At 69.7% G+C, this 55303-nt stretch carries 53 protein-coding genes, 1 tRNA gene and 4 pseudogenes (1 of these 58 only partly in view); 25 read left to right on the top strand and 33 right to left on the bottom strand.

Going from position 1 to position 55303, the window contains the following annotated elements:
• Positions 1–98 precede the first annotated feature (98 nt).
• Positions 99–437, top strand: a complete 339-nt coding sequence (locus ACTWQI_RS07525; protein ID WP_443268616.1) for a hypothetical protein — start codon at positions 99–101, stop codon at positions 435–437.
• Positions 438–594: 157 nt separating this feature from the next.
• Positions 595–936, top strand: coding sequence for a hypothetical protein (locus tag ACTWQI_RS07520; protein WP_443268614.1), 342 nt, complete (start codon positions 595–597; stop codon positions 934–936).
• A gap of 143 nt (positions 937–1079) precedes the next feature.
• On the opposite strand, the pseudogene ACTWQI_RS07515 reads toward ACTWQI_RS07520, so the two are convergent.
• The 4 genes and pseudogenes from ACTWQI_RS07515 to ACTWQI_RS07500 all read right to left on the bottom strand — a co-directional run.
• Positions 1080–1226 (bottom strand): annotated as a pseudogene (locus ACTWQI_RS07515) (SAM-dependent methyltransferase); the annotation flags it as partial.
• A 71-nt stretch (positions 1227–1297) separates the two neighbouring features.
• Positions 1298–1621 (bottom strand): hypothetical protein, encoded by a 324-nt coding sequence (locus tag ACTWQI_RS07510; protein ID WP_443268612.1) that lies wholly within the window; start codon positions 1619–1621, stop codon positions 1298–1300.
• 897 nt (positions 1622–2518) lie between these two features.
• Positions 2519–2857, bottom strand: a complete 339-nt coding sequence (locus ACTWQI_RS07505) for a hypothetical protein (RefSeq protein WP_443268610.1) — start codon at positions 2855–2857, stop codon at positions 2519–2521.
• Positions 2858–3121: 264 nt separating this feature from the next.
• Positions 3122–3496, bottom strand: coding sequence for a hypothetical protein (locus ACTWQI_RS07500; RefSeq protein WP_443268608.1), 375 nt, complete (start codon positions 3494–3496; stop codon positions 3122–3124).
• A 598-nt stretch (positions 3497–4094) separates the two neighbouring features.
• Between ACTWQI_RS07500 and ACTWQI_RS07495 the strand changes: the two are divergent.
• Positions 4095–5334, top strand: a pseudogene (locus ACTWQI_RS07495) (IS110 family transposase).
• A gap of 234 nt (positions 5335–5568) precedes the next feature.
• On the opposite strand, the gene ACTWQI_RS07490 reads toward ACTWQI_RS07495, so the two are convergent.
• The 3 genes from ACTWQI_RS07490 to dcd form a co-directional block, all read right to left on the bottom strand.
• The gene (locus ACTWQI_RS07490; RefSeq protein ID WP_443268607.1) at positions 5569–5943 is read right to left on the bottom strand and encodes a hypothetical protein; all 375 of its coding nucleotides are present in this window, start codon (positions 5941–5943) and stop codon (positions 5569–5571) included.
• Positions 5944–6164: 221 nt separating this feature from the next.
• Complete coding sequence (locus tag ACTWQI_RS07485) at positions 6165–6674, bottom strand: phosphoribosyltransferase (RefSeq protein ID WP_443268605.1); 510 nt, start codon at positions 6672–6674, stop codon at positions 6165–6167.
• Positions 6675–6697: 23 nt separating this feature from the next.
• Positions 6698–7273 (bottom strand): dCTP deaminase, encoded by a 576-nt coding sequence (gene dcd, locus ACTWQI_RS07480; protein ID WP_443268603.1) that lies wholly within the window; start codon positions 7271–7273, stop codon positions 6698–6700.
• A 556-nt stretch (positions 7274–7829) separates the two neighbouring features.
• On the opposite strand from dcd, the gene ACTWQI_RS07475 reads away from it, so the two are divergent.
• Positions 7830–7903 (top strand) — tRNA-Gly (locus ACTWQI_RS07475).
• Positions 7904–8303: 400 nt separating this feature from the next.
• Positions 8304–9587, top strand: a complete 1284-nt coding sequence (nhaA, locus tag ACTWQI_RS07470; protein WP_443268601.1) for a Na+/H+ antiporter NhaA — start codon at positions 8304–8306, stop codon at positions 9585–9587.
• Positions 9588–9722: 135 nt separating this feature from the next.
• On the opposite strand, the gene ACTWQI_RS07465 is transcribed toward nhaA, so the two are convergent.
• Positions 9723–10556 (bottom strand): YhjD/YihY/BrkB family envelope integrity protein, encoded by an 834-nt coding sequence (locus ACTWQI_RS07465; RefSeq protein ID WP_443268600.1) that lies wholly within the window; start codon positions 10554–10556, stop codon positions 9723–9725.
• Positions 10557–10712: 156 nt separating this feature from the next.
• On the opposite strand from ACTWQI_RS07465, the gene ACTWQI_RS07460 reads away from it, so the two are divergent.
• Together ACTWQI_RS07460 and ACTWQI_RS07455 are read left to right on the top strand one after the other, a co-directional pair.
• Positions 10713–11069 (top strand): PRC-barrel domain-containing protein, encoded by a 357-nt coding sequence (locus tag ACTWQI_RS07460; protein ID WP_443268598.1) that lies wholly within the window; start codon positions 10713–10715, stop codon positions 11067–11069.
• Positions 11070–11105: 36 nt separating this feature from the next.
• Positions 11106–11276: a hypothetical protein gene (locus tag ACTWQI_RS07455; protein WP_443268596.1), complete on the top strand. Its 171-nt coding sequence runs from the start codon at positions 11106–11108 to the stop codon at positions 11274–11276.
• A gap of 127 nt (positions 11277–11403) precedes the next feature.
• Here the strand turns inward: ACTWQI_RS07455 and ACTWQI_RS07450 are convergent, their stop codons facing one another.
• Positions 11404–11901 (bottom strand): DUF5994 family protein, encoded by a 498-nt coding sequence (locus ACTWQI_RS07450; protein WP_443268594.1) that lies wholly within the window; start codon positions 11899–11901, stop codon positions 11404–11406.
• A gap of 325 nt (positions 11902–12226) precedes the next feature.
• On the opposite strand from ACTWQI_RS07450, the gene ACTWQI_RS07445 reads away from it, so the two are divergent.
• The 4 genes and pseudogenes from ACTWQI_RS07445 to ACTWQI_RS07430 all read left to right on the top strand — a co-directional run bounded on the left by ACTWQI_RS07445 (position 12227) and on the right by ACTWQI_RS07430 (position 14160).
• Positions 12227–12388 (top strand): hypothetical protein, encoded by a 162-nt coding sequence (locus tag ACTWQI_RS07445; RefSeq protein ID WP_443268592.1) that lies wholly within the window; start codon positions 12227–12229, stop codon positions 12386–12388.
• A gap of 386 nt (positions 12389–12774) precedes the next feature.
• Positions 12775–12957: pseudogene (locus tag ACTWQI_RS07440) on the top strand (hypothetical protein); the annotation flags it as partial.
• A gap of 7 nt (positions 12958–12964) precedes the next feature.
• Complete coding sequence (locus ACTWQI_RS07435) at positions 12965–13354, top strand: ANTAR domain-containing protein (protein ID WP_443268590.1); 390 nt, start codon at positions 12965–12967, stop codon at positions 13352–13354.
• A gap of 77 nt (positions 13355–13431) precedes the next feature.
• Positions 13432–14160, top strand: a complete 729-nt coding sequence (locus tag ACTWQI_RS07430) for a GAF and ANTAR domain-containing protein (RefSeq protein WP_443268588.1) — start codon at positions 13432–13434, stop codon at positions 14158–14160.
• Here ACTWQI_RS07430 and ACTWQI_RS07425 read toward each other — a convergent pair.
• Entirely contained in the window at positions 14108–14626 is a 519-nt protein-coding gene (locus ACTWQI_RS07425; protein ID WP_443268586.1) for a hypothetical protein, read from the bottom strand. The genes ACTWQI_RS07430 and ACTWQI_RS07425 overlap by 53 nt on opposite strands.
• Before the next feature lie 600 nt (positions 14627–15226).
• Between ACTWQI_RS07425 and ACTWQI_RS07420 the strand changes: the two genes are divergently transcribed.
• The 3 genes from ACTWQI_RS07420 to ACTWQI_RS07410 all read left to right on the top strand — a co-directional run bounded on the left by ACTWQI_RS07420 (position 15227) and on the right by ACTWQI_RS07410 (position 17236).
• The gene (locus ACTWQI_RS07420; protein ID WP_443268584.1) at positions 15227–15397 is read left to right on the top strand and encodes a helix-turn-helix domain-containing protein; all 171 of its coding nucleotides are present in this window, start codon (positions 15227–15229) and stop codon (positions 15395–15397) included.
• Positions 15376–15528 (top strand): hypothetical protein, encoded by a 153-nt coding sequence (locus ACTWQI_RS07415; protein ID WP_443268691.1) that lies wholly within the window; start codon positions 15376–15378, stop codon positions 15526–15528. Before ACTWQI_RS07420 ends, ACTWQI_RS07415 begins: the two co-directional genes overlap by 22 nt.
• 220 nt (positions 15529–15748) lie before the next feature.
• Positions 15749–17236, top strand: a complete 1488-nt coding sequence (locus tag ACTWQI_RS07410) for a UDP-N-acetylmuramoyl-L-alanyl-D-glutamate--2,6-diaminopimelate ligase (RefSeq protein ID WP_443268582.1) — start codon at positions 15749–15751, stop codon at positions 17234–17236.
• 33 nt (positions 17237–17269) lie between these two features.
• On the opposite strand, the gene ACTWQI_RS07405 is transcribed toward ACTWQI_RS07410, so the two are convergent.
• The gene (locus ACTWQI_RS07405; RefSeq protein WP_443268580.1) at positions 17270–17623 is read right to left on the bottom strand and encodes a DUF5994 family protein; all 354 of its coding nucleotides are present in this window, start codon (positions 17621–17623) and stop codon (positions 17270–17272) included.
• A 126-nt stretch (positions 17624–17749) separates the two neighbouring features.
• Positions 17750–18751 carry an acyl-CoA desaturase gene (locus tag ACTWQI_RS07400; protein ID WP_443268578.1) on the bottom strand — a complete coding sequence of 334 codons (1002 nt, stop codon included), beginning with the start codon at positions 18749–18751 and terminating at the stop codon, positions 17750–17752.
• A 417-nt stretch (positions 18752–19168) separates the two neighbouring features.
• Between ACTWQI_RS07400 and ACTWQI_RS07395 the strand changes: the two are divergent.
• Positions 19169–19333: pseudogene (locus ACTWQI_RS07395) on the top strand (P-type ATPase); the annotation flags it as partial.
• A 170-nt stretch (positions 19334–19503) separates the two neighbouring features.
• Here the strand turns inward: ACTWQI_RS07395 and ACTWQI_RS07390 are convergent.
• The 6 genes from ACTWQI_RS07390 to ACTWQI_RS07365 all read right to left on the bottom strand — a co-directional run bounded on the left by ACTWQI_RS07390 (position 19504) and on the right by ACTWQI_RS07365 (position 24884).
• Positions 19504–19764, bottom strand: coding sequence for a heavy-metal-associated domain-containing protein (locus tag ACTWQI_RS07390; RefSeq protein ID WP_443268576.1), 261 nt, complete (start codon positions 19762–19764; stop codon positions 19504–19506).
• Positions 19765–19772: 8 nt separating this feature from the next.
• Positions 19773–20927 (bottom strand): urease accessory protein UreH domain-containing protein, encoded by a 1155-nt coding sequence (locus ACTWQI_RS07385; protein WP_443268574.1) that lies wholly within the window; start codon positions 20925–20927, stop codon positions 19773–19775.
• A gap of 107 nt (positions 20928–21034) precedes the next feature.
• Positions 21035–21466 carry a hypothetical protein gene (locus ACTWQI_RS07380; RefSeq protein WP_443268572.1) on the bottom strand — a complete coding sequence of 144 codons (432 nt, stop codon included), beginning with the start codon at positions 21464–21466 and terminating at the stop codon, positions 21035–21037.
• A 185-nt stretch (positions 21467–21651) separates the two neighbouring features.
• Positions 21652–23526, bottom strand: a complete 1875-nt coding sequence (locus tag ACTWQI_RS07375; RefSeq protein WP_443268570.1) for a PA domain-containing protein — start codon at positions 23524–23526, stop codon at positions 21652–21654.
• Positions 23527–23864: 338 nt separating this feature from the next.
• A complete protein-coding gene (locus ACTWQI_RS07370; RefSeq protein WP_443268568.1) occupies positions 23865–24320 on the bottom strand; it encodes a YbhB/YbcL family Raf kinase inhibitor-like protein in 456 nt (151 codons plus the stop codon).
• Between the two features lie 120 nt (positions 24321–24440).
• A complete protein-coding gene (locus ACTWQI_RS07365; RefSeq protein WP_443268566.1) occupies positions 24441–24884 on the bottom strand; it encodes an ATP-binding protein in 444 nt (147 codons plus the stop codon).
• Positions 24885–25315: 431 nt separating this feature from the next.
• Here ACTWQI_RS07365 and ACTWQI_RS07360 point away from each other — a divergent pair, with 431 nt between their 5' ends.
• From ACTWQI_RS07360 to ACTWQI_RS07345, 4 genes are all read left to right on the top strand, one after another.
• The gene (locus tag ACTWQI_RS07360; protein ID WP_443268564.1) at positions 25316–25750 is read left to right on the top strand and encodes a hypothetical protein; all 435 of its coding nucleotides are present in this window, start codon (positions 25316–25318) and stop codon (positions 25748–25750) included.
• 104 nt (positions 25751–25854) lie between these two features.
• Positions 25855–26448 (top strand): carbonic anhydrase, encoded by a 594-nt coding sequence (locus ACTWQI_RS07355; protein ID WP_443268562.1) that lies wholly within the window; start codon positions 25855–25857, stop codon positions 26446–26448.
• On the top strand, positions 26445–27989 hold the full coding sequence (locus ACTWQI_RS07350) for a SulP family inorganic anion transporter (protein ID WP_443268560.1): 1545 nt from the start codon (positions 26445–26447) through the stop codon (positions 27987–27989). The genes ACTWQI_RS07355 and ACTWQI_RS07350 overlap by 4 nt, the downstream gene beginning before the upstream one ends.
• Positions 27990–28179: 190 nt before the next feature.
• Positions 28180–29211, top strand: coding sequence for an acyltransferase family protein (locus ACTWQI_RS07345; RefSeq protein ID WP_443268558.1), 1032 nt, complete (start codon positions 28180–28182; stop codon positions 29209–29211).
• 33 nt (positions 29212–29244) lie between these two features.
• Here the strand turns inward: ACTWQI_RS07345 and ACTWQI_RS07340 are convergent, their stop codons facing one another.
• From ACTWQI_RS07340 to ACTWQI_RS07305, 8 genes are all read right to left on the bottom strand, one after another.
• On the bottom strand, positions 29245–29589 hold the full coding sequence (locus ACTWQI_RS07340) for an STAS domain-containing protein (protein ID WP_443268556.1): 345 nt from the start codon (positions 29587–29589) through the stop codon (positions 29245–29247).
• A 45-nt stretch (positions 29590–29634) separates the two neighbouring features.
• Positions 29635–29874, bottom strand: a complete 240-nt coding sequence (locus tag ACTWQI_RS07335) for a DUF1059 domain-containing protein (RefSeq protein ID WP_443268554.1) — start codon at positions 29872–29874, stop codon at positions 29635–29637.
• A gap of 100 nt (positions 29875–29974) precedes the next feature.
• Entirely contained in the window at positions 29975–32110 is a 2136-nt protein-coding gene (locus ACTWQI_RS07330) for a SpoIIE family protein phosphatase (protein WP_443268552.1), read from the bottom strand.
• A 64-nt stretch (positions 32111–32174) separates the two neighbouring features.
• Positions 32175–33380, bottom strand: coding sequence for a glycosyltransferase 87 family protein (locus tag ACTWQI_RS07325; protein WP_443268550.1), 1206 nt, complete (start codon positions 33378–33380; stop codon positions 32175–32177).
• A complete protein-coding gene (mptB, locus tag ACTWQI_RS07320) occupies positions 33377–34804 on the bottom strand; it encodes a polyprenol phosphomannose-dependent alpha 1,6 mannosyltransferase MptB (protein ID WP_443268548.1) in 1428 nt (475 codons plus the stop codon). Before mptB ends, ACTWQI_RS07325 begins: the two co-directional genes overlap by 4 nt.
• A gap of 185 nt (positions 34805–34989) precedes the next feature.
• Entirely contained in the window at positions 34990–36651 is a 1662-nt protein-coding gene (locus ACTWQI_RS07315) for an MFS transporter (RefSeq protein ID WP_443268546.1), read from the bottom strand.
• Between the two features lie 192 nt (positions 36652–36843).
• Positions 36844–38346 (bottom strand): hypothetical protein, encoded by a 1503-nt coding sequence (locus ACTWQI_RS07310; protein ID WP_443268544.1) that lies wholly within the window; start codon positions 38344–38346, stop codon positions 36844–36846.
• A gap of 220 nt (positions 38347–38566) precedes the next feature.
• Positions 38567–40618 carry a PhoX family protein gene (locus ACTWQI_RS07305; protein ID WP_443268542.1) on the bottom strand — a complete coding sequence of 684 codons (2052 nt, stop codon included), beginning with the start codon at positions 40616–40618 and terminating at the stop codon, positions 38567–38569.
• Positions 40619–40880: 262 nt separating this feature from the next.
• On the opposite strand from ACTWQI_RS07305, the gene ACTWQI_RS07300 reads away from it, so the two are divergent.
• The 3 genes from ACTWQI_RS07300 (at position 40881) to metG (ending at position 44738) form a co-directional block, all read left to right on the top strand.
• Positions 40881–41177 (top strand): barstar family protein, encoded by a 297-nt coding sequence (locus tag ACTWQI_RS07300; RefSeq protein WP_443268540.1) that lies wholly within the window; start codon positions 40881–40883, stop codon positions 41175–41177.
• An 85-nt stretch (positions 41178–41262) separates the two neighbouring features.
• Positions 41263–42864: a VWA domain-containing protein gene (locus ACTWQI_RS07295; protein ID WP_443268538.1), complete on the top strand. Its 1602-nt coding sequence runs from the start codon at positions 41263–41265 to the stop codon at positions 42862–42864.
• 146 nt (positions 42865–43010) lie between these two features.
• Positions 43011–44738 (top strand): methionine--tRNA ligase, encoded by a 1728-nt coding sequence (gene metG / locus ACTWQI_RS07290; protein ID WP_443268536.1) that lies wholly within the window; start codon positions 43011–43013, stop codon positions 44736–44738.
• 101 nt (positions 44739–44839) lie between these two features.
• On the opposite strand, the gene ACTWQI_RS07285 is transcribed toward metG, so the two are convergent.
• The 4 genes from ACTWQI_RS07285 to aspS all read right to left on the bottom strand — a co-directional run bounded on the left by ACTWQI_RS07285 (position 44840) and on the right by aspS (position 49110).
• Complete coding sequence (locus ACTWQI_RS07285) at positions 44840–45637, bottom strand: L,D-transpeptidase family protein (RefSeq protein ID WP_443268534.1); 798 nt, start codon at positions 45635–45637, stop codon at positions 44840–44842.
• A gap of 70 nt (positions 45638–45707) precedes the next feature.
• Complete coding sequence (locus tag ACTWQI_RS07280) at positions 45708–46598, bottom strand: hypothetical protein (protein WP_443268532.1); 891 nt, start codon at positions 46596–46598, stop codon at positions 45708–45710.
• Entirely contained in the window at positions 46591–47109 is a 519-nt protein-coding gene (locus tag ACTWQI_RS07275; RefSeq protein ID WP_443268530.1) for a SigE family RNA polymerase sigma factor, read from the bottom strand. The genes ACTWQI_RS07280 and ACTWQI_RS07275 overlap by 8 nt, the downstream gene beginning before the upstream one ends.
• Before the next feature lie 213 nt (positions 47110–47322).
• On the bottom strand, positions 47323–49110 hold the full coding sequence (gene aspS, locus ACTWQI_RS07270) for an aspartate--tRNA ligase (protein ID WP_443268528.1): 1788 nt from the start codon (positions 49108–49110) through the stop codon (positions 47323–47325).
• 148 nt (positions 49111–49258) lie between these two features.
• Here aspS and ACTWQI_RS07265 point away from each other — a divergent pair, with 148 nt between their 5' ends.
• Complete coding sequence (locus ACTWQI_RS07265) at positions 49259–51421, top strand: SpoIIE family protein phosphatase (protein WP_443268526.1); 2163 nt, start codon at positions 49259–49261, stop codon at positions 51419–51421.
• On the opposite strand, the gene ACTWQI_RS07260 is transcribed toward ACTWQI_RS07265, so the two are convergent.
• A complete protein-coding gene (locus tag ACTWQI_RS07260; RefSeq protein ID WP_443268524.1) occupies positions 51352–52458 on the bottom strand; it encodes an AI-2E family transporter in 1107 nt (368 codons plus the stop codon). The genes ACTWQI_RS07265 and ACTWQI_RS07260 overlap by 70 nt on opposite strands.
• Positions 52459–52523: 65 nt before the next feature.
• Positions 52524–53474 (bottom strand): pirin family protein, encoded by a 951-nt coding sequence (locus tag ACTWQI_RS07255; protein ID WP_443268522.1) that lies wholly within the window; start codon positions 53472–53474, stop codon positions 52524–52526.
• 42 nt (positions 53475–53516) lie between these two features.
• On the opposite strand from ACTWQI_RS07255, the gene ACTWQI_RS07250 reads away from it, so the two are divergent.
• Positions 53517–53651, top strand: a complete 135-nt coding sequence (locus tag ACTWQI_RS07250; protein ID WP_443268520.1) for a hypothetical protein — start codon at positions 53517–53519, stop codon at positions 53649–53651.
• Between the two features lie 74 nt (positions 53652–53725).
• Here ACTWQI_RS07250 and ACTWQI_RS07245 read toward each other — a convergent pair whose 3' ends face one another.
• A complete protein-coding gene (locus ACTWQI_RS07245; protein WP_443268518.1) occupies positions 53726–54196 on the bottom strand; it encodes an SseB family protein in 471 nt (156 codons plus the stop codon).
• Between the two features lie 133 nt (positions 54197–54329).
• On the opposite strand from ACTWQI_RS07245, the gene ACTWQI_RS07240 reads away from it, so the two are divergent.
• Positions 54330–55303, top strand: partial view of an acyl-CoA dehydrogenase gene (locus ACTWQI_RS07240; protein ID WP_443268516.1) — the 5' portion only. 853 nt of this gene lie beyond the right edge of the window; only the first 974 of its 1827 coding nucleotides appear in the window; its start codon is at positions 54330–54332; its stop codon lies beyond the right edge, outside the window.

Raw genomic sequence — 55303 nt, 5'->3', positions numbered from 1 at the left:
GAAACCTGATCCACTCCGTCCGATCAACTCGCCTGCAAAGCGGAAGGTCGCCGGTTCGATCCCTGTCTCCTGCCCCGGCGGCCCGGCATTCTAGCCACGTGAGACGACATCTCTGTGCCCTCGCCGTCCTAGTCATCACCCTCACCGCCTGCGGCAGCGGGGCGCAGGCCCCCGACCAAAACAAGCCTGGCGGCGCGGAGCGCACCACGTTCCTCGCCAAGCTCAAGGCCATCCACCCGGCCCTCGTCACCGACGAGCACAAGGCCATGGGCAACGCCTTGACCCTTTGCCGCAGCATCACCGGCGTCAGCGGAGCCGACAAACCCATACCCAGCGCCGAAGCCCGCTTCAGCACCAAGGAACACCAGGTCACCGAAGCCGAAGCCAAGGCCATCATCGCGCTAGTGGAAGCAGCCGTCTGCCGCCCTAAGAAGTGAGACTGGGCCGTCTCTGGGCCGTCCGAGAGCGCACAACGACGACCAACGCTGACAGCCGTTGACGGCTAGATCACAGGTCACAGCGTTGATCACCGATGATGTCCCAGCCCATGGACCCAACGCGTCACTTCCAGAAGATCTGTGTGCATCATGAGGCATGGGGATCGATCTGGAGCTGCACTCATCGCGGCCGACGCGCAACAACTGGCGCAAGTCCCGCGCAACACTCCTGCGGAGCTCTTACGGACACGGCGACGCCTTGGCCGATGCATTTGGCTCGCTCCAGCTCCTTGGAATATCCGGGAGGCTCATTGCCATCGATCCGTACGGGGGTACGTTGATGAACGAGCAGGAGTCCGCCGCCGCCCTCCGGGAGATCCACGATCTAAGGCAAAGATGCGGTGATGAGCGTCAGCTCGCCGCGCTGGACGATCTCGCAACGATGCTGGAGCAATGCGCGGCCACCCCAGGCAGTTACCTGTGGTTCGCGGGCGACTGAAGCTCGTGCCACAAACGTGCCAGTTTCAGCGGGGAGCCACGGGGAATCCGGAGCCTGACGGGCACTCAGGCCGACTGCCGCCAAGCTAGGATTTTGCAGTTCAGCCACGACGCGGGCCAACCTCGCTCCTAAAGCGGGTGTCGCACACCCGTCCCGCAGCCGATGTCCAGCACCCGACGCGCGTTGAACTCCTGCATGACACCAATGTGCGGATCCAGATCACTGCGGTCGGAATCGAGCGGATCGTAGATCTCGGCCAGCCGCGGGTGTCCGAAGATCTCGTCAGTCATGCGGCCGAAGGTATACGGAGGACGCGGATGGGGTGCCCTCCCCAACAGCAGAAGGGCACCCCCAAGGACGGTCAGCGGTGGTCGTAGCGGTCGTGACCCCAGTGGTGACCGTGGTGCCGGTGGTCCCCGCGGTGGTGACCCCAGTAGTGACCGTGGTGCCGGTGGTCCCCGCGGTGGTGACCCCAGTAGTGACCGTGGTGCCGGTGGTCCCCGCGGTGGTGGCCCCAGCGGCCGTCGCGGTCACCGCGCCTGTAGTCGTCACCGTGGTCGTGACCACGGTCATGCGCGGCATGAGATACCACCGAAGGCGCGGTGGCGGCGCTGGCGCCAGTGGCGCCGCTCAGCAGGACGGCGGCCGCGACGCCCAGCGCGGCGGCAAAACGGGAAACCCGCATTCCGTGCTCCTTTCACGGCAGTGCCTGATGCGCCTGCCTGTGTCGGACACGTCGATGTTCACATCCGAAATGAACTGTTAAGTCCGAATCGCCACCAAAGACACCTCATGTAACGAAAAATCGCTGGGCCGGGAACCGGCGCCCGGCGTGTCGGCGTCCCGCGCGCACGCGTGCGGGTGGCTCCCCCGCCCAACAGGGTGAATTTGCACCTCACGATCCCGCCGAGCTCGCGCTCCCCTACCGCCCACCTCTCCGCGGGTACTTCCACCAGCAGCAGCCCCCGGCCCCGACTCGTCCCGCAGCCCCGGTCTGGCACATGCGGGTAGGCATCGGCGCCCGTGGACTATCCGTGGACAGGCACAGCCGTCGAGTACACAGAAGCGGACCCCGTGACCAGCAGCGACGCCACAGGCCCAAAGGGCCTCCGGAGCCGTGCGCTCTGGAGCACTTCCCTCCTGCAGGGCCTGCAACAGGGACGCCTGCCAGAATGTAGTTATGGATCATGAGGAGGCGCGCCGCGCAGCCATACGACGGTTCGAGCAGGGCGGACCGAAACCAGAGCCGTGGGCTATCTGTGACCCCGTGCTGGAGACTGTGTATGGGGTGGATGGCTCTGAAGAGTGCTTGGTCTTCCGCTTCGACCCGCCGCCGAGCTGGGTGGAGGAGAAGGGGTATGGCTGGCCTGTTCAGGTCGCAGTGAATCCCCGGACCGGCGAAGCCGAAATCTTGCGGTGACATCCAGGCTTGACATCAACGACGGCGGATGCGGGCGGACTCTGACGGCTCCCTGCGGAGGGGCAAGGGTAAGGAGAGCCAGCGGGGCAGGGGACGAGGCCCCACTCGATCGAACTTGTAAAGCGAGGGTCGTCGCCAAGGCTCCTTTCCCGCTGGGTTCGCTCATGGTGATGGGTTCGTAGGGTGGAGTCCTGTGGCGACTATCAGCTGTTCGATCGTCTCGGCGAGAGTGCTCCGCGACGAGATGATCCGTTCGTGTCCGCCGGGCAAGAGGTCCACGGGGCGGTACCACCCGCGCATCTCCTCGGCCCCGAATTGGGACGCCTGCGCACGTGTGGCGTGTCTACGCAGGGTCTCTTCGAAGGGCACTTCGAGGTAGAAGCAGTGGGTCTGCCCCAAGTGATCATCGCGAAGCGCCTGCAGCATGGAGCCGTAGCGGTCGGCGTACAGGATACCTTCGATGATCACGTGGTAGCCGTGATCGAGTGCGTAGCGTGCCACGGCGTCGATCAGACCGATATTGGATGCGCCCGGCTCGTCTCTCTCGCGGAGGATGGTGCGCCGGATGTTGTCCTGGCCGACGAGCGCTACGCCTTGGCCATACGGGCCCGGAAGCCCTGCGCGACGCTGGTTTTGCCCGAGCCGGAGTTGCCCCTCAGCACGATCAACTGTGTTGTACCGGATCCCACACTCACTACGTCACGTTACGTCTGAGACCGCTTGGACCCAACCAATTCACCGAGAGCGGCGCCGGAAGCCACAAGCTCAGCCGTCCCAGGCGTCGGCTCCGAGATCTGATCGCATGGCGTCTCGAAGGGTCTTGATGGTCGTGATCAAGGTTCCGAACTCTTCGTCCAGAGTCCTACCCGTCACACCCTCCTGAATCCTGTCGCGCATGTCGCGCAACCTTCTCAAAGCGTCTTCAGAGGGCCCCACAACCTGGGCAGGCGCGGTGATGGCCATCTGATAACGGAGTTCGTAAGCCCCGCCCTCCCGGTACGCCTCCCCCGCCTGGCGTGCCCGCTCGTCCCCAACGAGCGCTGTAGAGCCAGCGATGTCTTTGAGCTGATTCCTCGTCCGGGTGAGTGCCGCCAGGTACTCGCCATACAACTGCCGCCTCAAGTCCTGCTGCCGCGCCACGTGATCACGCTGCCAACGCAGACGATCAGCGATCAGCGATCAAGGTTGAGCCGACTCCGACAACCGCACCAAGTCCGGTCCCTATGAGGGTCCCCCAGTCCATGCCAGGACCCTAGATCGACTGTGCGGACACGTGCCAGGGAGGCGCTAAGCCACAAACCACGCCGTGCCCCTCGGCCGGGGAATCAGGGGGAGCAGCGGTAAGGGGCGGACAAGCGGACAAGAAAGCGGCCCCCGACCGAGTTGCCTGGTCAGGGGCCATCTTCAGTGATCCAGCAGCGGAGGGTGTGGGATTTGAACCCACGGTGGTGTCGCCACCACGACGGTTTTCAAGATCGCTGGTGGGTTTGACCCGCCCGTTGAGTAATCCGATCTCCGGACGGCGATACCCCAAAGGGGACAAAATCGGGTCACGGCCGTCCGGCTGACGTCGCGGAGTCTTGGTGCCACCGGAACCTGACATTGAGTAGGACGCCGGGGCCCTCCGTCAGGCATCCGGAAGTGTTGCCTCGAGCATGTGAATCAGATTCTTTTGCCTGCCGGTCCCCGCCGGACGGCTGCTGCACAACAGCACACCGCACGAGGGGAGGACCGGGGCATGGACGTGGTCCACGAACGATGCGCCGGAATCGACATCGGCAAGGCGGACGTGAAGGTCTGCATCCGCGTTCCCGGGACCGGCAAGCGGCGCCGCAAGGAGATCCGCACGTACTCCACCATGACCCGAGACCTGCTCGCGATGCGGGACTGGCTGCTCGCCGAGGGCGTCACCGTGGTCGGCATGGAGGCAACCGGCTCGTACTGGAAGCCGGTGTTCTACCTGCTGGAGAACGACATCGAGTGCTGGCTGCTCAACGCCCGACACATGAAGAACGTCCCTGGCCGCAAGACCGACGTCGCCGACTCCGAGTGGATCTGCAAGATCGTCGAACACGGCCTCGTGCGGCCCTCGTTCGTCCCGCCACCGGAGATCCGTCAGCTACGGGACCTGACCCGCTACCGCACCGAGGTCATCCGCGAACGCACTCGCGAGGCCCAGCGGCTGGAGAAGCTCCTCGAAGACGCCGGAATCAAGCTGTCCGCGGTCCTCTCCGACCTGCTGGGCAAGTCCGCCCGAGCGATGCTGGAAGCCCTGATCGCCAGGGAGCGTGATCCGCTGGTGCTGGCGGAGATGGCCAGGGCCAGCATGCGGGCCAAACGCGAGATCCTGGCCCAGGCGCTGACCGGCCGGTTCACCGACCACCACGCCTTCCTCGCCCGCACCATGCTCGACCGCATCGACGCGGTCACCGCGACCGAGGCACGGCTGAGTGACGAGATCACCCGCCAACTCGCCCCGTTTCGCCGCGAAATCGAGCTGCTAACCACCATCCCCGGCGTCAGCACCCGCTCGGCCGAGATGATCCTGGCCGAGATCGGCGCGGACATGGCCCGCTTTCCCTCGGCCGCCCACCTGGCCTCGTGGGCCGGGATGTGTCCGGGCAACCACGAGTCCGCCGGCAAACACACCTCCGGCAAGTCCCGGCCGGGCGACCCGTGGCTGAAGAACGCGCTCGGCCTGGCGGCTACCGCTGCGGCCCGCAGCAAGGACACCTACCTGGCATCCCGCTACAAACGCATCGCGATCCGCCGCGGCAAGAAGCGGGCCCCTGGTCGCCCTCGGGCACACCATCCTGACCTCGATCTGGCACATGCTCACCCAGGACGCCGAGTACCACGACCTCGGAGCGGACTACTTCCTGCAGCGAACCGGCCGGGCCCGGCAAACGCGACGCCTGGTCAGCCAGCTCAACATGCTCGGCTACCAAGTGTCCCTCCAATCAGCGGAAGCGACCTGAGCTGCGGGAAGGGACGATTTTCGAATCAGACTCCACCGACCTCAGCCCGTGCCCGCAGCGTGCCCGATGCCACGGGAAACAGCGGGGAATCACGGTGTGCCGCAGTCACCCGAAAAAACGAACGGCCCCCGACCGTTTTCCTGGTCAGAGGCCGTTTCAGCGCAGTGTGGCGGGTGCAGGGTTCGAACCTGCGTAGGCGTAAGCCGACAGATTTCAAGACTGTATGTGGGGCGCTCAGCGCTCGCGGAAGCCACCGAGGAAGCGACGGAAAACGCCACCCTCCGGGGTCAGCGGGGCGGACGGCGGCGGAGCGGTGGGTCGCTCGCGGGCGATTGGCTGGTCGTAGTCGGCCCGGGCGATCGCGTCGACGGTTTGGTTGATGTCGAAGTTCTCGGAGCCCTCGATGGACGGCACGAAGCCGACCAGGATCCCGTCCCGCATGACCTGCGCTTCGAGACCGGCGGTGTCGTCGGTGTCCCAGACGGCCTCGCGACCGTCGAGCAGGACCACGCGCACGCCGACCTGGTAGACGCCTTCGCGGGCCAAGTGGGCAGTTATGCCACGCTGCCGCAATGTGTCTACGACTCGAAGCGCTCTGTTCTCCTCCATGCGGCCACGATAACGCCCGCGGTCGTTCTGTCTTGTCCAAGGATTCCTGGCCAGGCGTGGTGTGCGGTGCATCGGTACATGTCCAGCCCCATAGACCACAGCCACGACAATAGGCTCGTTGCACCGCTCGAACAGAGGCGCCCTGACCTGCAACAACGCTCAGGAGCCAAGGGACCTCCATAGTCGTGCGCCTTCCACCACTACCTTGACTCAGCCGTGACTCAGAGCGCCTCTCGCGACGGAATCTGCGGTTCACCAGACTTACGCACTACAGGCAAGACCGACCAGGGGAAGTTGATCCACCGGTCGGTCCGCTTCCAGACGTACTCGCACTTCACGAGCGACTGCGGCTTCTCGTAGATCACTGCACACCGCACCTCCGCGACGTGGCCGGCGCAGAAGTCGTGCACGAGCTTGAGCGTCTTGCCGGTGTCGGCCACGTCGTCCGCGACGAGGACCTTCTTCCGGCTCAGGTCCACGACGTTCGGGACGGGCGGCAGCATGACGGGCATCGCGAGGGTGGCCCCGACGCCCGTATAGAACTCCACGTTCACGACATGGAGGTTCTTCACGTCCAGGGCGTACCCCAGGCCGCCGGCCACGAAGAGGCCGCCGCGCGCGATGGAGAGGATGATGTCCGGCTCGTAGCCGTCGTCCGCGACGGCCTGGGCCAGCTCGCGGACCGCCTGCCCGAAGAGCGGGTAGGTCAGATTCTCGCGCTCGTCACCCACGGCTGCTCCCGCCCTCCGTCCCCTCAGACCTGCGTGCGGTGGAAATTCTGATACGAGCGCGAGGGCGTCGGCCCGCGCTGCCCCTGGTAGCGGGAGCCGTACCGCTCGGAGCCGTACGGGTGCTCGGCGGGGGAGGTCAGCCGGAACATGCACAGCTGCCCGATCTTCATCCCGGGCCAGAGCTTGATCGGCAGCGTGGCGACGTTCGACAGCTCGAGCGTCACATGTCCCGAGAACCCAGGGTCGATGAAGCCTGCCGTGGAATGTGTCAGCAGTCCCAGCCGTCCCAGGGAGCTCTTCCCTTCCAGCCGCGAGGCGAGGTCGTCCGGCAGCGTGATGACCTCGTAGGTCGAGGCGAGCACGAACTCACCGGGGTGCAGGATGAAGGCCTCGTCCCCCTCGGGCTCGACGAGCCGCGTGAGATCGGCCTGTTCCACGGCCGGATCGATGTGGGGGTACCGGTGGTTCTCGAACACCCGGAAGAAGCGGTCCAGCCGCACATCGATGCTCGACGGCTGCACCATGGCGGGGTCGTACGGATCGATCCGCACCCGCCCGGCGTCGATCTCGGTCCGGATGTCCTTGTCAGAGAGAAGCACGATCCGAAGGTTACGCGGACGACGCGGGCCCGGCCCAATCGGACCGGGCCCGCGAGCCGAAGACGGCCTCACGTCGGCGTCGGCGCCTCTCCGCTACGGCCCCGCCGCCGGCTCGATTTCGTCTTCCCCTATCGCTTCGCCACCACGACCGGCACCGGTACGGCGTGCCTCAGCCGGGCGCACCGGGGGCAGCGCAGCAGCCGCCCGGGGCCGAGCCGGTCGGGACCGAGGTTCTGCATCGGGAACGAAGCGGTGCTGAACACGTGCCCTTCGGCACAACGAACGACGGTGCGCTCCATCGGGTCCCTTCCCCACAGAGGTGAACGACAAAAGCCACATTAGGGGATGACCCAGGCGCCACTCCACGCGGCACTCCGCGCCCCACGGTACGCCCCAACTCCCGCCCCTCACAGCCCCATCCCCCTCCCGGGCGCCCCACCCCGGACACCCGAGCGACTGCCTCCCCGAACAGCGCGAAGGCCCCGCGGCGAATACACCGGGGGCCAGCAATGAGGTACAGTGTGCGACGTTGAGAGGCCTCAAATGGCTCTCTTACGCGGGTGTAGTTTAATGGTAGAACATGAGCTTCCCAAGCTCAGAGCGCGGGTTCGATTCCCGTCACCCGCTCCAACCGAAAGCCCCAGGCCAGCGGCCCGGGGCTTCCTTGTTCTCTAAGCCAGCTTCGATACTCCCCGGCCCCTCCGCGTGCCCCAACTCCGCGAAAAGCGCTGCTTGAACGGCTGTCGCCGCACCACTTCAGGTGGTGCGGCGACAGATCGTCGGGTGATCCGCCGACGTCCCAGCGGACGGTCTCCGGCACGAAATCCCGTGCGCGGCGCAGCGGCGACGGGTGCGAGGTCGAGCTCCACGGTTGACTGCCTCGCCGGACCGCCTTGATCAGCCGTGGCTGGGCCAGGGCGCGGCGGATAGGGTGCGAAGAACGCGCCAAGAGGCGTGGGGTGTGCCGGGAAGTCTGGTCGGTGTCGTAGGGCCGTGTGCCCGTACGCCGATGGCCTGGAGGTTCCTCCCTATGCCTGCTGCCCCACGGGAGCGTTCGGTCTTCCTCGGGATGCTGCCCTGGCCGGAGCGGGTGCAGGTGGCCCGGGCCCTGCGGACGGAGACGGTCGGCGGGCTCGTGCTCCTGGCCGCCGCCGTGGTGGCGCTGGTGTGGGCGAACACCCCGTGGAGCGGAAGCTACGAGGCGCTGCGCGATCTCCACTTCGGGGTCGCCGCACTCGGGCTGGACCTGTCGGTGGAGCACTGGACCGCCGACGGGCTGCTCACCCTCTTCTTCCTGGTCGCGGGGATCGAGCTCAAGCGCGAACTGGTGGCCGGCGGGCTGCGCACCCGGGCCGCGGCGGCCCTGCCGGTGGTCGCCGCGGTGTGCGGCATGGCGGTGCCCGCTGCGATCTACCTCGCCACGGTCTCGGCCGGCGACGGGCGTGCGGGAGGCTGGGCGGTGCCGATGGCCACCGACATCGCCTTCGCCCTGGCCGTACTGGCCGTGCTGAGCACACACATGCCCACCGCTCTGCGGGCCTTCCTGCTGACCCTGGCGGTCGTCGACGACCTGGGCGCGATCCTGGTCGTGGCGGTGTTCTTCTCCAGCGGACTGAACCCGGCCGCCCTCGGGGGAGCTTTCGCCGGGCTGGGGGTGTTCTACCTGCTGCAGCGGTTCCGGGTGCGCGGCTGGTGGTGGTACGTGCCGCTGGGCGTGACCATCTGGGCGCTGATGTACAACGGCGGGGTGCACGCCACGGTGGCCGGGGTGGCGATGGGCCTGCTCCTGCGCTGCGCCCGCGACCAGGGCGCGGGGGAGGATGCCTCGCCCGGAGAGCGCACCGAACACCTGCTCCGGCCCGTCTCGGCCGGTATCGCCGTGCCGCTGTTCGCCCTCTTCGCCGCCGGAGTGAGCGTCTCGGCCCCCGTGCTGGGCGAGGTGTTCACCCGCCCGGAGCCGCTGGGCGTGGTGCTGGGCCTGGTCATCGGCAAGACGGTGGGGATCTTCGCCGGAACCTACCTCGCCGCCCGGTTCACCCGGGCCCAGCTCAACCCTGACCTGGCCTGGGCCGACGTCTTCGCCCTCGCGGTGCTGGCCGGTATCGGCTTCACCGTCGCCCTGCTGATCGGCGAGGTGGCCTTCCCCGACCCGGCCGACGTCGGCCACATCAAGGCCGCCGTCCTGATCGGCTCACTGCTCGCCGCAGGCGTGGCCGCGCTGCTGGTCAAACGCCGTGACCGCGTCTACCGCAGGCTATGGGAGGCGGAGAACCGCGACGAGGACGCTGACGGCATCCCCGACAGCCGTCTGTGAAGCCCCTGATCGCGTCGACGACCGCGTCAGGGACGCCGCGGGGGAGCCAGAGAGTCGCGCGGAGCGAGCTGCGTCATGGAGGCGTCCGTCGCGTACGTTTGCGGCCTTCAGCAGGTCTGTCCATGTGTGGGGATCTCAGCTTCGTCGTTTCCGTGCGCGTGCCACGCGGGGGAGTTCCTCGTGCAGCAGACGGCCGACCAGCGCGCCGCCGAAGACGACGACTCCGACGCCGACCAGCCAGGACTGGAGGACCAGGACGGTTCCGAAGGGCCCGTAGGTGACGGCGTTGGATGCGATCAATGGCGAGAAGACGAGCTGGGAGAAGCCCCTGAGACCGAGCAGCCCGACCACTGTGGCCACTGCGCCCGGCAACAGTGCGCGCCAGGCGACCCGCCCGCCGAGCAGCATCCGTTGCGACCACCAGAAGAACAGGATGGCGCTGAGCGACGCGGCGAACGCACCGGCCGGGGACTCACGCCGCAGCGTGGTGGTCGCGGAGGCAAAGAGGTAGCCGGTGAGTACGCCGAGCCACACCACATGCCGCCACCTGGCCCACCAGCGCCCTGGGGGAACATCCCAGACCTTCTCGTAGCCGGTCTGCACCGCCGACCCGAAGGTCAGACCAAAGACGGCGAGGGCGGCAATGCCGAACGCGGTCGTGGTCCGCAACGCCTGGCCAGGCCGGGCGAACAGCTCCTCGACCTCTGCTCTGGCAGCCGTCGACACGCCAAGCCCTTCCCCCAGCCACTGCGCAAACCCCCGCCCGCGCTCCGGATCGCCCGAGGAGACAATGATCAACAGTGGCACCAGCGTGAGGAGCCCGAGCGCCGCGAAGCCCAGCGAACGCGACCACAGTTCGAGATCGCTGCTCCGCCGCCATCCGCGTCCGACTGGTGAGCGGCTGATCGCACGGCGTAGCCGTCCGAACAGAGACGGACGGCCTGCGGCGTTGGAAGGCTTCCTCGACATGCCTGTCGACTACCACGGTCAATACCGTCGCCGCGCGAGGCGCGACGCAGAGGTTCCGGATAGCCTGGAAGAGCAACGGGCTACCGGGATCAGCGCGCTGCGACTGCCCGTGGACGGCTCGCACCGGCCCGGGTGCACGGCTCAGGAGGACAGACCATGATCCATGCAGCCGATATCCGTGAGTGGCGCAACCATAACGTCCTCGACCCGAAGGGCCACAAGATCGGCGTTCTCGAAGCGATCTACGTGGACACCACCACCGACGAACCGGCCATGGCCACGGTCCGGACCGGACTCCCCACCCGTCACCACCTAGCCTTCGTTCCCCTCGACGACGCGCTCCTCGGGCCGGACTACGTCAAAGTCTCCTACGCCAGGGCGCTGGTGAAGAAGGCGCCCTCAGTCGGCATGGACGACATCCTGCCCGCCGAGGCAGAGGAAGCGATCTTCCAGCACTACGACATGACCTACCAGACGGGCGCACGCGGCGAGAGGCAACTCGCCCGCCGCTGAACGCCCGGCGCTCGGTCCAAAGGAGGTGTTCGCATCATGGCTCTCTTCCTGCTCCTCGTCTTGGTCGCCGTCGTGTTGGGAATCATCGGCGTGGTAGCGGAGGGGCTGTTCTACCTGCTGATCATCGGCATCGTGGTCCTCGTAGCCGCTCTGGCCTTCATCGGTGTGCGTTGGTCTCGGCGGACGGGGCGGCACCCCATCCGATGAAAGGTCGGTGACATGGCCGAGGAGTGACCCACGCAGCTCCCCCACGCGCCGTCGAGGGAGCGGGTGCGCGCCGGTTGACGCCCGGCCCCGTCAGGGTGAGCCGCTGGATTCCTGACCCGGCTGCGGGTCAGCCGCTGGATTCGCCGTGCGTGTGCGTGGGATTGACGCCGGTCTCGATGAGGATCTGCTCGGCCTGGGTGACGTTCTCGGCCTGTATGGCCCGGGCCATCGCGGCGCGCGCCGCCTCAGGCGTGGTCTGCGGCGGAATCACGAGCAGCGCAAAGTAATCCTGATCGCCGCGGGTGATGAGGACCGTGTCGTCGCCGACCGGGAAGGAGTCGATGTGCACGACCCGGTCGTCGATGATCAGACGTGTCGGGAGGTCCGCCCAGGCACTCGCGTCCAGGCCGACGCGCGTGATGGGGCCGAGATGCTCGGTCAACGCGCTGACAAGGCTGGGCAGCTCGGCGCCGATGTCGCGGGAGCGCGGCCACCACGCGCCATCGAGAATTCCCTCGCGGGACCGTGTCGTCTGCAACCTCAAGAGAGCTGTCCCCGGTTTCACCGCCTGGTGGATCGCGTCCGGCAGGAGCTTGGGGAAGCGTGGGGTGTCGGAGTCGGCCATGGTCTGCTCGCCCGTCTGCGAGGCTTGATAGCCCTGTTGATTTACGGGGCCGACACCGGCGTGGCGCCGGGAAGTGCCCCTGTGTCTTCACGGTACGCCGCGGGTCGGCGTACAGCTCGTCTGCAGAGCCGGGTTCGGCATCCCGCACGCACCACGTCGCGTTGATCTTCACCGGAGCTGCCAACGCGTGGGGCGGGGCTCGGCACCGCGCCTTGGGCGCGGTCCTGGCTGGCAGCCAGCCGGTCCTCCGAGCAGGACCGCACACTGACGGACGAAGTCTGAGGCCAGGACCCTCGACGGTGCCCGGCACGAGTGGGCGGCAATCATGGCAACACTCCACGAGCGGAAGAACTACCGCGAAGCGATCATGAAGACCCTGTACGAGTCCACGGAAGGCAATCGCCTCCATGGCGTCACCGGGGCGAAGCTACGCGACGACCTCCACATCCTGCGCAGAACCTGGCCGCAGCCTGCACATATCTGGTGAGCGAGGGCTCATCACAGTCGACTGGGCCCGGGAAATACACCCGCGATGGTCACGCTGACGCATCAGGGAATCCGGCTCATGAGGCCGAAGAGGAGGAACGCGGCTGACGCGACGATGAGCCCCTTCCGATCAAGGACCGGATTACGCAAAAAGTTCCTTCTGCCGGATAAGTAGCACAGGCATAACATGGTGAGTGGGTCGTTGCACTCTCACGTGCAACCGGCCTGGAAGGGCGGCCCCGGTGTGTATACACCGGGGCCGTTGCGCACTGTCGGCGCGACGGCAGGGAACGAGCGGATCCTGGCGCGTATGGCGGCCGGGCAAATGCACCGAGGCCAAGGACCAGGCTGCCCTGTGACCCACTCGTTGGAGACCGCTGGCTCGCCAGGTCCCGGCGCCGCGAACCCATGAGCGTGGCTGCGGAGATCCAGGGGTCTCTGCCACCGCCGTTGGCAATGTCCGAGATCTACGCGTTCATGGATCGGGCCGTCGACGAGCAGTTCGGGCCCGAACGATTCGTCACCGCGCAGATGATGCGCCTGAACATCGCAACGGGTCACCTGCAGTGGGCTCCCCTTGCAGATCGGGGCGATCCGTCCCGGAGTACTGGACCTGTATCGCGGGCAGCCGGGTGGGTTGAACGCGGATGCGCTGGCCGACGCGTTGGTGTTTGCCGACACTGCGACCCGGGTGCTGCTCGACACGCAGGCCTGCGTGTCGACCGATCCGGCCGATAGTACGGCATTGGGCGGGCAGTTCGAGGGCATGGGCGGATACAGGGCCGAGATCGACCAAGCAACGGGCATGCTTACGGAACAGCTTGGCGTCGGCATCGATGAGGCATTCATCCGTCTGCGTGCCTACGCCTACGCCTACGATCGTCGGCTGGCCGAGGTGGCCCGTGACGTGGTGTCCCGCAGACTCCGCCTCAGTCCCGACCCCGACCCGGCGAGCGACAATGCCTGATCTCCCGGTGGCCGAGGAACACTTCCTGCCTTCCCGGCTCCCCGGGGCGGCAGTACCGTCATCAGAGGGTGAGCAGGATGGATGAGCAGCTCCTGGCCAGGACGTTCGTCGAGCTGGCCGACAACCTTGTTACGGACTTCGACCTGATCGACTTCCTCCGGTTGCTCACCGACCGTTGCGTGGGAATGCTCGACGTGTCTGCAGCAGGTCTGCTGCTCGCGGACCGGGACGGCGAACTCCGGGTGATGGCGGCCTCCGACGAACAGGTCCGCCTCCTGGAGCTGTTCCAGCTCCAGAACGACCAGGGGCCATGCCTGGAGTGCTTCCGTCGCGGGTCAGCGGTGACGGTTCCGGACGTGGAGGCCGAGGTCGATCGGTGGCCCCGGTTTGTGGTGGAGTCCCGGGCGAGCGGGTTCGCCGCGGTCCAGGCCCTGCCGATGCGTCTGCGCGACGAGGTCGTCGGAGCACTCAACCTGTTCCGGGCGACCCCCGGTCCTTTCGATCCCGGCACCACTCCCATCGCCCAGGCATTGGCCGATGTCGCCACCATCAGCCTGTTGCAGCAACGCTCCGCCCATCGCAGTGGCGTGCTCAACGAGCAGCTGCAGACCGCGCTGAACAGCCGAGTGGTGATCGAGCAGGCCAAGGGCAAGGTCGCCGAACGCTTCGGTGTCGATATGGAGCAGGCCTTCACAGCTCTGCGGAGCTACGCACGCTCGCACAATCGCCGTCTGTCCGACCTTGCCCACGCCTTCATCGTCGGCTCCGAATCCCTCGCTGAATTGGATCTTCGCCCCCGGCTCTGACGGCAGTTGCGGCCGGACGGTTTCCCGACGGTGAGTTCGCCGCCTCGCGATGGCAGGGCGCGAAGAGCAGCCACAATCCCGAGCGCAGCCGTGCGGCGACGGCGTACTCGGGGAGTCCCAGGGCCTCGGAGGCCGTGACACAGGTGCGGTCACCGATGAGCGTGAGGGCCAGCTCGACGCGGTCAAGGGGGGAGGCGTCATCCGGGCACCGGCCTCTGGTGGCAACGGCGTCGAGGTGGGTATGCCGCGGGCGTGTTCTGCGCGGTGCGAGCGGGTCGTCCGGTTCGGTGAGCAACTCGGCCATGGCTGCACCGCCCACGCTCGGGGCGTCCATCATGAGGGTGGACAGGGCGTGGATGATCGCCAGGTGGCGGTCGCACCAGGCGATGATCGAGCGCTGGCGGGCGAGGAGCCTTTCGGCCCGAGGGTCCCGAGCCGAAGCGCCGGAATACGACTCGATCGGCATGATCACCACAGCCGCTCGGGGTCGCGCACCAGGACCATGAACCTCCCCCGGACGTATGGCGTTCGAGGGCGGGCGGTTGTCGCCCTGATGGTTGCGTTCATCGGCGCTCCCCAGATGCGGTTCCGTCCGGCGGGATGCCGGACTGTGGCCACGTCGGGGTCCGGGACGTTGAATGGGCAGCCTAGTGCCGGGTGTGCGTCCGGACCAGGGTGCCTGCACTGCACTGCCAGCCTCGCGGGACGTCGGTCGTCCCGGGCCGGGTTGGGGTGGCGGGACACCCCCGTCTACTCCGGTCGCTGACTGTGGGCGTCGTGCGCCAGGGCGTTCGGCCGAGCGGGGACTCCCCGGGCGCGGAGCAAGGGCGCGCCTGGCGACGTGCGGACCTCTCCGATCTCCTGCCATCCCCAGGACCGGTAGGTGGCGCAGGCCGGGAGGTTGGCCTGATCCACCAGGGCGGCCCCGAGCGTCGCGTGCTGCCCAGCAGGCGCTCGCCGGCCGATCCGACGCCCCGGCGCCCCGACGCCCCGACGCCGAAGGATCTTCGACCAGCTCGCCTACCTCACCTAGGACCCTGGCGCCGGGTACTCCCGGCAGCAGATCGTGGACCAGGTGCGGGACCCGCACTTCTTCGGCCCCACCAAAACCCTGGATGTACAGGTGGCCGCTCTGCGCCGCACACTCGGCGACCCGGCGTGGATCGAGAACCGGAGGCGGATTTCGAGCCCACTCGATGGACGTACACTCGGCCCATGGGTCGCACAAGTGCCGTGAGGGAGTGCCTGCAGCAGGCCACCTGTGCGCTGTGCCCGGCCGCTGCGGGTTCGGCAGTCGTCGGCCCGGCGACCGCGGCTGACGTCGAGGCCCCCGTAACCGGCCGCACTGCGTTGCACGGCCACGGCTAGCGATTCTCGGCGGCCCTGCCCCGGGGCCCTGCCCCCGGCTTGCTGATCTTCCAAGAACACCGCGGGACGTCTTACGCCGGGCGGAGCTGACGCGTCGGCTCTCATCGGATGTGTCTGCGCCACCTGTTCCACATCATCACCGCAGCTTCCGGCGCGCCGCCGGTGCTGCCGCCTGGCGACGGCCGCACGACCGGGCCGATCCACCTTCGAAGGGATCATAGTGAAGCTGAGCGAGCTGCTGGCCGGGCAGGAACACCACGTTCTCCAGGGCGACCCGGAGAAGACGTGGATCACCGCGGGAACGACCTTCGACGCCAACCGGGTGACGCCGGGTTTGCTGTTCATCGCGGTGCCCGATCACCGTGAAGGGGGCCCCGACGCCGTGGCACCGGCCCTCGCGCGCGGCGCGGCGGCGGTCATTGTCGACGGCAGGGCACCGGACATTCCGGCGTCGGTGTGGGCGTCGGCGGCGGGTGTGTGCGCCGTGCGGGTGCCGGATACCCGGACCGCGGCCGCGGTCATCGCCTCCCGCTACTTTGGCGAGCCGGGGCGGCAGATGGACATCGTGGCGATCACCGGCACCAACGGGAAGACATCGGTGTCGTACATGGTCGAGTCGGTGCTGCGGATCTCCGAGGGCGCGAAGGTGGGGGTCGTCGGGACAGCCGGCAGCCGGATCGGCGACGAGCTGATTCCGATGCCGAGGTCGGTGCTGACCACGCCGGAGTCGCCGGACCTGCAGTACCTGCTGGGGTGCATGCGCGACCGCGGGGCCGGCAGCGTGGTGCTGGAGGCTACGTCAATGGGCCTGCTGACGCACCGGGTGGACCGTACGTTCATCGACGTCGGGGTCTTCACCAATCTGACGCAGGATCACCTGGACGATCACGGAACGATGGCGAACTACCGGGATGCCAAGTTGCGTCTGTTCCAGGGCTTGTGCCAGACCGCAGTGGTCAACACCGACGACCCTGTGGGTGCTGTGATCCTGGCGATGATGCCCGGCCTGGTGACCACGTACGCCCTTGACACCGAGGCGGACTACCGGGCCACCGACATCACCGTAGACACCTTCGGCACGCGGTTCACCCTGCACCACGACGGCCGCAAGTATCCGGCGGCGGTCCCCGTCCCAGGACGGTTCTCGGTGGCCAACGCGCTTGCCACCGTGGCAGCCTGCCACATTCTGGGGCACGATTTGGGCGGGCTGGTCGCCGCGCTCGACCGGATGCCTCCCGTCCCAGGCCGGTTCGAACGCGTATCGACCCCGCGCGGCACGTCGGTGATCGTGGACTACGCCCACTCACCGGACTCCCTGAACAAGGTCCTGACCACCATCCGCGGCTTCGCCCGCGGCCAGGTCATCACCGTCTTCGGCTGCGGCGGGGACCGGGACACCACCAAACGGGCCGACATGGGGAGGATCGCCGGGACCCACTCCGACCTGTGCGTCCTCACCTCGGACAACCCCCGCAACGAAGACCCCCGGACAATCCAGGACCAGATCGCCCCAGGCATCGCGGCGACCGGCACACCGTTCGAACGGTTCACCGACCGCCGTCAGGCGATCGCTTTCGCCCTCTCCGTCGCCGGCCCGGACGACATCGTCCTGATCGCCGGCAAAGGCAGCGAGCCTCACCAGATCGTCGGTGAGAATTTGCTCCCCTTCAGCGACATGGCGACAGTGCTCGAACTCGCCGGGGCATAGCGGCCACTGGTGCTGCTGACTGCGCGGCGGTCGTCAGGCAGAGGCCGGCGCGGCGGCGGCGGCCATGAGCAGCTCGGCGTCCGCCTCCGTCGTCTCGGGCGGGACGACCAGCAGGTCCCATCGGCCCTGGCCGGGGGCGAGCAGACAGATGGTGGGCGGGCCGTGGTGCGTGGTCGACCTGCCCAGTCGTACCACGTGGTTGGCGACGAGCATGCGGCGGGGCGAGGAGGACCACGTCGCGCCGCTCACCGTGACGCGGGCGATCTGTCCCCAGGTGCGCGGCAATGCGGCGAGCAGCAGCGGCAGTTCGGCGACGAGGTCGCGGGTGTGCGGCCACCACGCGCCGTCGATACGGCGTGGAAGCGCGCCGCGCGGTGCGAGGCGCATGCGTACAAGGGGAAGAGAGGGCAGAGGCTGGACAGTGGTGGCCAAGGGGACTCCAGTCCGAGGACACGGTGCCAGGCGCGTCCGACGAGTTGGTGGGATTGAGGGGCAGAGCGAGGTGACCGGGGCTCAGTAGCGGCGGGCGGCGATACGGTCGGCCGTGGGCCAGCGCACGTCACGGACCAAGCCGAGGCGCTCCAGGAGGCGGATGACCGCGGCGGAGGGGTCGAGCTGGCCGCGGTCGACGCCGTGGCGGGCGCTGGTCGGTTCGGCGTGGTGGAGGTTGTGCCAGCTCTCCCCGAACGAAAGCAGGGCCAGCGGCCACAGGTTCGTGGCCCGGTCGTGGCGCCGGGTACGGAACGGCCGGTCACCGATCACATGGCACAGCGAGTTCACACTCCACGTCACATGGTGCAGCAGGGCGATGCGGACCAGCCCCGCCCACAGCAGCGCGGTCAGGGCGTGCACCCAGGTGCCGCCGATCGCCCAGCCGGCCGCGAGTGGCAGGGCGAGGGTGAGCACGCACAGCGCCGGGAAAGCCCGGGAGACCGCGCGGATGTCACGGTCGGCGAGTAGGTCGGGGGCGTAGCGGTCGGCGGACGTACGGTCGTTGCGGAACAGCCAGCCGACGTGCGAGTGCAGCAACCCGCGCAGCTGTCCGCCCAGGCCGGCGCCGTAGCGGTACGGAGAGTGGGGATCGCCGGGACGGTCGGTGAAGGCGTGATGGCGACGGTGGGTGGCGACCCAGCCGATGACGTCGCCCTGGAAGCTCATCGATCCGGCGACGGCGAGCGCGATGCGAACGGGGCGGGCGGCCGCGTAGCTGCCGTGGGTGAGACCGCGGTGGAAGCCGACCGTGACGCCGAGTCCCGTGATCACGTAGAGGGCGAGGCCGAGGAGGACGTCGGCGGGGTGGAGCAGGCTTCCCCACAGCAGCCAGACGGCCAGGCCGAGCGCGAGGAACGGCGCGACGACGATCGCCGCGGTCACCGCAACGTACAGCCGATCACTGCCGCTCCGCGCGGGTGCGGGGGCGTCTGCCGGGAAGGGGGCCGATCCGTCGTACTTCTGAGGCGGCGGGGCCGCGTCCAGCGGGACGACGGCTTCGGAATGTACTGAACTGAGCGACATGCAAGGCTCCTTGACCTCGGTGCGGGGATGCGGCCGGGGTCTGGGGCAGCCCTGATGCAAATGGAGGGATGAATGGGGCGCGGCGGATACGGGCGGAAGGGCGGTCAGGCGCTCTCGTCCGGGATTCGTCGGGTCGGTCGACGGCCTGCTGGCATTGAGCCAGGACCGCAACGGGTCGGACGGCTCCCGACCGGTCGAGGTGTCGACAGTCAGGTGCAGACGGTCCCGGACTGACGTGCCCGGTTCGTCGCACGGAGGGGAAGTCAACTTGAGCGCCGGGATGCGAAAATGCTCTCGGCTGTCTTCAGGGTACTCCAGCGGTGCCTCGGCAGGGAGGCCGAAGCAGTGACGGTGCCCCGCGTTTCAGCAGCGGACCGGCCGCGGATGCGGCGGCGGACGGGGCATGACGGTCAGCGCGCCACCCGGGTCGGGGCGGACACCAAGCTCGCCCAGATCGCCCGCCTGGTGGAAGAGGCCCAGTCCGGCAAGGCGGCCGTACAGCGGCTGGCCGACCGGGTATCGGCGATCTTCGTCCCCATCGTGATCCTGCTGGCAGTGGGGACGCTGTTCGGCTGGCTGATCCTGGACTACCCGGCGGGCCGTCGCGGGGGCCGCGATGGCCTCCTCCTCGGTCTTCGTCGTCAGCAACAGCCTGCGCCTGCGCCGCTTCCAGCCGACCAACCGCACCTGAGCCGTCGGTCGCAGCCCTGCCCCGACCGGGACCACGGGATGGAGCGGGCGCGGATGCGGGGTCAGGCGGCGGGCCGTGCCGTGTAGTCGCCGGCCCCTTCCACCGCCGCGATCAGTGCGGCGGTGTCCACGTCGGCGCCCTCTTCGAGGCGGACGGTGGTGCGTCCGGTGCGCATGTCGGTGGTGGCCGAGCGGACTCCGGGCAGTTCTTCGAGCTCGTCGTCGATGAGCGGGCCGCAGCTGTTGCAGTGCATGCCCTCGACCTGGAGGACCACCTGCGGGCCGGCTACGGTCTCGGTCTTCTTACGGCTGAACAGGCTCATGCGTGTCCCTACTTGAAGGTGATGGTGCCGGTCTGCATGCCCATGGCGCAGGAGAAACCGAGGGTGCCGGGCTTGCGGGTGCCCAGGTCGACCTCGGTGTAGCCGTTGCGTTTGACGATCTCCTGGACGCCGAGTTCGGGAATGGTGAAGGCGCGCGCGCAGCCACCGGAGTCCTTGCCGTGCAGCACCAACGTGGTGGGCACGCCCGCCTTCGCAGTGAACTCAGTGGGGACATAGAAGTCCGTCACGGTCAGGGTGACGATCTGCCGACCGGAGGTGTCCATGCGCACAGGCTCGCCGGACCCGGACGTCTGCCCGCCCCCAGGATCGGCCTCGGGCTCCTCCGTCCCGCCTTCGACAGTGAACGGTTCTGCCGCCGCGGTGGGCCTGTCTCCCGAGGAGAAGGAGACCCAGCCTCCAGCCTGCAGCCCGGAGGCCACCGTCCAGACGGCGATCGCCAGGACCAGCACACCGGTGAGGGAGGCGAGTCGACCGGAGAGTGCCTGGCTGGAGCGACGGAACAGATAGCCGAGGGCTGCGAACAGAGGGGCCGTACCCAGCACGAATCCCGCCATGATCGCAGCCCCGCCCACAGGAGATCCGGAGGTGACCGCGATCAGCTCCACCGACAGCGTCACCCCGCAAGGAACGAGAACCGTGGCGAAGCCGATCAGGGCCGGGGTGGCCACCGAGTCGGTCTTGGCGCTGCGCCGCAGCAGCCGGCCGAAGGAGGCCGGAGGCCGGGGCACCAGCCGCCCCACCGCCTTGACCCCGAACGTGTCCAAGGCGAATAGCACCATCAGCAGCCCGGCGGCCACCAACAGCACCGCCTGGGTACGGGGGCTGGGCTGCAGCACATCGCCGAACAACCCCAGCAGGGCGCCCAGCACGGTGTGGGAGAGCAGCTTCCCGGCGAGGAACGCGCCGACCGGGGCCAGCGGCTTGGGCTCTGCCGCAGCCGCGGCGGTCGCGGCCCGCTCTGTGAGCTGCTGCTTCTTCGCTCGGGATGTGGGGAGGGAGGGCTTCGAGTTCGTCTGGGCGGGGGTGCGGCGGCGGGTCACCGCGCCGGCCAGCAGGCCCCCTTGAACGGCGGCGCAGGAGGCACCACCGGCGAGCAGACCGGTGCTCACACCGGTGACGAGCAATGCGACGGACGACGACATACGTCGAGATCTCCTGATCGGTCAGGACGGCATGCACAAGGGCACGCCGAAGTGGACGTGGGCATCACCTCCTCCCGCAGGGCGCAAACCCCGCGGGCGGCGAACCATCACGTCCGCGACACACACAACCGGTGCAGATCAGGAGGGGGCACCGGCGGTGGCGGCGCGTTGGCCTGCGACACCAGGGCCGCAGGGGAGCAGGCCACAGCCCGCGGCGATTCCCCGAGCGCCGTAGCCACCGGGCCGTCCGGTACGACGGTGGCCTGCGGTGTCTCGCACTGTTGCTGGATCATCGGGCAGTGCGGACCATGACCCGCAGAATAGGTCATCATCAACTGCGCCGGATGCCCAGCGGTCTCCGTGAGCATCCGCCCGCCGGACGCGGCTCCACCGCTCGTGGTCGACGAGGCGGACTTCATCGGGGCGGGCATCTCCATCGCCAAGGCAGGACGTGCCAGCCCGGACAGACACAGCATGAGCGCGCATACAAGCAGCGCCCCGGACCAGGTCCGGAGCGGCGGCGGCACGCGACGCGTCATGCGCGCCATGCTAGGCCACGTCCGCCCACCCTTCGGCGGGTCAGCCGAATGGGGCCGCGTCACATCAACGCCGCGTGGTTCAGGGGGCACCAGGAGCGAAGGGTGAGGCACCGGAGCGGGCCGCGAGTGGCCGGGCCGTGGAACGTCTCGGCCACCCGCGGTCACGCGGCGATCAGCTCACTGGATCACTGGGATCCGGTGTACTCGAAGATGTAGAGGCCGTGGTCGCGGTCGGAGGCGGCGACGTACTCCTTGCCGCCGGACTCGAAGACTTCGACGCCCCAGAAGTTGTTGCCTCCCTCGGCGATGAGGTGGCCGACCTCGACGATCCGGTTGTTCACGATCTTCGCGACCCGGAAGCCGCCCGCGTAGTACGAGAAGTAGGCGAGATCGGCCCGCTTCTGCGACGTGGCGACCTCATGGATGGAGAGGTCGCCGGAGCCCGATGCGTGCTCGGGCTGGTGCGCCTCGGGGAGGGCGTAGGTGTCGAGCTCGGTCAGCTTGCCGCCCTCGTTGCGGTACAGGTGCGCATATCCCCAGCCGTCGAAGTACGACGAGAAGGTCAGCCGGTCGCCCTTGGTCCCGATCGCCACGGGCAGCGCGGCGGGACCGGATCCGGCGAGGCAGTCGGCGTCGCTGTACGGCTGGTCGAAGATGGCGAAACCCTGCCCACGCGGTGCGACGCCGAAGGTCGGGATGTCGCCTTCGACGCTCATGCCGCCCGTCTGGTCGCAGGCGTCCGTACCGGTGCGGTTGAACACGAGGACCGCGTCGTAGCCGCCCGCGGCGATGACGTTCGCGACCTTCTCGGTGAAGGTGCACACCCCCCGCTCCACGACGGCGACGTCCACGGAGCCCGCGTCACCGGCGGGCACTGTCGCGTCGCCATTGCAGGCACGCCCCACGAACACCGAGCCGCCGGTGATCGTCTGCCCCTCGGCCAGACGCCGGGTGTTGCTTCCCTGGCCGGCCGTGATCTCCGTGTCGTCATCGAGGTTCCTCCCGGACAGCGCGTACGGCGAGAAGTCCTCGTCGGCGCCGATGACGTAACGGTTGTCGAGAGTGAACTCGGCTTGGTGACCGTTTCCTTCCGGAGCCACGCTGAAGCCGCTCTCCGCGGCCTCGGGGTCGAGCTCGGCGAAGTCGGTGTCGCCGAGGTAACTGATGTTCCGGGGATCGGTCACGTCGAGTGCCACATAGCCGGCGTCCCAGTACGAGGCCAGCATGACCTGCTTGCCGCCGATCTCCTTGACGACCATGTCGTGCAGGAAGATCTCGGTGAGGTTGGCGGGTGCCGACTGGACGATCTGCGGGAACTTCTCGTCCAGGTCGTACTCGGCGATGAGCTTCGCCTTCTTCGGGTCGGTGATGTCGATGATGTCGACGTCCGGGCCCTCTTCGTTGTCGACGATGACGGCGTACGCCTTGTTGCCCGCGTCCCAGGCGAAGACGCTGTGGATCTCGTTGGCGTCCTTCTTGCCCTGACCCATAACGGTGGAGTCGCCGAGCCCTTCGACCAGTGGGGTGGGGTGGGCGGGATTGCTGACGTCGTAGATGTTCAGGCCCCCGAACCCGGCGGTGTCCTTGCACTTCTCGTTGTTGCTGACGAGCACATCGCCGTTGAAGGACGGCGTGTCGATATGCAGGGTCTGAATACCCTCACCAGGGGCACTGCCCTCCTTCGCCTGGATGAAGGCGACTTCCTTCGGCGAGACGGGCTTGCGGACATCCACGACGTGCACACCGTTGTACTTGCACGTCGCGCCTCCCCAGGCAGCCAGATAGGCGTATCCGTTGAAGACACCGACGTCGGCGATCTTCTCGGGCTCGACGTTCTTCAGACCGAGTTTGCTGACGAGCCGGACATTCTCACTGCTCGCCGGGAGGTGACCCTCATCCCCTCCATGCTGATGATGATCGTGAGTGGCCTTGGCGTGATCGATGATGCCGTCGTCGGCGGAAGCGCCGTCATGAGCTTGCGCGACGCCGACGAGAGCGGCCGCGGCCAGGGTTACTGCCGCGGCAAGACTCGCGCCGACCCGTATGCGGGCATTGCGCATAGTTCTCCTCAAGCCGTGCGGCCGGGGTGGACCGGCCGGTGACGAGCCAACCCCCCAAGCGGAAGCTCAGGTTCGGGGAACCTATTTCGTGCTCTGCCCCTACGAGAAGACCTCTGACATGACAATTAAGGCGACGGTATGTTTCGCCGTCGACAAGAGTGTGACAAATCCGGATGTGCCTGGACTGCGAGCACGAGGACATCACCCCGTGCCCGCAGTTCCAGAAGGTGGCGCCTCAACGAATCGGCCGCCGCGCCTCTGGCCTACGGGTACAGCGGCGCCCGGCCGCACGGTCCGGCAGCGTCGGCCTGCGCGGCTCTGTGGTCCTTACTCCTTAGTCAGCGCTGGTAAAGGCCGACCAGTGTGCCGCTGGCGAGTTCCCCTTGCCGGTCGACGGCACGGTGGACCTCGCGGGCGGTCGGCCGGTCGGACAGGGAGAGCCGGTCGGGAAGGGCGTACAGGTGGAAGATGTACCGGTGCGCGTTGTCGCCGACCGGCGGCAGCGGCCCGTCCCACCCGTCGTCGCCGAATCCATTGGTGTACGCATGGGCGCCCGGGGGCGTCTCCCCGGCGTCCAGTCCGGACTTGTCCGGCGGGATGCCGGTGACCAGCCAGTGGACGAAGGTCCCGGAGGGCGCGTCGGGGTCCTCGCACAGGAGGACCAGCTCGGCCGCCTCGTCCGGCACCCCGGACCAGGTCAACGGCGGCGAGACGTTGTCCCCGTCCTTCGAGTAGTGGCGGGGAATCACGGTGTGGTCACTGAATGCTGAACTGTGCAGCTCTATTCCGGTCATGCCGCCGCGGTACCCCTGCACTGGCCGATCATGCCGGTTTTCGGCAAGCCCGGCCCGGACGCCGTGATGCCTCTCCCGACCAGCGGAGAGCGGGACCGCTCCGAGACGTCGCGGAGCAGCTCAGGGAGGCCACGCCTTGCCGACCACGAAGGACACCACGGTGCCGCCGAAGCGGCTCGGCCCGGCGTCCCAGGAGTCCGCGAGCGCGTCGACCAGGCGCAGACCTCTGCCGTGCGCCTCGCCGGCCGGCGACTCGCGCATCCGCACGTCCGCCGGGAACCCCGGGCTGTGCACCTCGACGCGCAGCGCGTCCCCTTCGCGCCACCACTCGACCCGTATCCGCCACTCGTCCTCGGCCCGACTGTGAAGGATGGCGTTGGTCACCAGCTCGGAGAGCATCAAGAGGCAGTCGTCGAGTGAGCAGGCCGGGTCGTGGCGGGCGAGGAACTTCCGGAACCAGCGGCGTGCCTGCGGAACGGACTCCGGAAGCGGATACAAGGTCATCGCCCCGAGCGGTACGCGCTCCACACCGGCTTTTCCACGGCCGTCCGTGACGTCGTCCATCCGCCCGCTCCTCACCGGTGCCGTCGCAGCCCAGGCATCGACTCCTGAGGGTCGCGCGGGCAGGACTGTCGTCAGTGCGCGATTCGCCAGGACCACGCGAAAACCCACGTGTTTCCAGCCCCGCTCACGACACCCCCTACAGATGAAACGTGCGTCACCCCTCGGGCGGCTCAACGCCCGCGCCATGCCCGTTTTTCATCAGCGGTTCTCGGCCACGTCGCATAGCGCGGGAATCAGACCGTTGGGTCGCGTGACCGGCCCGACGGCCGCAGTCAAGTGTGACCGCGAGTAGCGCCAAGTGTGATTCTTGTCAAGTCTCTTGACGCTCACGAACCTTTAACGAATCGCTGACCTTCGCGCCGTTGTGGTGTCACAGTGGCCAACGAGGCTGCAGTTACCGGCTAGTTGGAAACCCGAGAGAGGAGGGCACCGTGGCACGGCACCGCATCACACCGGACGTTCTCGCACGGCTCGGCGCTCTCCTGCTGACGGTGCTCACGGTCCTGCTGTTCTCCCAGGCGCAATCGCCCGCCGCCACAGCGGACGCGCGCGGCGGCGAGTCCGGGTGCAAGGCCGGCTCCTTGTCCCACGAGGTCCTCTGGGACGCCCCGAATCCCCCGGACCCCGCGGACTGCCCAGACGTCCCCGAGACCCCGGATCCGCTGCGCGACAGCCGACCGTACAGCCGACCGACCGCCCACGCTCCGCACACCAGCGGCCGCTCCTCCCCGGCACTCATCGGCGACATCGACGCAGTCGGCTCCCGCAACGTCCTCCGCCCCCGCGCGGCGGACGGGTGCCACCACGGTCCACACGGACGGGGAGCCGCTCCACGTCACGCTGCTCTGCAGGTGTTCCGCCTCTGATCGAACCAGTCGGTCCCCGCACGGCTTCCCCCACCCTCACCTGCGATCCGACCCAGGACGACCCAAGGCGTGCCCCCCTCCCCGGGCCCGCTGGAGGAACACCCATGCATCTGCTCATGAAGAACGCCCGCGCCTTCCGGGACCGGGCCGCCGCGTGCGCCGACGAGTTCGGCCGCCTCGCGCACGGTCAGTCCCCGGAAGCCCTGTTCATCACCTGCTCCGACTCGCGCGTGATCCCCGCCCTGATCACCGGAGCCCGCCCCGGCGAGCTCTTCGAACTGCGCACGGCCGGCGGCATCATCCCCGTATACCGCCCCGGGCGGCCCTCGAGCGAAGCGGCCACCATCGAATACGCCGTCGAGGTGCTCGACGTCGCCGACATCGTCGTCTGCGGGCACTCCCATTGCGGGGCCGTCGGCGCGTTGGTACGTGGCGAGGACCTGTCGGCGGTGCCCGCGGTCCGCGAGTGGCTGGAGAGCACCCCGCCTCCGTCCACCGCCGCCGCCCCGGACCGCCCCGACATCGCCGAGGGCGTCCAGGACCATGTGCTCCGACAGCTGAACCGGCTGCGCGACTATCCCTGTGTCGCGCGCCGGGTGTCCGACGGACGGCTGCGCCTGCACGGCTGGTTCTACGCGATAGACACCGGCTCCGTGCTCGTCCGCGGTCCGCACGACGACGGCTTTCTCCCGCTATGAGCGCCGACACCCGCGTACGCGGGAACCGCGGACGTCACCGACGACGCTCGGCGCCGACGGGCCCCGAACGACCCTCCGGCGCCACACTGCGGACCGACGCCATCGCGTCCGTCGTCGTCTTTCTCGTCGCCCTGCCGCTGTGCGTGGGCGTGGCCGTCGCCTCCTCGGTCCCGGCCGAACTCGGCCTGGTGACCGGCATCGTCGGCGGTCTCGTGACCGGCTTGCTCCCCGGGAGCAGTCTCCAGGTCAGCGGACCCGCCGCAGGACTGACCGTACTCGTCCTCGAAGCGGTGACCGAGTACGGGCTCGGGGCCCTGGGCGTCTTCGTCCTGATCGCCGGCGTGCTCCAACTGGTGATGGGTGCCCTGCGGCTGGGTCGCTGGTTCCGCGCCATCTCCGTCTCCGTCGTCGAAGGAATGCTCGCCGGCATCGGCCTGGTGCTGATCGCCGGTCAGCTGTACGCCATGGCGGACGCGAAGGCGCCCGGCTCAGGACCCGCGAACCTCGCGGGGCTGCCCCGCCTGTTGGCCGATACGGCCGGTTCGCCCCAGGCGCTGACGGCCTTCGGCCTGGGCGCGGGCACGGTCGTGCTGATGGCGGTCTGGAAACATCTGCCGCCGAAGGCCCGTCTCATTCCGGCGCCGCTGGCCGCCGTGGGGCTGGCCACGGCCGCGGTGACGCTGTTCCACCTGCCCGTGAAACGGGTGGAGGTGCAGGGCCTGTTGGGCGCGATCCGGCCACCCTCGACCGACGACCTCGGCAGGATCGCGGACGTCGGCACGGCCGGGGCGATCGGCACCGTCGTCGCCATCACGCTCATCGCCTCGGCGGAGAGCCTGTTCAGCGCCGCGGCGGTCGACCGGCTGCACAGTGGCCCCGGCACCGACTACGACAAGGAGTTGATGGCGCAGGGAGCGGGCAACGCCGTGTGCGGTGCACTCGGCGCCCTGCCGATGACCGCGGTCATCGTGCGCAGCGCCGCCAACGTCCAGGCGGGGGCCAGGACCAAGGCATCACGCGTGCTGCACGGCGTATGGCTGCTCCTCTTCGCCGCGCTGCTGCCCGCGGCGCTCGGCCTCATCCCGGTCGCCTCCCTCGCGGGCATCCTCGTCTTCTCGGGCTGGAAGCTCATCCCCCTCAAGGAGCTGGCACCGCTGTGGCGTGAACACCGCGGTGAGGCCCTGATCCTGGGAGCGACAGCGATCGCCATCGTCGCGACCAACATGTTCGAAGGTGTACTGGCCGGTCTGCTGCTCGCGGTCGCCAAGACCGCGTGGGAGACCTCGCACGTCCAGGTGCACGTCGACGAGGGACACGACCCGTCCGCCCCGCTGCGCGTGGTCGTCTCGGGCAACGCCACCTTTCTGCGGCTGCCCCGGATCCTCGACACCCTCGAAGCGCTGCCCAAGGACCGGCACATCGAGCTGGATCTGCTCGAGTTGCGCCATCTGGACCATGCGTGCCATACCGCGCTCACGACCTGGGCGGATCGGCACAACAGTACGGAGGGAGCCACCCGCGTGCTGATGCCTACGGTCTGACCGGGCGCCGGGCCTGTTCGTCTCCGGCCCCGTGGTGCGGTGCCTCTCGGCCCACCGCACCACGGGGCCCATCGCGTATCCGGCGGTGCCCGGAAGAGTCACAACACCCGGCCGGGCCGCGCCCGCAGGGAATGTAAGGTGCGAAGGGGACCTAATGACACGCCAGAGTTGATCTCGGGGAGGCAGTGGGGTGACGGCAGGCGCGCAGCGCGGGCAGCAGGAAGACCGCGACCCGTACTTCGACAACGCGAAGCTGCTGGCCATGGTCCTGGTCGTGGCGGGGCACGCTTGGCAGCCCCTGAAGGACAGCCGTGCCGTGTGGGCCGGCTATCTCTTCATCTACACCTTCCACATGCCGGTGTTCATCGTGCTCTCCGGCTACTTCTCCCGCAGCTTCGCCTTCAAGCCGGGCCAGATCAAGCGCCTGATCGCCGGCATCGCCGTGCCGTACGCGGTGTTCGAGACGGTGTACACGCTCTACGGCAACGCCGTCGACGACCGCGGCAACGAGATCAGCCTGTTGTCCCCGTGGTACCTCACCTGGTTCCTGATCGCCCTCTTCGTCTGGCGGCTCACCGCCCCCGTCTGGCGGGTGATGCGGTGGTACGTCTCCCTCGGACTCGCCGTGGTCATCGCGCTGATCGGGGCGGCGACGGAGCTCGGCCCCGTGTTGGGCCTCGACCGCGTCCTGCAGTTCCTGCCGTTCTTCGTGATCGGCCTGCTGATGCGCCCCGAGCACTGGGAGCTGCTGCGGACGAAGTGGGTGCGCATCGGCGCCGTGCCCGTGATGGCGGCGGCTGCCGTGACCGCGTACTGGGCCAACGGACGGATGACCTCCGAGTGGGCCGTCCGCAGCAAGAGCTGGGCAGAACTCCAGGTGTCCTGGCCGGTTGGGGCGGCGATGACGCTGGCACTGCTGGTCTGCTCGCTGCTCCTCATCGCGTCCTTCCTGGCCTGGGTGCCGCGCCGGGCCACCTGGTTCACCGCCCTGGGGGCGGGGACGCTGTACGCCTATCTGCTGCACGGACTCGTCATCCGCACCGCGGCGTGGGAGGGCTGGTACGAACCGGCGTTCTGGCACACCCCGGCCGGCCAGTCCGTGGTGACGGTGCTCGGTGTCTGCCTCGCCCTGGCCCTCAGCTCGCCACTGGTGCGCCAGCTCTTCCGTCCGGTCGTGGAGCCGCGTCTCGACTGGGCGTTCCACCGCTCCGTCCGGGCGTAGGCCGTCCGCGCGGGTCGATGTCCGAGCCGCCGGTCAGGGATCGAAGACCAGGAAGCTCTCGGTACCGGTCCGGTGCAACGCCTGGTGGACCTCGCGCGACGCACCGCGGATATGGACCGTGGCCGGCGGATAGGTCGTCATCAGCGGCCTCATCAGCGCGAAGGCGCAAGCAGTGTCCAGCTCCGTGACCTGGCTCAGATCGAGCACCCACTCCTGTACGCCCCGCAGGACGGATTCGAGCAGACACTCCTCGATTTCGAGGGCGGCCCTCCCGGTCACCTCGCCGGAGAGGGCGAGCTCGGCGCGTTCCCCGTCAACCGACACCACCCGGATACGACGTTCGGGCGGGGCCGTGCCGTTCGGCTCAACCGATGCCATGGAACCTCCTCGACGAGGGGCTGCAGCCGGGTCGCGATACGGCCGCTAGAGGTCGAAGATCTCGCCTTCGGGAGGAGGCGGACCGGACCTGGGGATGGCCGGGATGAGCTCGTCCTCCAGGCCCTCGCGGATCTCGCGGCGGAGCTCGGGTCCGTCCGTGTGCCCGTGGACCGACACCGCGTGCTCGGCGGCGGCTCGGACGACCTCTTCCTCTTCGCCCGAGATGGTGAGCGTGCAGTTCATGACGCTGGGGGAGCGGCGGCAGTCGGCGACTTTCCTGGTCATGTTCGACCTCCTGGAACGACTCCTATCCTCAGGTTAAACCTCGGGACGAACCAGCACAGAAGAGTGCAGAGAGGGCGCGGACCGCCGCCCAGCCCCCTCTTCACCGTCCCGCCTGGTCGTCCGTGCGGAGGAGCAGCAGCGCGATGTCGTCGCTGCGGAGCGACGAGGTGGGGACCCCGCGGATGAGGACGTCCGCCAGATCCTCGAGGGGCAGCGCGCCGGCCTGTTCCAGCTCGCCCGCCAGTCCGGACAGTGCCTCCTCGAAGTCGACGCCGGCCCGCTCGATCAGGCCGTCGGTGTACAGGGCGACGGTCGAGCCGGCTGGCAGCGGGAACCGGGTCTGCGGATAGTCGGCGTCAGGTTTGATGCCCAGCAGTACGCCGCCGGAGCTGCGCAGCGCCCGAACCTCGCCGTCGGGCAGCCGCAGCAGCGGGTAGGGGTGGCCCGCACCGGCCAGACCTGCGGTGCGATGGCGCAGATCGAGACGGAGATAGGCACAACTGGCGAAGAGGCCCGGGTCGAGCTCCGCGAGCAGACGGTTGGTGCTTCCCAGGACCTGGCCCGGGTCGGCGTCGGCCGCGGCGTATGCGCGGACGGCGGTGCGCACCTGACCCATGAGGGCGGCCGCGGTGACGTTGTGGCCCTGCACGTCGCCGATCACGGCGGCAGCGCTGCCGTCGCAGAGCCGGATCAGGTCGTAGAAGTCTCCGCCGATGTCCAGGCCTTCGGTGCCGGGCACATAGCGGGCGGCGGCCGTGAGCCCCGGGATGCTGGGGAGGGCGTGGGGCAGGAGGTTGTCCTGCAGCCCGATGGCGAGGGCCACCTTCGTGTCGTAAAGGCGGGCGCGGTCCAGCGCCTGCGCGATCAGGCCGCCCAGCGAGGTCAGTACGGCGCGCTCGGTCGTGCTGAACCGGTGCGGCACGTCGTACGCGAGCACACAGCTGCCGATCGGGCGGCCGGAGGCGATGAGCGGCAGAAAGGCCCATGCGGCCATGCCGTCGTCCAGGCCACGGCGGTCCGGATAGGCCTGGTTCAGCTCCTCCGACGACTCAAAGAAGGCGGGCTGGCCACTGGCCAGGGCCTGCGCACCGGGGCTGACGGAGTACTGCGGGGTGTTGTCGAACCGCTGCAGGACGCTCAGGGGGTAGCCACGGTGGCCGACGATCCGCAGTCGGCCCTTCTCGACGGTGAGTATGGCCAGGGCCCGGCCGCCGTAGGCGGGCATGATCTGGTCGGCGACCAGATCCACGACGTCCTGCACACCGATGGCCTCGGTCAGGGCGGTGGCCAGTTGCAGGACGTGGTACAGCGCCGCCGTACGGGCGTGGAACGGCTGGTCGGCGAGCGGCTCGGGCGGCGGGATGCCGCGGCCCGGCACCCGGGCGGGGGCCACCCGGACGCTGACCCCCGACTCGTCCGGGTAGAAGTGCAGGTCCAGCCACTGGTCCGGAGGGCGCAGCACCAGCTCTGAGGTGGTTCTGCGGCTGACCACGGCGGCTCGGTAGCGGTCGTAGACCGGGTCGCGCAGCCACGGGAGGACGTCCCAGGGCGCGGCGCCCAGCAGCCGGTCGGCCGACTCGCCGAGGAGCCGGGTCGCGGCCGGGTTCACGGCGACGATCCGGCCCCGGAAATCCAACCCGAAGAGGCCCTCGGGCAGGCGGGCGGCCAGACGACCGGTGGCCCGGTCGCTGCCCGGCGCCGGACCGGGTCGGGTCCAGATCAGCGGTTCGCGTGGCCCGGGTCCGAAGGGATGGCCGGAAGGCAACGGAAGGCCGGCCGAGGCGGCGTACTCCAGCTCCTGTGCCACCCCGGCGGCGATCGCCACCAGCCCGTCGTGCAGCCGGTGGGGCATCGGAGCCGGCTGCGGGGCGGGCCACAGCGCGAAGATCCCACCGTAGGTCACCCCTTCACGGACGACCGGAACGGCGGCGAGGGCGAACTCGTAGGGCACCGCGACGGCGACCCGCGGATAGCGGCCCATCATCGCTTCCTCGCTGGGCACCCAGACCAGATCCCCGCTGTGCACGGCATCGGGCACGGGAAGCGGGGCGGCCAGACCCATCCGCTCCCATGGGCCGATGAACTCGCGGGGCAGGCCGACCGTCACCGCGAGCTCCAGCACCTGCCCTTCCCGGTCCAGCAGATAGAGCGCGCCCACGTGCGCTCCGAGCTCTGCCAGTCGCTGATCGAGGGCCTCGGCCACCTTCTCAGGGTCGGCCGCGAACGAGCCACCCATATGGGGACCATACGCCCAGGTCCTTGCCATGGCACATCCGTGCCGTGGACAGCGGCTCGGAGCCTCAGCCTGCCGGTCCCTGCTCCACCGCGGCGCGGGGCGGCAGGCTACCGGGGTTCTCCGGTACCGGTTCCCGCTGCGGCAGAGCGATCAGCAGGCCCAGGCAGAGCCAGACGTACGTGTTGGCGCCGACGAAGGCATCCGGGCCCGTGGAGTCCCACCGCCACAGCCACACCACACTGCTGCACAGCACGAGATACCCGGCCGCGCTCCACACCAGCAGATCGCGCCGCCCGCGGCGCAGGGCTGCGTCGGCCAGCACGACCAGGGACGGGACGGCCCACACCAGGTGGTGCACCCAGGTGATGGGGCTGACCAGGCACGCCGCGAGACCGGTCAGCGCGAAGCCGGTCCACTCGTCGCCCCGCGCGGCGGCGCCGCGCGCCCGGTATACCCAGACCGCCAGCACCGCGAGCACGGCGAGCAGCCAGGCCGTACGGCTCGGGTCGACCGGCTGGACCCGGGCCAGGACCCCTTGCAGCGACTGGTTCGACACATACGCGAGCTCGCCGATCCGGTCGGTGTTCCACAGGGCCTCGGTCCAGAACGCCCGCGAGGCGTCAGGGGCCGACCAGGTCCCGATCAGCGTGGCCACCACGGCCGTCCCTGCGGCGAGACCCGCCTGGCGCCGCCGGCCGGTCACCAGCAGATAGCCGATGAAGATCGCGGGCGTCAGCTTGACGGCGGTGGCGAGGCCGATACCGATGCCCGCCCATCGAGCGGGCCCCGTGGACAGCAGCCGGGCATCGGCCAGGACGAGCGCGACGAGCACCAGGTTGACCTGCCCGAAGCTGACGGTGTCGCGGACCGGTTCGAGCAGCGCGAACAGACAGCCGGCCACGGCGAAGGCGAACCAGGGGATCCAGCCCTCCCGCCGGATCACCGGTCCGACCAGCCAGTACAGCAGCAGCGCCGCCGCGGCCGCACTCAGCCCGACGCTGATCGCGACGGCCAACGGCCATCCGATCAGCGCCATCGGCAGCATGCAGACCGCGGCGAAGGGCGGATAGGTGAAGCCGTAGTGCGTGCCCGGGAGCAGGTAGTCGTAGATCCGCCCGCCGTGGTGAATCCAGTCGTTGACCGTCCCGTAGTAGACGGCCACGTCGAAGAAGTCGCGATGGAGCGGGACCGTGCCGAGGAAGACGGCCGTAGCGACGGCCAGGCACGACGCGAGCAGCAGCCGCCCACGGGCGGTCGTGGGCGCCCTCACCGCGCGGCCTGCGCGCGGGGTGCGATCGACGCGCCGGGAGCCAGGAACATCCACCACAGCACGAGCGCCGCGAGCGCGCCGCCGGATATCGCGAGCGTCAACTGCAGCCCGTCGGCCGCGGATCCGCTGGGCAGGACGGCCAGGGCGAGGAGCGGACTGGCGGCGGCGGCCAGCCGCCGTGCCCGCCCGTCCGGGGCCGCGGCGGCGATCAGGAACAGCCCCCACAGCGCGTACCAGGGGCGGAGGGCGGGTCCCAGCGCGCACACCGCCATCAAGCCCAGGCCCAGCGCGTAGACCGGACCGAGGCGTTCGCGGCGCCGCCACAGCAGTACGAGGGCGACGGCGGTCGTGAGGAGGCCGAGCCTGCGCCAGGCCGGTACGGCGGCATCGCCCAGACCGCTGCCGGCGGCGTCGAGCAGCGCACCGCTGAGCCGGCCCAACCCGCTGGTCAGTGACCAGTTGTGGGGCGAGACGGGGGTGTCGAGCGCGGCCAGCCAGCCATAGCCCGTGCCGGTCGCCGCGGTGACCACCGCGGTCGTCGCGAGCGCCACGCCGGTGGTGAGTAGCGCGGCGCGCACCAGGCGTGCGCGCCCCACGAGCCGGTGCGACCAGAGGACCGCGACCGCCGGCAGGCCCAGCGCGGCGGGCGCCTTGACCAGGGCGGCGAGCGCGACGAGCGCCACGGCGGCCACCGGCCGGCCGCCCAGCGCGGCGACCAGCCCGGCCGCCAGCAGTCCCAGCATCAGCGCGTCATTGTGCGCACCGGCGATCAGATGCAGCAGCACCAGCGGGTTGAGCGCACCGAGCCAGAGCGCTGCGGACGGGTCGACGCCGCAGCGCCGGGCGAGCGAGAGGAGGAAGGCGACCATCAGGGCGACCCCGAGCAGGGCTATGAGCCGCATGCCGAGTATCCCGGCCGGTATGTCGAAGTGCGCGGCCAGCCCGGCGGCGCGGGCGGCGAGGGCGAGGAACACCGGGCCGTACGGGCTGGGGGTGTGCTGCCAGACGGGCGCCACCTCGGTCGCGAGCGGTCCGCCGAGGCGCTCCGGCCCGTGCGCGTACACGTCGATCTGCGCCTGCACCATCGCGCCCTGAGCGAGGTAGCTGTACACATCCCGGCTGAACAGCGGCGGCCCGAGCAGCATCGGCGCCGCCCAGGTGGCGAGGGTCAGCAGCAGCGTTCGAGGGCTGGGGGGACGCGGCCCGCGCACCGCCCGGCCCAGCCACCACCAGGCGGCGACCAGCAACACGAGCCCGAAGTACGCGCCGACGAGGCCGAGTGCGGCGCGCCCTGACGAGGGGACGAGGGCGTCCCGCACCGGCAGCGCGCCGGCGGTCAGGCCGCCGGCCACGATCGCGACCGATCCCGCAAGGCCGAGCATGCGACAGCGGTTCGGGTCAACGGCGGCGTCCAGTCCCAGCATCCTGCGGAGGCTGGCAGGGGTTGGTGGCCGGGAGGCGACGGCATCCTCACCGCAGGGTTGCGGCTGCGTAGCGGTCGGCTTATGGATTTTGACGGGCTGCGGGATCCCAGCAATCACAACGTCCAGCCGCACCACGCTTGTTGAGGATCCGGTTCCACGGAGAGCCGAGTGAGCTCAGCGGGCCGTCACTCGCGAGGAGGCATATCGCCGTCCTCGCCGGGCGGGCCGGCGTCCTCGCCGCCGGGAGCGTCAGCGGGGCCGCCGCCGGGATCCTCGACCGCGGGCAGGCCCGCCACGGCGGCCACCTCCGGCCCGGGCACGCCGCCTTGGAGGCGTGCGAGGTCGGAGGCGCGGACCTGAATCACCACCAGGGCGATCAGGGCCGCGAGGACCGCCAGCACGGCGGCGACGATGAACGCCGCAGAGACGCCTGCCGTCAGCACTTGGTCGGCCCAGGGCGGGGGCAGCTGTCCGGTCCGCTGGAACTCGGCCCGCTCCAGGGGAGTTGCCTGCGCGAGGAACCGCGGCACCAGATCGTTCGCCTCGTTACGGTTGGCCGTGGCGAAGGTCGTGACCAGGATGGACAGCCCCAGCGCGCCGCCCACCTGCTGGGTCGCGTTGAGCACGCCGGAGGCCGCCCCCGATTCGCGCGCCGCCACCCCGGAGACCGCCATGAGGGTGATCGAGACGAACTCCATGCCCATCCCGAGGGCGAACACCAGGATCGGTCCGAGGATGCTCCCCGCGTAGGTGCTGTCGACATCGGTCAGCGTCAGCCAGGACAGGCCCGCCGCGGCGAGGATTCCCCCCACCACCATGAACGGTTTGGGACCGAACCTCGGCAGCAGCTGGGAGGCGATCCCGGCGCCCACCGCGATGACCGCGCTCACCGGCAGGAACGCCAGCCCCGCCTGGAGCGGGCTGAAGTCCAGGACGTTCTGCACGAAGAGCGTCAGGAAGAAGAACATGCCGAAGATCGCCGCGGCCAGGCACAGCATCATCGCGTACGCGCCGGCGCGGTTGCGGTCGCGGAACATCTTCAGCGGGGTGATCGGCTGCCGCGAGCGCCGCTCGATGGTGAGGAACACCGTCAGCAGGACGACCGCGAGGGCGAACGCGCCGAGCGTCAGACCGTCGCGCCAGCCGTCCTCGGCGGCCCGGATGAACCCGTAGACCAGCGACACCATGCCCAGCGTGGAGGTGAGCGCGCCCATGAAGTCGAAGTGGCCGGGGTGGCGCTCGGACTCCCTGATGTGGCGGGGCGTCGCGAGGGCGATGAGACCACCGATCGGCACGACCACGAAGAAGATCCAGCGCCAGTCGAGCCACTCGACGAGGATGCCGCCCATGAGCAGGCCGATCGCACCGCCGCCCGCCGAGACCGCGGCGAAGACGCCGAACGCCCTGTTGCGTTCCGGGCCTTCGGCGAAGGTGGTGGTGATCAGCGCCAGCGCCGTCGGTGAGGCGATGGCACCGCCGACCCCCTGCAGGGAGCGTGCGGCGAGCAGTTGCCAGGAGTTCAGGGCGAGCCCGCCGAGCAGCGAGGCGAGCACGAACAGCAGCACGCCGAAGATGAACACCCGTCTGCGGCCCAGGATGTCCCCGGACCGGCCGCCGAGCAGCAGCAGGCCGCCGAAGGTGAGCGTGTACGCATTGATCACCCAGGACAGGCTCTCGGTCGAGAAGTCGAGCGAGCGCTGGATGTGCGGAAGCGCGATGTTGACGATGGTGATGTCGAGCACCACCATCAGCTGGACAGACGCGATGATCAGCAGCGCGATCGCGCTGCCTCCGCCCCGCTGCGGGGCGTCGGCAGTGTCCGTGGGAGTCGGGCGAGGGCTCGTCATGATCTGTCCTGCGCCTTGGGGCTCTCCCCTTGTGGGTACTCCCCTGGGGGTAACACCAGCTACCTCCCCCAGGGGCGCCATAGGCGGCGGACGACAGCGTCCACAGATCGACCCTAAGCCCGCCCGCGCGGGCCCACCAATCGATCTAGCCAGCGCCACCCGGCCCCGCAAGCGGCCGTGTCCCGGGGGCGGTCAGGGCTGGGCGGACGGTGACAGATGCGCTCGATACCCGGCCTGTCCCGGCAGCTGCGGCAGCAGTGCGACGCGCCACCCCTGGGCGTACGAGGGGGCGGACCCGCCCTCGCCCACCAGCACCGCCACCGGCCGACCGCGCGCCACTGCGAGCAGACCGGCGCGGGTGATGCTGCCGTCGTGCCCGCCGGACTGGCGGGAGGCGCATCCGGCCCGGTAGGCGATCCGTACCGCCTCCAGCCCGCTCACCACGCACGGTGGCCGGACCCCCTGCCGGTGCAACTCGGCGGCGATCCGGCCCATGGCGTCGCGGGTGACCCGGCTCCGGGAGACGATGCCGTGCAGGACGGCGTACTGGATCGCGAAGTGCCCGGCGAGGGCGAGGGCCAGGGCCGTGGCGAGGACGCGTCGCGGCCTCCCCCGTACGCCGCTCGCCGGCCGCAGCACACCGAGCGCGGCGGGCAGCGCCAGCAGTGCGTAGGTCGGCAGCAGGAAGCGCGGCGCGGCGTAGTCGATCATCAGCAGATACGGCACCGCGAGGGACAGGCCGACGAGGACCGGCACGAGCACGACGGCCGGGCGCCGCGCCCGGACCGCGGACAGGGCCCCTGCCGCGGTGAGCAGGGGCAGCGCGAACCACCAGAGCGCGGTGACCGGATGCCGCCAGGGCACATCGCACGGGCGGCACAGCGACCGCCCCTCCAGGGCGCGGATCTGATCGTCGAAGGCGAAGTGCAGGCCCATGCCTCCCTGGATCTCGCTGGCCCGGTGCAGGCGTGCGGCGAGCCCGCCGTAGCTGACGTACGCCTCCACGACCCACTCCGCGCTGCCGACGACCACGCCCGCCAGGAGAGCGATCAGGACGGCCGGCCGCCGCCAGGCCGGTACGCACAGCGCCGCGACGGCGAGCGGCAGCGCCAGCCACAGCGCGTCAGCGGGCCGCATGAGGGCGGCGAAGGCGACTGCGCCGAACAGGCCGAGGAGTGCCCGGCGGTCGCCGGAGTCCCGGACGACGCGCAGGAAGCAGCCGGTGGCGAGCAGCGCCCCGTACGCGACCCACAGGTTGGGCATCACCTGAGGCCCGTAGAAGAGCGTGATCCACAGCCCGCCGAACAGCGTGCCGGCGAGCGCGAGTCCCGGCACCGGGAGCAGCCGCCGCCAGACCCACAGGGTGAGGAAGAGGCCGCCCCCGGAGAGCACGGCCAGATAGCTCCGGAGGGCCTCAACAGAGGAGGTCAGCGCGGTCAGTGGCGCGACGAGGAAGGTGATGCCACGGGCGCGGGGTGCGCTGAAGAAGGCCGCGGGGGCGTCCCGACCGACCTGGCTGACGTACACGGTCTCGTCCCAGCCGAGGCCCATCCCGGGGACCACCAGGACCAGCTGGGCGAGGGTGTAAGCGGCCGTGACGGCGGCGAGCCAGGGAAGCGGGCGGGTGGCGGGTCCGGGGTGCGCGTCCGGGGGCTGGTGTCCTCGCGGGCTGGGAGCGAGGCGTACTGACGGCATGCCGCCACGCTCCGGCGCCCCGGACCGGCCCACCACACGAGAGCGGCAGTCGGCGGAACGGTCGTCCCCGAACGGGCAACGGGAGTCCCCGAACGGGCGTCATCATCGGGGCTGCCGACCACCGAGCGGCACCGCGCGGGCCGGGTAACGAAGGGAGGCCCGTCTCGTCGACGGGCCTCCCTCGTCCCCCCTCCCCCGGCCCTGCGGCCTGTCGTCCTGCTCAGACGCCGATGTCGCGACCGTCCCGGCGCCAGACGCTGACCACCGCCGGGCGCACGAGCTTCCCCGGCCCGTCGGGCCAGACCGACGCGGGCTTCTCGACGCTCGCCCCGTCGACCTCACCGGGGTGCTGAACGGCGACCAGCACCCGCCGGTCCTCCACTATCGGCCCGCAGGTCTCGGCGCCCTTCGGGACGGTGAGGAACTGCTTCACCTCACCGCGCCGCGCACCGGTGGTCGCCACACCGAACAGCCCGTCGTGCGTGCCCAGAGCGTTGCCGTCGGTCGAGATCCACAGGTTGCCGTGCGGGTCGAACGTCACGTTGTCCGGGCAGGAGATGGGGCTGACCTGCTCCTTCGGGAAACCCGCGAAGTAGGTGCTCGGGTCCTTCGGATCGCCGCAGACCAGGAACAGCCGCCAGGCGAAGCGGTCGGAGGTCGGGTCGTCCCAGTGCTCCGCCAGCTCCAGGACCTGGCCGTGCTTGTTGCCGTTCCGCGGGTTGGCCTCGTCGGCACCCGCCTTGCCCGCGGTACCGCGGTCCTTGTTGTTGGTCAGCGCGACGTACACGCGGCCCGTACGCGGGCTGGGCTCGACGTCCTCGGGGCGGTCCATCTTCGTGGCGCCCACCTTGTCGGCGGCGATCCGGGTGAAGACGTACACCTCCTCGGCGGTCATGCCCTCGACGAAGGACTTGTCGCCGCTCGCCAGCGGGATCCACTCACCGCTGCCGTCGAACTCCCCGTCGGCCGGGAGCTTTCCGGTGCCGTCGATCTGGTCCGCCGGGCTGTCGCCCGTGAGCTTGGCGACATAGAGCGTGCCGTCGTCGAGCAGCGTGAGGTTGTGCTCGCGGGCGGCCCGGCTGGTGCCATGCATCATCCGCTTGCTGGAGACGAACTTGTAGAAGTAGTCGAAGCGCTCGTCATCGCCCAGGTAGACGACCGGGCGGCCGTCGGCGGTCAGCCGGGGCTGGGCGCCCTCGTGCTTGAAGCGGCCGAGCGCGGTGTGCTTGCGCGGGGTGGAGTGCGGGTCGTACGGGTCGAGCTCGACGACGTAGCCGAAGCGGTTGGCCTCGTTCGGCTCCTTCGCCACGTCGAAGCGCTGGTCGAACCGCTCCCACTTGCGCTCGGACGCAGCGCCGGTGATGCCGTAGCGCTTGAGGCGGGCCGCAGCGACCGGGTCGGTGACCGAGCCGCCGTTGGCGAAGTACTGGTTGAAGTTCTCCTCGCCGGAAAGGATCGTGCCCCACGGGGTGGTGCCGCCGGCGCAGTTGTTGAGCGTGCCCAGCACCTTGGTGCCGGTCGGGTCGGCGGAGGTGCGCAGCAGCTTGCCGCCCGCGGCCGGGCCGGTCAGCCGGAACGGAGTTGTCGCGGTGATACGGCGGTTGAGCTGGTGGCGGGTGACCGCGGTGAGCTTGCCGCTCTCACGGTCCTCCTGCACGACCACGACGGACAGGCCGTGCGCGGCCCAGGCTATCTCGGCCTGTTCCCGGCTCGGCTTCTCCGGGTCGTACCCGGCGAACATCAGCACCTCGTCGGTGTACTCGTGGTTGGCGACGAGGAGTCGGCGGCCCCGCTCGCGCGGCAGGGGGAGGAGGGAGAGGAAGTCGCAGTTGTAGCCGAACTGTCCGGCCTGGGCCTTGGCCGACTGGCGGTTCGGGTCGAAGGCGGGCGCGCCGCGCAGGATCGGTTCGCCCCAACGGATCACGAGGTTCTGGGCGTAGCCCTCGGGGACGGTGACCTTGTCGGCGGTGTTCGGGGCGACCGGGGTGAAGCGGAGGCCGCGGGCCGGGCGGCCCGCGACGGCCGGGGTCGCGCCCTGTGCCCCCTGGGTCTGGCCGACGACGGCGGCTCCGGCAGCCGCGGCGACCGTCACGACGGCGCCAGCGCGGAGCGCGGTCCGGCGCGAGAGCACGCCGGCTATGACGTCCCCGACATAGGCGTTGTCACTGGTGTTGGGTACTTCGTGGAAGCATGCGTCGCCACATCGGTAGCGGCACGTCATCGCGGAACGCCCGCCCGGGTGCGAGCTGATCATCGGCAGCAGTCTGCGCACTTCTTCCCCTCCGTATGGACTACACCGGCGCAGCGTGCGCCGACATGATGTCGGAATCTATCTCGCGGTGACGCTATGGGCGTAGATCCGCAACACGGCGTCCTCCAGGTGAACGAGCGGTGAATGCCGGGCGGACGGACATAAGGCCCTTCCTTCGCAGGCCGGTTGAGGGGGCCACATGGGTTCTCCCGCGCTCCGGGACGGCGACAGGCCCGGCGGCCTCCCGGACGCCCCTTGACAAGAGGCACTAGCATCCGGGCCCATGACCGATGACTTGGTGGTCGATCTGCAGGGGCGCGACCTGACGACTCTGGACGCCTTCTGGGATGCGGTCGCCGAGCCGTGCGGCCTGCCGGCGTGGTTCGGGCGGAATCTCGACGCATGGTGGGACACCGTGGAATCCCGGGGTGTGTCCCCGGTGATCGACGTGCACGACGTCCTGGTCGTACGCGTCATACGGTCCGACGTATCCGGCCTCTTCGCGCCGGGCAACGCGGACGGCGAGCGACTCGCCCGGCTCTTCGCGGAGGCCACACGCGCCCGGCTGGAACTCTGCTGAGTAGCCTTACGTGTCCGTGCCGGTCAGGGACGATCCCCGCACCTCGGACATTCATCGCACCCGATACATGAGAAGGACTTCTCCCATGGGCATTCGGAGTCTGCTGCGGAATGCGTTCGGCCGGTCGCGGGCGGCCGGGAACGACCGGAAGGACGGCAACGGGGTGACCGTGCCTGAGGCCCGGGCCGCCGAGCCTTCGGCGCCGGAGCCGGCGCCCGGCGCCGAGGATCGCGCGACCGCGGCCACCTCGCCCGATCCAGCGCCGGATTCCGCACCGACGGCCAGGTCCGCGCGGACGGCGGACGCCGTGCCGCCGGCTGAGGCCGCATCCCTCCTCGCAGCCTTCGACGCGGCCGCGGCTCGCAACACCCCCACGGCGGACGAGCCGTCGGCCGTCCCCGTCGAGGCTCCGACGGGGACGGAGTCCGCCACGATCCCCGCGCAGCCGGCAGCCTCCGCCAGCGACCGGCCCGCGACGGCGACGGACGCCGCGTCGGAGAGCCTGGCCGCGAAGCGGGGTACGAGCGAGCAGTACGAGGCCGAGGCACGTGCCGGGGAGGCCACATCGGAGCAGCAGAGCACCGGCGTTCCGCCACGGACCGAGTCGGCGGGCTCTGCACCGGCGAGCTCACCCACGGCATCCCCCGCTGCCGAGCCGACCTCGGTCCCGTCTCAGGCTGCTTCCCCTGATTCTCCCGACCGGGAGCCCGAGTCCACGGAAGTGGAGCCCCCAGCCGTCCCGGCTCAGGCCAAGACCGCGGAGGAGCCTCCGGCAGCCAGGGTTCCGGCCCAGGCCGACTCCGGCGAGGCGTCGCCGGCCGCCGAGATTCCCGCCCAGCCGGAGCCCGCCGACGCGTCGGAGGCGGATGATGCCCCCTCCACCCAGGCGCAGGACCGCGGTGAGGAGTCGTCCGCGGTCGATACGCCGGAGCCCGCCGCGGCCGCCGCCACGACCGACCGGGCCGATGTGTCCGGCGTACCCCTGCAGAAGGTGGAGGCCACCGCTCCTGGGCTGGTGAGTCGCTACAAGGAAGCCGGGGCCGCCCTTCACACACGAGGACTGGCCGGTCAGCGGGCCACCGTGTATCTGGTGCTGGACCGTTCCGGTTCCATGCGCCGCTACTACAAGGACGGCACCGTGCAGCACCTCGCCGAGCAAGCGCTCGCACTCTCCGCCCACCTCGGCGACGGCACCGTCCCCGTCGTCTTCTTCTCCACCGACGTCGACGGCACCGCCGACGTCTCCCTCGATGCCTACGAGGGCCGGATCGAGGCCCTGCACGCGGACCTCGGCCACATGGGCCGGACGAACTACCATCGTGCCGTCGAGGCCGTCGTCGAGCACCACGAGAAGTCCGGCTCCACCGATCCGGCCTTCGTCATCTTCCAGACCGACGGCGCCCCGACCTCCAAGCCCGCCGCCGAGAAGGCGCTCTGCGAGTCCGCGAAGCTGCCCGTCTTCTGGCAGTTCATCGGCTTCGGCGAACCCGACGCCAAGGGCTTCGACTTCCTGCGCAAGCTCGACGCGCTGGCCGTCCCCGAGAAGCGCCCGGTCGCCAACGCCGGCTTCTTCCACGCGGGTCTCGAGCCGCTGCAGCTCGCCGACGGCGAGCTCTTCGAGAACCTGACGGCCGACTTCCCCGCCTGGCTGGCCGACGCCCGGGAGGCCGGAATCCTGCCTCACTGATCGCACCAGGGGCATCGCCACCACCTGGGTCCGGCCGCGCGTCCACCAGAAAAAGGGCGCGCGGCCGGGCCCTTCTCGTCGGATACGATATTGACAGCCTGTAGATCAATTTCTCACTCCGTGTAACGACTTGGGAGCAGCCGGCAATGGCTCGACACCTCATCACCAGCGCCCTTCCGTACATCAACGGGATCAAGCACCTGGGCAACATGGTGGGGTCCATGCTCCCGGCGGACGTCTACGCCCGGTATCTCCGGCAGCGCGGTCACGACGTGCTCTACATCTGCGCCACCGATGAGCACGGCACTCCCGCTGAGCTGGCGGCCAAGGAGGCCGGTCTGCCCGTCGACGCGTACTGCGCCCAGCAGCATGACGCGCAGAAGGCAATCTACGAGGGCTTCGAGCTGGCCTTCGACTACTTCGGCCGCAGTTCCTCCCCGGAGAATGTGGAGATCACCCAGCGCATCGCCCGCAGCCTCAAGGGGAACGGCTTCATCGAGGAGCGCGCCATCCGCCAGGTGTTCTCGATCGCGGACGACCGCTTCCTTCCGGACCGCTACATCGTCGGCACCTGCCCGCACTGCGGCTACGAACAGGCGCGCGGCGACCAGTGTGAGAACTGCACCCGCGTGCTCGACCCGACCGACCTCATCGACGCCCGCTCCGCCGTCAGCGGCAGCAGCGACCTCGAGGTCCGCGAGACCAAGCACCTCTTCCTCCTCCAGTCGAAGCTGCAGCACGAGGTCGAGGCCTGGCTGGACGGCAACGGCAGCAAGGAGTGGCCGACCCTCGCCTCCTCCATCGCCCACAAGTGGCTGACCGAAGGCCTCAACGACCGGGCCATCACCCGTGACCTCGACTGGGGCGTTCCGGTCCCGGCCGACACGTGGTCGGAGCTGGCCGCCGAAGGCAAGGTCTTCTACGTCTGGTTCGACGCCCCGATCGAGTACATCGGCGCAACGAAGGAGTGGGCGGACGCCGATCCCGAGAGCCGCGACTGGAAGTCCTGGTGGTACGAGGCGGACGACGTCCGCTACACCGAGTTCATGGCCAAGGACAACGTCCCGTTCCACACGGTGATGTTCCCGGCGATGCTGCTCGGCACCCGCGAGCCGTGGAAGAAGGTCGACTACGTCAAGGCCTTCAACTGGCTCAACTACTACGGCGGGAAGTTCTCCACCTCCCAGAAGCGCGGCGTCTTCACCGACGCGGCGCTGGAGATCCTCCCCGCCGACTACTGGCGCTACTTCCTCATGGCGAACGCGCCGGAGTCGGACGACACCTCCTTCTCCTGGGAGCTGTTCACATCCGTGGTCAACAAGGACCTCGCGGACACCCTCGGCAACTTCGTCAACCGCGTGCTCTCCTTCTCCCGCAAACGCTTCGGCGACACCGTGCCCACGGGCAAGGAGGCCGGGGCGGCGGAGGCGCGCCTGGGCGAGGAGATCGCCCGTCTCCTTGCCGAGTACGAGGGCCACATGGAGACGCTTCAGTTCCGCAAGGCCGCGAGCTCGCTACGCGCCCTGTGGAGCGCAGGCAACTCCTACCTCGAGGAGAAGGCGCCCTGGCTGGAGATCAAGACCGACCAGGATGCCGCGGCGCTCACCCTGCGCACCGCGATGAACCTGATCCACCTCTACGCGGTGCTCTCCGAGCCGTTCATCCCGGCGACGGCCAGGGCCATGCGCTCCGCCTTCGCCCTGGCCGACGACACGGCGGTGTGGGTGACGGCCGATGAGGCGAGGGCGCTCGCCTCGGTCCCCGCGGGCACGGCGTTCACCGTCCCGCCGGTGCTCTTCGCCAAGCTCACCGAGGAGGACCTGGAGGCCTACCGCGACCGCTTCGGCGGCGCCGAGCCGACAAGCGCCGCGTAGTCCCGCTCGCATCGAAGGGTCCGAACCGGACGGTTCGGACCCTTCGCCGTTGCCGGACCGGCTAAGGCCGGCCCTGTCCGGCCGATCATGCGGGACAGTGCCTACCGCGCCAGCGCAGCCGCGTCGCCCATCACCACCACCGGGTGCTGGGCCGGGTCCAAGGTCCGCAGCAGCTGCTTCATCGCCGCCTCGGACAGCGAGACACAGCCGTGCGTGGGACCGCCGTGGTCCACATGGATCCATATGCCGCCGCCTTTGTCGTCTCCCAGCGGGCGGGTCCAGTCCAGCGGCGAGGTGCCCGGCACACGGTTGTAGTTGATGGCGACCACGTGATCGAAAGAGCCTGCGAGGGATTCGCCCTTGAAGCCGGTGCCCTGGATGGTGAAGGCGGTCGACCTGCGGTAGGGGAGCTTGCTGCCCGGGTCGGGGAGCAGGCCGCCCGCGTCCGTCAGCCCGAACACGCCGATCGGTGAGCGCAGATCACCGGCACGGTGGTCGTCGGTCCAGCCACGCAGGGCATTGTGCGCAGGCCAGGGCGGACCCATCGCCTTCCAGCTCTCGGAGCGCCCCGTGCCCGTACGCCGGTACAGCACGACGGTGGACCGGGAGGAGTTCCGTCCTTCACCTCGCACGACAACGGCCTGCCGGGCGTCGGCCGGAACCTGTTTCAGGGCCTTCGGACCGAGGCCGGGCAACACTCGGGGCTCCGGCACGGGCGCGGACCTGCCCGCGCGGCCACCCTGCGCGGTGCTGCCGGAGCCCGCCGAGTGCGCCGGCCGGTCGTACGACGGCCCTGCAATGCCCGCGGCGGAGCTCCCGCAGGCGGTGACCCCGGTGCCCCCGGCCGCCGTGAGCAGGGCTAAGACGGCTCCGGTGATGCGTGACGGAGAGACGGACATCGAGCGGCCTTTCGGAAGAGTCCCCTGGAGAAGGAGGTGACGAGCGGTAGGAAGAGGAACGAAGGGAGGATCACTGCCCGCTGCTGCCGGGGACGGCGCGCCCCGGACCACCGAAGCGGGCGGAGCGCACGATCTCCCGGACCTGGTTCAGGCGCTCCACGGATGGCTCGTTCAGGCACATGTGGACGTCGATCCAGACGCCTTCCGAGCCCCCGACGTCGATCCGCGCCGCCAACTCCTGGGTCCCGCGGTTCAGTACGCAGAACCTGCCCAGCTCCACCGCTACTGGATCGGTCGACCCACGCGCCTTGCCGGAGGACTCCGACAGGTAGTCACGGTGCAGGCGGAGGGCGAGCAGCGCACCGCCTCGCTCGAGCCCCTGGATGGGCGCACAGAAGTCCATCTCGGCCTCGGTGCACGGCTGGCCGTACCGCGTCATGGGCTGTGCCGCCGCGAACCCGGCCGTCGCATGCCTGCCGTCGTCCATGCCGGGTACGACCAGGCCGCCCCAGGAGCGGGGCAGCCGGAGGCTGAGCCCGGCCAGGTCGGGGTAGCGGGCCCAGCTCCCCTCGTCCGGGGCGGGCGCGGAGGCGGGCGGCGCAGGCGCCGGTGCCGGCCCGGGTGCTGTGCCGTCCCGCACCGCCCCCGGCACGAGGACCCCGGCCAGCGCGACGGCGACCACAGCGGCGACCCCGCCGCCGACGGCGCGCCGACGGCGGCGCCGCACCCGCTCCCGTACGCGCTCCATCCGCTGCGCGGACGCGGGCAGCTGCGGCACGGCGCCTTCCAGCAGCAGCCGCAACAGCTGTTCGTCCGCGGACTCGGCCTCCACCGGCCGTGGCGCGCGGTCGGGCCCGGTGCCTTCCGTGCGTACGGTGCGCCCCGCGTCCCCCGCGTCCCCCACGTCCCCCGCGTCGCCACAGTCCCCGAAGTCCTCGCCCCTGCTGTCCGGATCACGCACGCGGGTCACCTCCCCCGACCGCCTCCGGTGTGCGCAGCACGGCCCGCAGACTGCGCAGCGCCTTGGCCGCCTGGCTCTTGACCGTGCCCGGGGCACAGCCGAGCACGGCGGCCGTGTCCTCGACCGACAGGTCCTCGAAGTAGCGCAGCACGACCACCGCCCGCTGCCGCGCGGGCAGCGCCCGCACCGCCGCGGCCAGCGACTGTTCCAGGTCGACACCCGCGAAGGCGTCGGTCGCGGCCGCCGCCTCCGGCAGCTCCCCGTGCGGCACTTCGCCCCGCCAGCGCCGCCCCCACCAGCTCGCATGGGTGTTGATCAAGACCCTGCGGAGGTACGCCTCCGGGCTGTCCTCGGCGATCCGCCGCCACTTCGGCCAGACTCTGGCCAGCGCGGTCTGGAGCAGGTCCTCCGCAAGATGGGCGTCGCCGGTGAGCAGCCAGGCCATCCGCAGCAGGCGCGGGCCGCGCGCGGCGACGAACTCCTCGAAGTCCGCCCCTGAGCCGCTCACCATGCTTCCGTCCCGGCCATCGCCTCGTCCCTGTCGCCGTCCCAGTCCCGGTCCCCGTCACCGCCGTGTCCTCCACATCAGTGGAACGGGCTGGGCCGGCGGCCGGGTTGCCTCGGAGCGGCAGAAATCAGAAATGCCGAGGGCCCGGAACCAGTCGGTCCCGGGCCCTTCACCATGTGGCGCTGTCCTCCGGGGTGTTGTCCCGCCGGGCGCCGCCTACTTCGTCGGCTTGTACGGGGTCGGCTTCGCCGGGCCCTTGTAGATGCTCAGGTGGAGCTCCTTCAGACGGGCGTCGTCGACCTCGCTCGGGGCGCCCATCAGCAGGTCCTGCGCGTTGCCGTTGAGCGGGAAGGCGATCGTCTCGCGAATGTTCGGCTCGTCGGCCAGCAGCATCACGATGCGGTCCACGCCCGGGGCGATCCCGCCGTGCGGCGGGGCGCCGAAGTGGAAGGCGCGCAGCATGCCGCCGAACTCCCGCTCCACGTTCTCCTTGTCGTACCCGGCGATGCCGAAGGCCTCGTACATGACCTCCGGCTCGTGGTTCCTGATCGCGCCGGAGGACAACTCGACGCCGTTGCAGACGATGTCGTACTGCCAGGCGAGAATGTCCAGCGGGTCCTTGGTACGCAGCGCCTCGAGGCCGCCCTGTGGCATCGAGAAGGGGTTGTGGGAGAACTCGATCTGCCCGGTCTCCTCGTTCCTCTCGAACATCGGGAAGTCGACGATCCAGCAGAAGCGGAAGGCGTTCTCCTCGACGTGCCCGGCGCGGCGCGCGGCCTCGACCCGGACCGCACTCATGATCTTGGAGACGTCATCGAACTCTCCCGCCCCGAAGAAGACCGCGGTGCCCGGCTTGCCACCGACCTCGGCGACCAGCTTCTCGACGTCGTCCTCGGTCAGGAACTTGGCGATCGGGCCCGTGAGCTGGTTGCCCTCGCCGATCCGGATCCAGGCCAGACCCTGTGCACCCAGTTCGACCGCGAACTCGCCCATCTGGTCGAAGAACTTCCGCGGCTGGTCGGCGGTGTCCGGGACAGCCAGCGCGCGTACGTGCTTGCCCGCGAAGGCCTTGAAGCCGCTGCCGGCGAAGATGTGCGACACATCGACCAGCTCGAGCTTGGCGCGCAGGTCCGGCTTGTCGGTGCCGTACTTCACCATCGCCTCGCGGAACGGGATCCGCGGGAAGGGCGAGGTGACATGGCGCCCGCCGCCGAACTCCTCGAAGAGCTCGGTCATGACCTGCTCGATGACCTGGAAGACGTCCTCCTGCTCGACGAAGCTCATCTCGACGTCGAGCTGGTAGAACTCGCCGGGAGAGCGGTCGGCGCGGGCGTCCTCGTCGCGGAAGCACGGCGCGATCTGGAAGTAGCGGTCGAAGCCCGAGATCATCAGCAGCTGCTTGAACTGCTGCGGGGCCTGCGGGAGCGCGTAGAACTTGCCGGCGTGCAGCCGCGAGGGGACCAGGAAGTCACGGGCGCCCTCGGGGGAGGTCGCCGACAGGATCGGGGTCGCCAGCTCGTTGAAGCCCAGCGCGGTCATCTTCTGCCGGATCGCGGAGATCACGGCGGAGCGCAGCATGATGTTGCGGTGCATGCGGTCGCGGCGCAGGTCGAGGAAGCGGTACTCCAGGCGCCGCTCCTCGTTCACGTTGTCCTCGGGGAAGACCGTGAAGGGCAGCTGGTCGGCGGCACCGAGCACCTCGACCTCGGTGACCTCGACCTCGATCTCGCCGGTCGGCAGCTCGGGGTTCACGTTCTCCTCGCCACGGGTGATGACCCTGCCGTCGACCCGGACGACGCTCTCCTTGGTGATCCCGCTGAGCGCCTCATACGCCGGGGTTTCCGGCCGGATGACCAGCTGGACCAGGCCGTAATGGTCCCGCAGATCGATGAAGAGGATGCCGCCCAGGTTCCGCCGGTTGTGCAGCCAGCCGCTGAGCCGTACGTCGGTGTCGACGTCAGCGGCACGGAGCTCGCCGCAGGTGTGGGACCGGTACCGATGCATCGTTCATCCAAGTCGTCTGGTCGGGGTGGTGTGGGCCCTGGCAAGCACACAGCAAGGACTTGTGCAAGGGTACCGGCCCGGCCGAGGCCGCTTCTCGTACGTTCAGCCGCTCGTCATCCCGCCCAAAAGCCACTTAAAGTGATGCAATATGCGTACCGAGGACGTCCTGTCCGCAACCGCGACCGGCCTCTGGCGCTGGGACAACGCTTCGGGGGCGGTGGCCCTCGACGCCGAGGCTGCCCGGCTGCTCGGCCTGCCCGCCGTGGACGTCACCCTCTCCGAATCGGCCCTGCGCTCCCGCTTCCACCCGGTGGACTGGGTGGAGATCAACGGAGTGGTCAACCTCGCCATCGCCGAGGGCACCCTGGCCGAGGCCCGGCTGCGGATCATGGGGGACGACGGCAAGGTGCTGCGGATCGTCCGGACCCGGTCCCGCCCGTACGTCCGCGGCGAGAGCTACGAGCTGATCGGCACGCTGCAGGAGGTCCCCGAGCCACAGCCCGGGACCGCCGCCGCCGCGCACCCCGGGATCACCGGCGACTGGCGGCGTTCACGCGAGGCGTTCCTGCTGGATGCGGGCCGGGCGCTGGCCGAGGCCGACTCCACCGCCGAGGTCCTGCGGGTAGCCGCCACCCTGTCGATGCCCGGCTTCTCCCCGGACGGTCTTGCCGTCTTCGGAGTCGAGGGCGATCGCATGAAGATCATCGGCTACCACGGCTACGCGGCCGGTGACGACGCCCCGTTCCTCAACATGACGCTGGACACGGACTACCCCGCCGCCGAGGTGGTCCGGACCGGCCGCGCCATCTATCTGCCCAGCCCCGAGGAGTACCAGCGCCGCTTCCCCATCACCTGGCCGCTGGCCGCGCGCTTCCACCGCCAGTCCTGGGCCTTTCTTCCGCTGATCGTCGGCGGCCGGACCATGGGCGCGTGGATGGCCGCCTTCAGCCACCGGGTGCCCTTCACCCCCGACGAGCGCTCGGTCCTCACCACCGTGGCCAGGATGCTCGCCCAGGCCCTGTCCCGGGCGGGCGCCCAGGAGTCGGAACGCGAGCTGACGAGCGGCCTGCAGCGCAGCATGATGCCGACGGTCCAGCCGGATATCCCGGGGATGAAGGTGGCCGCGCGGTACGTGCCCACGGGCGGCGGGCTGCAGGTGGGCGGCGACTGGTACGACATGATCCCGCTGCCGTCGGGCCGGATAGCCCTGGTGATCGGCGACGTCCAGGGTCATGACGTGCGGGCGGCCGGGCTGATGGGCCAGCTGCGGATCGCCCTGCGCGCGTACGCCGCCGAGGGGCACCACCCCGACGCGGTGCTCTCCCGCGCCTCGCGGTTCCTCGCGGGGCTGGTCGACCAGTGGCCCGACGGCGACAAGGGTCAGGACGACCCGCGCTTCGCCACCTGCCTCTACATCGAAGTCGATCCGGCGACCGGCACCCTCGACATCGCCCGGGCGGGGCACCCCGACATCGCGACCCGCATGATGGACGGCACGATGCTGATCCGGCCCACCGCGGGCGGACTGCCGCTGGGCATCGATCCGGACTCCGACTACCCCACCACCCGGCTGGCGCTGGAGCCGGGCGAGCTGGTGATGGTCTGCACGGACGGGCTGATCGAGACCGGCGGTCACGACCTGGACACCGGCTGGCGGCGGCTGCGCGGAATCATCGAGCACCACACGGGCGAGACCCTGGACTCACTGGCCGACGCCCTGGTGCAGGCCGTGCACGGGCCGTCTTCGCACCACTCCACCGGACCGCTGGCCGACCGCCGCGAGGACGACATCGCCGTGCTGCTGCTGTGCCGGAACGCGCCCGGCTGCGGCTGCCACCCCGCCGAGGGCGAGCGGGTACCGCTGCCAGTCCGGCGTACCGTCCTCACCATCGCCCAGGCCGAACCCGAGCGGGTGGCGGGCATACGTCAGCAGCTACGGGAGCTGCTGCACGACTGGGCCGATCCGGAGCAGGTGGACTCGGCGGAGCTGATGGTCTCCGAGATGGTCACCAACGTCCTCCTGCACACCGACGGCGATGCCCTCATCGTCGCGGAGATCGTCGGGGAGCGCGGCAAGCGGCGGCTGCGGGTGGACGTCTCCGACGGCAGCGACGAGCAGCCGCACCGCCGCAGGCCCGGCGAGATGGCGTCCTCCGGGCGCGGGCTGCTGCTCATGGAGATGCTGGCCCAGCACTGGGGCGTGGACCCGCGGGGCGAGGGCAAGTGCATTTGGTTCGAGCTCTACGAGGTGTCGCCGCCCGGCCCGGACGGGGGCGCGCCGGAGGCGGCCGCACCCGAGTCGGTCGGGTAGTTCGCGTAGTACGCCCTGAGCTCCGAGATCACGCCGAAGGCGGCCGCGGCGAGCGGCACGGCCAGCAGCATCCCGAGGATCCCGGCGAGACTCGCGCCCGCGGTGATCGCGATCATCACCATCGCGGGGTGCATCTGGACCGTACGGCTCTGGATCATCGGCTGCAGCACATGCCCCTCGATGACCTGCACCGCCAGCACCACGCCCAGCGCCCAGAGCGCGATGGCGAGGCCGCGGTCGGCGAGCGCGACGAGGATGGCCACGGTGCCGGAGATGAACGCGCCGAGGTACGGGATGTAGGCGCCGACGAAGACCAGTGCGCCCAGGCCCAGCGCGCCCGGCACGCGCAGGATGAGCATGCCGACAGTGATGAAGATCGCGTCGATGAGCGCGATCACGGTCGTACCGCGCATGAAGCCCTCGACGGCCTGGACGGCGCGCCGGACCGCGGCCTCCAGGTGCGGGGCGGCGCCGCGCGGGGCCAGGGACTGCAGGAGCCCGGCCGCCCGGTCCGCGTCGCGCAGGAAGAAGAAGGTCAGGAACAGGGCGAGGATCGAGGTCGCGATGAGGTGGCCCACCAGGCTGAACCCGGTCAGCAGCCCGGATGCGGCTGTTCCGCCGAACTTGCCGATCAGGTCCTTGGCGTTGGAGGCGAGGTCGTCGAGCGAGGTGCCGGCGGCGCCGGCGTGGTCCGCCACGTCCTGGGCCGCTTCCTTGAGGGAGGCGATGATCTGGTCACCGCTGTCGATCAGCGCACTGGCCACGATGTAACCGGCGCCGCCGACCACGGCGATCAGCGCCACGCAGGTGAGGGCGGCCGCGAGGGAACGGTTCAGCCGCAGCCCCAGCAGCCGCCGGTGCAGGGGCCCGAGCAGCGCGGTGCCGAGCAGCGCGAGCAGCACGGGCGTCACGGCGGCCTTGAGCACGACACAGAGCCAGATCACGATCGCGGCGACGCCCGAGACGAGCAGCAGCACCCCGCACCAGGCCGCCGTTCGGCGGGCTCCACGAGGCAGCAGGGGCGGCTCGGTCTGCACGCCCCCAGCCCATCACGGGCGTGCCGGGACATCCCGCCCAGCACACCCGCGTGGGTGAGGCCGCGTCAGGCCCCTGCGGGGATGACGCCCAGCTTGCCCGCCCTGAAGTCCTCGACGGCCTGGGCCAGCTCGGCGTGGGTGTTCATCACGAACGGTCCGTACTGCATCATCGGCTCGCGCATGGGCGCGCCGCCCAGCAGCACGACCTCGAGGTTCGGGCTGCGCGACTCCTGTACGGCGTCCGCGCGGATCGTCAGTGACCGTCCGCGGCCGAAGACCACGGCCTGGCCGGTACGGAACGGCCGCCCTTCCGTCCCCGCGGTGCCGCGACCGGCGAGCCCGTAGGCCAGTGCGTTGAAGTCCTCCCGCCAGGGCAGCGTCAGCTCCGCGCCCGGGTTCACCGAGGCGTGCAGCATGATGATCGGCGTGTGGGTCACCCCCGGCCCCCGGTGGCCGTCGAGGTCACCGGCGATCAGCCGCAGCAGCGCCCCGCCGTCGGCGGAGGTCAGCAGCGTGACCCGGCCGCCGCCGATGTCCTGGTACTTCGGGGGGATCATCTTGTCGCTGCGCGGCAGGTTCACCCAGAGCTGGAGCCCGTGGAACAGCCCTCCGCTCGTGACCAGGGCCTCCGGCGGCGCCTCGATGTGGAGGATGCCGGAGCCGGCGGTCATCCACTGGGTGTCGCCGTCCTTGATGACGCCGCCGCCACCGTGCGAGTCCTGGTGCACAAAGGTCCCGTCGAGCAGATACGTGACCGTCTCGAAGCCGCGGTGGGGGTGCCAGGCCGTGCCTTTCGCCTCACCGGGGGCGTACTCCACCTCGCCCATCTGATCCATCATGATGAACGGGTCGAGGTGCTGATAGTCGATGCCGGCGAAGGCCCGGCGGACGGGGAAACCCTCGCCCTCGAACCCGCGCCGTGCGGTGGACACCGCGAGCACGGCCCGCGACCCGGCCCCGGACGGGGCGGAGACGCGCGGCAGGGCCAGCGGATTCTCGACGGTGACAGCAGGCATGGGACGGCCTCCTCGACTCTCGTCGCAGCATATGGTTCAAAGATGAACAACCAGCGGCGTCGCATCATTCCCGGCATGGACGAGGGCCCGCCGCACAAGGCGGCGGGCCCTCACGGGCAGCCCGGACACTCAGCGGTGCTCGAGGCGACGGCGGCCGACGACCCGCACGGCGCATGACGACCGACCGTACGGCTCATGGGTCCCACCACCTGGCGGACGAATGCGGCCAGCCGTCTGCGCAGCACTGGCGTCTAGCCGTACATGCGGCGCATGGCGAAGTCGACCATCTCCTCCACGGCCTTCGCATCGAAGACCATCCGGTGCTCGCCCTCCATGTCGAGCACGAAGCCGTACCCCGTCGGCAGCAGATCCAGCACCTCCGCACCCGTGATCACGAAGTACTTCGACTCCTTGCCCGCATACCGCCTCAGCTCCTTGAGCGTGGTGAACATCGGGATCACCGGCTGCTGCGTGTTGTGCAGCGCCAGAAAGCCCGGTCCCTCTCCTCGCGGGCAGTAGACCTTCGAGGTCGAGAAGACCCCCTGGAAGTCCTCTGCCGACATCGAGCCGGTCGTGAAGGCGCGCACCGCGTCCGCGAGGGAGGGCGGCGACGGCTCGGGATAGAGCGGCTGCGCGCCGTAGCCTGCGGCCGCCTGATGCTGCGGCGGGGGCGCCGCGGCGTACTGCTGCCCGGCACCCGGGTTCTGGTCGTAGCCGTACATGCCCCAAAGCGTAACGAGTCACAGTTGGCCGCCCGGGGCTTGCGCCTTATTACCGACGGGTAGCATCATGTGCATTACCGATTGGTTGTCTAAAGAGGACCCTTCCCTCTCCGATCCTTACGGAGCCGTCGCCATGGGGCACTACAAGTCGAATCTCCGCGACATCGAGTTCAACCTCTTCGAGGTGCTCGGGCGCGACACCGTCTACGGCACGGGCCCGTTCGGAGAGATGGACGTCGAGACCGCCAAGAGCGTGCTCTCCGAGATCGCCCGGCTGTCCGAGAACGAACTGTCCGACTCCTACGTGGACGCCGACCGCAACCCGCCGGTCTTCGACCCGGAGACGAACACCGCGCCCGTTCCGGACAGCTTCAAGAAGAGCTACCAGGCGTACATGGACGCCGAGTGGTGGCGTCTGGGCATCCCGGAGGAGATCGGCGGCACCACCGCCCCGCGCTCTCTCCTGTGGGGCTTCGCGGAGACGATCCTCGGCTCGAACCCGGCTGTGTGGATGTACTCCTCCGGCCCGGCCTTCGCGGGCGTCCTCTTCGAGGAGGGCACCGAGGAGCAGAAGAAGGTCGCGCAGATCGCGGTGGAGAAGCAGTGGGGCTCCACCATGGTGCTGACCGAGCCGGACGCCGGTTCGGACGTGGGCGCCGGCCGCACCAAGGCGGTCCAGCAGGAGGACGGCTCCTGGCACATCGAGGGTGTGAAGCGCTTCATCACCTCGGGTGAGCACGACATGTCCGAGAACATCCTGCACTACGTGCTCGCCCGCCCCGAGGGCAACGGCCCGGGCACCAAGGGCCTGTCCCTCTTCCTCGTGCCGAAGTACGAGTTCGACTTCGAGACCGGCGAGCTGGGCGAGCGCAACGGCGTCTACGCCACCAACGTCGAGCACAAGATGGGCCTCAAGGCCTCCAACACCTGCGAGATGACCTTCGGCGACCGCCACCCGGCCAAGGGCTGGCTGATCGGCGAGAAGCACGACGGCATCCGCCAGATGTTCCGGATCATCGAGTTCGCCCGGATGATGGTCGGCACGAAGGCCATCGCCACCCTCTCCACCGGCTACCTCAACGCCCTGGAGTACGCCAAGGAGCGCGT

The sequence above is a fragment of the Streptomyces sp. KR80 genome (assembly GCF_052245555.1).
GTDB lineage: Bacteria > Actinomycetota > Actinomycetes > Streptomycetales > Streptomycetaceae > Streptomyces.
Note: the sequence above shows the minus strand (reverse complement) of the source record. Positions and strands in the feature narration are given on the sequence as shown.

Excerpts from the sequence above, each read along its gene's own strand:
- ACTWQI_RS07415 (WP_443268691.1), top strand. The coding sequence starts at position 15,376 with ATGGGTCGCACAAGTGCCGTGAGGGAGTGCCTGCAGCAGGCCACCTGT.
- ACTWQI_RS07430 (WP_443268588.1), top strand. The coding sequence starts at position 13,432 with ATGGATGAGCAGCTCCTGGCCAGGACGTTCGTCGAGCTGGCCGACAAC.
- ACTWQI_RS07455 (WP_443268596.1), top strand. The coding sequence starts at position 11,106 with ATGGCTCTCTTCCTGCTCCTCGTCTTGGTCGCCGTCGTGTTGGGAATC.
- ACTWQI_RS07350 (WP_443268560.1), top strand. The coding sequence starts at position 26,445 with ATGAGCGCCGACACCCGCGTACGCGGGAACCGCGGACGTCACCGACGA.
- ACTWQI_RS07370 (WP_443268568.1), bottom strand. The coding sequence starts at position 24,320 with ATGACCGGAATAGAGCTGCACAGTTCAGCATTCAGTGACCACACCGTG.
- ACTWQI_RS07285 (WP_443268534.1), bottom strand. The coding sequence starts at position 45,637 with ATGTCCGTCTCTCCGTCACGCATCACCGGAGCCGTCTTAGCCCTGCTC.
- ACTWQI_RS07385 (WP_443268574.1), bottom strand. The coding sequence starts at position 20,927 with ATGTCGTCGTCCGTCGCATTGCTCGTCACCGGTGTGAGCACCGGTCTG.
- ACTWQI_RS07520 (WP_443268614.1), top strand. The coding sequence starts at position 595 with ATGGGGATCGATCTGGAGCTGCACTCATCGCGGCCGACGCGCAACAAC.
- ACTWQI_RS07380 (WP_443268572.1), bottom strand. The coding sequence starts at position 21,466 with ATGACGCGTCGCGTGCCGCCGCCGCTCCGGACCTGGTCCGGGGCGCTG.
- mptB (WP_443268548.1), bottom strand. The coding sequence starts at position 34,804 with ATGCTGGGACTGGACGCCGCCGTTGACCCGAACCGCTGTCGCATGCTC.
- ACTWQI_RS07355 (WP_443268562.1), top strand. The coding sequence starts at position 25,855 with ATGCATCTGCTCATGAAGAACGCCCGCGCCTTCCGGGACCGGGCCGCC.
- ACTWQI_RS07375 (WP_443268570.1), bottom strand. The coding sequence starts at position 23,526 with ATGCGCAATGCCCGCATACGGGTCGGCGCGAGTCTTGCCGCGGCAGTA.
- ACTWQI_RS07330 (WP_443268552.1), bottom strand. The coding sequence starts at position 32,110 with ATGGGTGGCTCGTTCGCGGCCGACCCTGAGAAGGTGGCCGAGGCCCTC.
- ACTWQI_RS07425 (WP_443268586.1), bottom strand. The coding sequence starts at position 14,626 with ATGCCGATCGAGTCGTATTCCGGCGCTTCGGCTCGGGACCCTCGGGCC.
- ACTWQI_RS07300 (WP_443268540.1), top strand. The coding sequence starts at position 40,881 with ATGACCGATGACTTGGTGGTCGATCTGCAGGGGCGCGACCTGACGACT.
- nhaA (WP_443268601.1), top strand. The coding sequence starts at position 8,304 with ATGCCTGCTGCCCCACGGGAGCGTTCGGTCTTCCTCGGGATGCTGCCC.
- ACTWQI_RS07445 (WP_443268592.1), top strand. The coding sequence starts at position 12,227 with ATGGCAACACTCCACGAGCGGAAGAACTACCGCGAAGCGATCATGAAG.
- ACTWQI_RS07315 (WP_443268546.1), bottom strand. The coding sequence starts at position 36,651 with ATGACGAGCCCTCGCCCGACTCCCACGGACACTGCCGACGCCCCGCAG.
- ACTWQI_RS07250 (WP_443268520.1), top strand. The coding sequence starts at position 53,517 with ATGAACAACCAGCGGCGTCGCATCATTCCCGGCATGGACGAGGGCCCG.
- ACTWQI_RS07405 (WP_443268580.1), bottom strand. The coding sequence starts at position 17,623 with ATGCGCCTCGCACCGCGCGGCGCGCTTCCACGCCGTATCGACGGCGCG.
- metG (WP_443268536.1), top strand. The coding sequence starts at position 43,011 with ATGGCTCGACACCTCATCACCAGCGCCCTTCCGTACATCAACGGGATC.
- ACTWQI_RS07265 (WP_443268526.1), top strand. The coding sequence starts at position 49,259 with ATGCGTACCGAGGACGTCCTGTCCGCAACCGCGACCGGCCTCTGGCGC.
- ACTWQI_RS07460 (WP_443268598.1), top strand. The coding sequence starts at position 10,713 with ATGATCCATGCAGCCGATATCCGTGAGTGGCGCAACCATAACGTCCTC.
- ACTWQI_RS07510 (WP_443268612.1), bottom strand. The coding sequence starts at position 1,621 with ATGCGGGTTTCCCGTTTTGCCGCCGCGCTGGGCGTCGCGGCCGCCGTC.
- ACTWQI_RS07245 (WP_443268518.1), bottom strand. The coding sequence starts at position 54,196 with ATGTACGGCTACGACCAGAACCCGGGTGCCGGGCAGCAGTACGCCGCG.
- ACTWQI_RS07400 (WP_443268578.1), bottom strand. The coding sequence starts at position 18,751 with ATGTCGCTCAGTTCAGTACATTCCGAAGCCGTCGTCCCGCTGGACGCG.
- aspS (WP_443268528.1), bottom strand. The coding sequence starts at position 49,110 with ATGCATCGGTACCGGTCCCACACCTGCGGCGAGCTCCGTGCCGCTGAC.
- ACTWQI_RS07295 (WP_443268538.1), top strand. The coding sequence starts at position 41,263 with ATGGGCATTCGGAGTCTGCTGCGGAATGCGTTCGGCCGGTCGCGGGCG.
- ACTWQI_RS07310 (WP_443268544.1), bottom strand. The coding sequence starts at position 38,346 with ATGCCGTCAGTACGCCTCGCTCCCAGCCCGCGAGGACACCAGCCCCCG.
- ACTWQI_RS07340 (WP_443268556.1), bottom strand. The coding sequence starts at position 29,589 with ATGGCATCGGTTGAGCCGAACGGCACGGCCCCGCCCGAACGTCGTATC.
- ACTWQI_RS07490 (WP_443268607.1), bottom strand. The coding sequence starts at position 5,943 with ATGGAGGAGAACAGAGCGCTTCGAGTCGTAGACACATTGCGGCAGCGT.
- ACTWQI_RS07365 (WP_443268566.1), bottom strand. The coding sequence starts at position 24,884 with ATGGACGACGTCACGGACGGCCGTGGAAAAGCCGGTGTGGAGCGCGTA.
- ACTWQI_RS07275 (WP_443268530.1), bottom strand. The coding sequence starts at position 47,109 with ATGGTGAGCGGCTCAGGGGCGGACTTCGAGGAGTTCGTCGCCGCGCGC.
- ACTWQI_RS07335 (WP_443268554.1), bottom strand. The coding sequence starts at position 29,874 with ATGACCAGGAAAGTCGCCGACTGCCGCCGCTCCCCCAGCGTCATGAAC.
- ACTWQI_RS07255 (WP_443268522.1), bottom strand. The coding sequence starts at position 53,474 with ATGCCTGCTGTCACCGTCGAGAATCCGCTGGCCCTGCCGCGCGTCTCC.
- ACTWQI_RS07450 (WP_443268594.1), bottom strand. The coding sequence starts at position 11,901 with ATGGCCGACTCCGACACCCCACGCTTCCCCAAGCTCCTGCCGGACGCG.
- ACTWQI_RS07390 (WP_443268576.1), bottom strand. The coding sequence starts at position 19,764 with ATGAGCCTGTTCAGCCGTAAGAAGACCGAGACCGTAGCCGGCCCGCAG.
- ACTWQI_RS07465 (WP_443268600.1), bottom strand. The coding sequence starts at position 10,556 with ATGTCGAGGAAGCCTTCCAACGCCGCAGGCCGTCCGTCTCTGTTCGGA.